42 protein-coding genes and 1 pseudogene (2 of these 43 running past the window's edge) are annotated in these 57,671 nt (G+C 51.0%); 16 read left to right on the top strand and 27 right to left on the bottom strand.

Annotation, left to right across the window (positions count from 1 at the left end; all coding sequences use genetic code 11):
* The 3 genes in view from V0Z78_RS18865 to nthB are tightly spaced (each overlapping or abutting the next) and all read right to left on the bottom strand, a layout consistent with a single transcriptional unit that may run on beyond the window.
* A protein-coding gene (locus V0Z78_RS18865) for a nitrile hydratase accessory protein (RefSeq protein WP_336346232.1) crosses the window boundary here: on the bottom strand, positions 1–298 show its 5' portion. It extends 68 nt beyond the left edge of the window; the window shows 298 of its 366 coding nt (coding positions 1–298); it begins with the start codon at positions 296–298; its stop codon lies beyond the left edge, outside the window.
* Complete coding sequence (gene nthA / locus V0Z78_RS18860; protein WP_336346231.1) at positions 291–944, bottom strand: nitrile hydratase subunit alpha; 654 nt, start codon at positions 942–944, stop codon at positions 291–293. The genes V0Z78_RS18865 and nthA overlap by 8 nt, the downstream gene beginning before the upstream one ends.
* On the bottom strand, positions 941–1,618 hold the full coding sequence (gene nthB / locus V0Z78_RS18855) for a nitrile hydratase subunit beta (RefSeq protein ID WP_336346230.1): 678 nt from the start codon (positions 1,616–1,618) through the stop codon (positions 941–943). Before nthB ends, nthA begins: the two co-directional genes overlap by 4 nt.
* Before the next feature lie 548 nt (positions 1,619–2,166).
* On the opposite strand from nthB, the gene V0Z78_RS18850 reads away from it, so the two are divergent.
* The 5 genes from V0Z78_RS18850 to V0Z78_RS18830 all read left to right on the top strand — a co-directional run bounded on the left by V0Z78_RS18850 (position 2,167) and on the right by V0Z78_RS18830 (position 7,484).
* Positions 2,167–3,381 carry a CaiB/BaiF CoA transferase family protein gene (locus V0Z78_RS18850; protein WP_336346229.1) on the top strand — a complete coding sequence of 405 codons (1,215 nt, stop codon included), beginning with the start codon at positions 2,167–2,169 and terminating at the stop codon, positions 3,379–3,381.
* Between the two features lie 211 nt (positions 3,382–3,592).
* Positions 3,593–3,886, top strand: coding sequence for a hypothetical protein (locus V0Z78_RS18845; protein ID WP_336346228.1), 294 nt, complete (start codon positions 3,593–3,595; stop codon positions 3,884–3,886).
* Positions 3,887–3,942: 56 nt separating this feature from the next.
* On the top strand, positions 3,943–4,782 hold the full coding sequence (locus V0Z78_RS18840) for an HpcH/HpaI aldolase/citrate lyase family protein (protein ID WP_336346227.1): 840 nt from the start codon (positions 3,943–3,945) through the stop codon (positions 4,780–4,782).
* 111 nt (positions 4,783–4,893) lie between these two features.
* Positions 4,894–6,105 carry a CaiB/BaiF CoA transferase family protein gene (locus V0Z78_RS18835; RefSeq protein ID WP_336346226.1) on the top strand — a complete coding sequence of 404 codons (1,212 nt, stop codon included), beginning with the start codon at positions 4,894–4,896 and terminating at the stop codon, positions 6,103–6,105.
* Between the two features lie 605 nt (positions 6,106–6,710).
* The gene (locus V0Z78_RS18830) at positions 6,711–7,484 is read left to right on the top strand and encodes an enoyl-CoA hydratase/isomerase family protein (RefSeq protein ID WP_336346225.1); all 774 of its coding nucleotides are present in this window, start codon (positions 6,711–6,713) and stop codon (positions 7,482–7,484) included.
* 38 nt (positions 7,485–7,522) lie between these two features.
* Here the strand turns inward: V0Z78_RS18830 and V0Z78_RS18825 are convergent, their stop codons facing one another.
* Positions 7,523–8,659, bottom strand: a complete 1,137-nt coding sequence (locus V0Z78_RS18825; RefSeq protein WP_336346224.1) for an acyl-CoA dehydrogenase family protein — start codon at positions 8,657–8,659, stop codon at positions 7,523–7,525.
* Positions 8,660–8,816: 157 nt separating this feature from the next.
* On the opposite strand from V0Z78_RS18825, the gene V0Z78_RS18820 reads away from it, so the two are divergent.
* Positions 8,817–10,007: a CaiB/BaiF CoA transferase family protein gene (locus V0Z78_RS18820; RefSeq protein WP_336346223.1), complete on the top strand. Its 1,191-nt coding sequence runs from the start codon at positions 8,817–8,819 to the stop codon at positions 10,005–10,007.
* 125 nt (positions 10,008–10,132) lie between these two features.
* Here V0Z78_RS18820 and V0Z78_RS18815 read toward each other — a convergent pair whose 3' ends face one another.
* The 4 genes from V0Z78_RS18815 to V0Z78_RS18800 form a co-directional block, all read right to left on the bottom strand.
* Positions 10,133–10,900 (bottom strand): enoyl-CoA hydratase/isomerase family protein, encoded by a 768-nt coding sequence (locus V0Z78_RS18815; RefSeq protein WP_336346222.1) that lies wholly within the window; start codon positions 10,898–10,900, stop codon positions 10,133–10,135.
* Between the two features lie 321 nt (positions 10,901–11,221).
* The gene (locus tag V0Z78_RS18810) at positions 11,222–12,022 is read right to left on the bottom strand and encodes an SDR family oxidoreductase (protein WP_336346221.1); all 801 of its coding nucleotides are present in this window, start codon (positions 12,020–12,022) and stop codon (positions 11,222–11,224) included.
* Positions 12,023–12,507: 485 nt separating this feature from the next.
* Complete coding sequence (locus V0Z78_RS18805) at positions 12,508–14,478, bottom strand: CocE/NonD family hydrolase (protein WP_336346220.1); 1,971 nt, start codon at positions 14,476–14,478, stop codon at positions 12,508–12,510.
* A gap of 1,627 nt (positions 14,479–16,105) precedes the next feature.
* The gene (locus V0Z78_RS18800) at positions 16,106–16,876 is read right to left on the bottom strand and encodes an SDR family NAD(P)-dependent oxidoreductase (RefSeq protein WP_336346219.1); all 771 of its coding nucleotides are present in this window, start codon (positions 16,874–16,876) and stop codon (positions 16,106–16,108) included.
* 238 nt (positions 16,877–17,114) lie between these two features.
* Between V0Z78_RS18800 and V0Z78_RS18795 the strand changes: the two genes are divergently transcribed.
* Positions 17,115–18,302 carry an iron-containing alcohol dehydrogenase family protein gene (locus V0Z78_RS18795; RefSeq protein WP_336346218.1) on the top strand — a complete coding sequence of 396 codons (1,188 nt, stop codon included), beginning with the start codon at positions 17,115–17,117 and terminating at the stop codon, positions 18,300–18,302.
* Between the two features lie 69 nt (positions 18,303–18,371).
* Here the strand turns inward: V0Z78_RS18795 and V0Z78_RS18790 are convergent, their stop codons facing one another.
* From V0Z78_RS18790 to V0Z78_RS18775, 4 genes are all read right to left on the bottom strand, one after another.
* Positions 18,372–19,346 (bottom strand): LLM class flavin-dependent oxidoreductase, encoded by a 975-nt coding sequence (locus V0Z78_RS18790; protein ID WP_336346217.1) that lies wholly within the window; start codon positions 19,344–19,346, stop codon positions 18,372–18,374.
* 1,144 nt (positions 19,347–20,490) lie between these two features.
* Entirely contained in the window at positions 20,491–21,969 is a 1,479-nt protein-coding gene (locus tag V0Z78_RS18785) for a tripartite tricarboxylate transporter permease (protein ID WP_336346216.1), read from the bottom strand.
* A gap of 8 nt (positions 21,970–21,977) precedes the next feature.
* Positions 21,978–22,460 carry a tripartite tricarboxylate transporter TctB family protein gene (locus tag V0Z78_RS18780; RefSeq protein ID WP_336346215.1) on the bottom strand — a complete coding sequence of 161 codons (483 nt, stop codon included), beginning with the start codon at positions 22,458–22,460 and terminating at the stop codon, positions 21,978–21,980.
* Positions 22,461–22,540: 80 nt separating this feature from the next.
* Complete coding sequence (locus tag V0Z78_RS18775; RefSeq protein ID WP_336346214.1) at positions 22,541–23,536, bottom strand: Bug family tripartite tricarboxylate transporter substrate binding protein; 996 nt, start codon at positions 23,534–23,536, stop codon at positions 22,541–22,543.
* A gap of 1,048 nt (positions 23,537–24,584) precedes the next feature.
* Between V0Z78_RS18775 and V0Z78_RS18770 the strand changes: the two genes are divergently transcribed.
* Complete coding sequence (locus V0Z78_RS18770; protein ID WP_336346213.1) at positions 24,585–25,022, top strand: universal stress protein; 438 nt, start codon at positions 24,585–24,587, stop codon at positions 25,020–25,022.
* A gap of 533 nt (positions 25,023–25,555) precedes the next feature.
* Here the strand turns inward: V0Z78_RS18770 and V0Z78_RS18765 are convergent.
* The 9 genes and pseudogenes from V0Z78_RS18765 to V0Z78_RS18725 form a co-directional block, all read right to left on the bottom strand.
* Positions 25,556–27,493 carry an aconitate hydratase gene (locus tag V0Z78_RS18765; RefSeq protein ID WP_336346242.1) on the bottom strand — a complete coding sequence of 646 codons (1,938 nt, stop codon included), beginning with the start codon at positions 27,491–27,493 and terminating at the stop codon, positions 25,556–25,558.
* Between the two features lie 148 nt (positions 27,494–27,641).
* A complete protein-coding gene (locus tag V0Z78_RS18760; protein WP_336346212.1) occupies positions 27,642–28,742 on the bottom strand; it encodes a LeuA family protein in 1,101 nt (366 codons plus the stop codon).
* 1,018 nt (positions 28,743–29,760) lie between these two features.
* Entirely contained in the window at positions 29,761–30,684 is a 924-nt protein-coding gene (locus V0Z78_RS18755) for a manganese-dependent inorganic pyrophosphatase (RefSeq protein WP_336346211.1), read from the bottom strand.
* Between the two features lie 263 nt (positions 30,685–30,947).
* A complete protein-coding gene (locus tag V0Z78_RS18750) occupies positions 30,948–31,334 on the bottom strand; it encodes a hypothetical protein (RefSeq protein WP_336346210.1) in 387 nt (128 codons plus the stop codon).
* 295 nt (positions 31,335–31,629) lie between these two features.
* The gene (locus V0Z78_RS18745; protein ID WP_336346209.1) at positions 31,630–32,292 is read right to left on the bottom strand and encodes a helix-turn-helix domain-containing protein; all 663 of its coding nucleotides are present in this window, start codon (positions 32,290–32,292) and stop codon (positions 31,630–31,632) included.
* Positions 32,293–32,353: 61 nt separating this feature from the next.
* Positions 32,354–32,572, bottom strand: a pseudogene (locus tag V0Z78_RS18740) (glycosyltransferase); the annotation flags it as partial.
* A 905-nt stretch (positions 32,573–33,477) separates the two neighbouring features.
* Positions 33,478–34,458: a hypothetical protein gene (locus V0Z78_RS18735; protein WP_336346207.1), complete on the bottom strand. Its 981-nt coding sequence runs from the start codon at positions 34,456–34,458 to the stop codon at positions 33,478–33,480.
* 342 nt (positions 34,459–34,800) lie between these two features.
* Positions 34,801–35,715 carry a glycosyltransferase gene (locus tag V0Z78_RS18730; RefSeq protein ID WP_336346206.1) on the bottom strand — a complete coding sequence of 305 codons (915 nt, stop codon included), beginning with the start codon at positions 35,713–35,715 and terminating at the stop codon, positions 34,801–34,803.
* A gap of 182 nt (positions 35,716–35,897) precedes the next feature.
* Complete coding sequence (locus V0Z78_RS18725; RefSeq protein WP_336346205.1) at positions 35,898–36,659, bottom strand: hypothetical protein; 762 nt, start codon at positions 36,657–36,659, stop codon at positions 35,898–35,900.
* Between the two features lie 341 nt (positions 36,660–37,000).
* Here V0Z78_RS18725 and V0Z78_RS18720 point away from each other — a divergent pair, with 341 nt between their 5' ends.
* The gene (locus V0Z78_RS18720) at positions 37,001–37,147 is read left to right on the top strand and encodes a hypothetical protein (RefSeq protein WP_336346204.1); all 147 of its coding nucleotides are present in this window, start codon (positions 37,001–37,003) and stop codon (positions 37,145–37,147) included.
* Positions 37,148–37,206: 59 nt separating this feature from the next.
* On the opposite strand, the gene V0Z78_RS18715 is transcribed toward V0Z78_RS18720, so the two are convergent.
* The 5 genes from V0Z78_RS18715 to V0Z78_RS18695 form a co-directional block, all read right to left on the bottom strand.
* On the bottom strand, positions 37,207–37,995 hold the full coding sequence (locus V0Z78_RS18715; protein WP_336346203.1) for an HNH endonuclease: 789 nt from the start codon (positions 37,993–37,995) through the stop codon (positions 37,207–37,209).
* A 201-nt stretch (positions 37,996–38,196) separates the two neighbouring features.
* The gene (locus V0Z78_RS18710; RefSeq protein ID WP_336346202.1) at positions 38,197–38,850 is read right to left on the bottom strand and encodes a hypothetical protein; all 654 of its coding nucleotides are present in this window, start codon (positions 38,848–38,850) and stop codon (positions 38,197–38,199) included.
* Positions 38,851–39,277: 427 nt separating this feature from the next.
* Complete coding sequence (locus V0Z78_RS18705; RefSeq protein WP_336346201.1) at positions 39,278–39,508, bottom strand: HNH endonuclease; 231 nt, start codon at positions 39,506–39,508, stop codon at positions 39,278–39,280.
* A 95-nt stretch (positions 39,509–39,603) separates the two neighbouring features.
* Positions 39,604–41,427, bottom strand: coding sequence for a DUF262 domain-containing protein (locus tag V0Z78_RS18700; RefSeq protein WP_336346200.1), 1,824 nt, complete (start codon positions 41,425–41,427; stop codon positions 39,604–39,606).
* Positions 41,428–41,707: 280 nt separating this feature from the next.
* A complete protein-coding gene (locus V0Z78_RS18695) occupies positions 41,708–42,664 on the bottom strand; it encodes a DUF4268 domain-containing protein (protein ID WP_336346199.1) in 957 nt (318 codons plus the stop codon).
* Between the two features lie 209 nt (positions 42,665–42,873).
* On the opposite strand from V0Z78_RS18695, the gene V0Z78_RS18690 reads away from it, so the two are divergent.
* The 4 genes from V0Z78_RS18690 to V0Z78_RS18675 all read left to right on the top strand — a co-directional run bounded on the left by V0Z78_RS18690 (position 42,874) and on the right by V0Z78_RS18675 (position 50,337).
* Positions 42,874–44,238, top strand: a complete 1,365-nt coding sequence (locus V0Z78_RS18690; RefSeq protein WP_336346198.1) for a PD-(D/E)XK nuclease family protein — start codon at positions 42,874–42,876, stop codon at positions 44,236–44,238.
* A 611-nt stretch (positions 44,239–44,849) separates the two neighbouring features.
* On the top strand, positions 44,850–45,986 hold the full coding sequence (locus V0Z78_RS18685) for a DUF4238 domain-containing protein (RefSeq protein ID WP_336346197.1): 1,137 nt from the start codon (positions 44,850–44,852) through the stop codon (positions 45,984–45,986).
* A gap of 260 nt (positions 45,987–46,246) precedes the next feature.
* Complete coding sequence (locus tag V0Z78_RS18680) at positions 46,247–47,422, top strand: hypothetical protein (RefSeq protein WP_336346196.1); 1,176 nt, start codon at positions 46,247–46,249, stop codon at positions 47,420–47,422.
* 344 nt (positions 47,423–47,766) lie between these two features.
* A complete protein-coding gene (locus V0Z78_RS18675) occupies positions 47,767–50,337 on the top strand; it encodes a TrlF family AAA-like ATPase (RefSeq protein ID WP_336346195.1) in 2,571 nt (856 codons plus the stop codon).
* A gap of 70 nt (positions 50,338–50,407) precedes the next feature.
* Here the strand turns inward: V0Z78_RS18675 and V0Z78_RS18670 are convergent, their stop codons facing one another.
* On the bottom strand, positions 50,408–53,047 hold the full coding sequence (locus tag V0Z78_RS18670) for an N-6 DNA methylase (RefSeq protein WP_336346194.1): 2,640 nt from the start codon (positions 53,045–53,047) through the stop codon (positions 50,408–50,410).
* 202 nt (positions 53,048–53,249) lie between these two features.
* On the opposite strand from V0Z78_RS18670, the gene V0Z78_RS19185 reads away from it, so the two are divergent.
* The 3 genes from V0Z78_RS19185 to V0Z78_RS18660 form a co-directional block, all read left to right on the top strand.
* Positions 53,250–53,462 carry a KTSC domain-containing protein gene (locus V0Z78_RS19185; protein ID WP_409338765.1) on the top strand — a complete coding sequence of 71 codons (213 nt, stop codon included), beginning with the start codon at positions 53,250–53,252 and terminating at the stop codon, positions 53,460–53,462.
* A gap of 154 nt (positions 53,463–53,616) precedes the next feature.
* Positions 53,617–53,850 carry a hypothetical protein gene (locus V0Z78_RS18665; protein WP_336346193.1) on the top strand — a complete coding sequence of 78 codons (234 nt, stop codon included), beginning with the start codon at positions 53,617–53,619 and terminating at the stop codon, positions 53,848–53,850.
* Between the two features lie 357 nt (positions 53,851–54,207).
* On the top strand, positions 54,208–57,671 hold the 5' portion of the coding sequence (locus tag V0Z78_RS18660; RefSeq protein ID WP_336346192.1) for an Eco57I restriction-modification methylase domain-containing protein. It continues 628 nt past the right edge of the window; 3,464 of the gene's 4,092 nt are visible here — the first part of the coding sequence; the start codon lies at positions 54,208–54,210; the stop codon falls past the right edge of the window.

Raw genomic sequence — 57,671 nt, 5'->3', positions numbered from 1 at the left:
GGGCCTCTATCTCTTCGGGCGAGAGGAGGCCCTCCTCGACCAGCAGGCACTCGAAGGCGGCGAGCCACTGCTCGTAGTAGGCCTCCTCAAGGGCGCCTTCCGGGGCCATGTCGGGGTCGGCGGCCGCGACCTCATCTACGAGCCGCCCCTGAAACTCCATCCAGTCAAAGCCGTCGCCCTCATCGTGAAGCGCGACGACGATTCCGAATGCCCGCGCCTGCCAGGGAGCGTCGAAGACCGGACCGTCGCGGTCTTTAGAATCGAACAGGTCCGACAGCAACCGGTTCCGCTCAGTCATCTGTCTGGACCACCTCGTCTGTCGTTTCCTCGTCTGCACCCGGGGGCGTCACCCGTGTGACGCCGATCATCGCGTCCCGGGAGACGATGTCGGCGAGTTCCTCCTCGCTCATGCCTCCCGTTCCGGATGGCCGTCGGGGAAGCACCATGTATCGGATCTCCGAACTGGAGTCCCAGACCTTCACCGCTGTGTCCTTGTCGAGGTCGACTCCAAACTCCGAAAGCACGGCCCGCGGTTCCCGGACCATCCGCGAGCGGTACTCCGGAGACTTGTACCACGTCGGCGGCAGGCCCAGAAGCGACCACGGGTAACACGAACAGAGCGTACAGACGACCGTGTTGTGGACGTCCTCGGTGTTCTCCACCACCTCAATGTGCTGGATCCCGACGTCGAAGTCGAACTTCTTGAGCGCCTCGTTGGCGTCCTCCAGCAGACGCTGCTTGAAGGCGGGATCCTCCCAGGCGCTGGCGACGACCTGCGCACCGTTGAGCGGTCCAATGTCCTCCTCGTAAGCGCTGATTGCTGTGTCCACCGCGTCGGTCGAAAGTAGTCCCTTTTCGACGAGTAGCGACTGGAGCGCGCGAGCGCGCGGTCGTGGATCCTTGGGGGATGCCTTGTCATGTTCGTGGTTGTGATCGTGGGTCATGGTTCCTCCAGATAGGGTTCCCAGAGATCGATGTGGACGGTGTCGTTGGGAGTCTCGGCGTCGATACTCCAGAGTTCGGCGGCGTCGAAGCCGACCGTATACAGCGGTTCGGCGCGTTCCTCACCGTGAGCGTTGGTGTCTGGGTAGATGAACGTTCCGTGGACCGTTTCTATCTCACCCACTGCGCGGCGGGCGTAGCGCGGACACCGGGTGTGTCCCTCGGGATGGGTGTTCCGCACTCGGACGGTCTCACCCTCCTCGTAGGCGGGTTCCGTTGGATCGCGGTCGAACGACGCCTCGGATTCGAAAGCCTCCCGAATCCTCGCGGCAAGGTCCGGGTCCGTCCGGTTCGGGACCACGTTCATTGGATCCTCCGCTACGAGAACCTCCTCAAGGCGGGTTTCGAGCTCGTCCGGGGTTAGGTATCCCTCCTCAGCGAGCATGATCTCGATGGCCGCCATCCAGCGCTCGAAGTACGTCGAGCGCAGGTACTCTGCCTGCCCCATCCGCTCAATCGCGTGGCGCTTCTGGTCGATATTGATGATCTCCTGTGCCTTGACAGCCTTATCCATGGAGAAGACGAGACGCTCCCAATCGGCGTGAAACTGTGCCGTATCGTCAGTGGCAATGGCACCGAAACCGTGCATCCCGCCCATGTCGTGGACGCCGTTCATCGGTTGAAGTATAAGGTTCCGAATAAAAAGTCTGTCGTCGACGGGGAAAGAATACATCTTCAGACGACCCGTCGAGACGGATTTCAGGCCAGTGGCCGCCCCGCGTCGATCCCGTCGAGTAAAAGCTCCGGACAACTAGCGGACTCGCTTCCCGGCCTACATTGCGGGCGGCGCTCGGTCCTGACCATCCCGATCGGTATTCGAGTGAAAGGGCAATGTAGGTGAAGCGGAAGGAGTCGAAGCCATTGATGCGGCGATAGGTGACATCCCGAAATATTCTGTCCAAGAGTCTGGGTCTTGCTCCGTGGCTTCGTGACCAATACGCGCCTTCTATTCAGCATGAATCCACTCAAAATTACTGAGGACTGATAGAAGTAACAGCGTTAGGTTTGCAGATCTACTCAATATATTTCAGACCAATTAATAATAAACAATGGAGCTTCAACAAAGCCAAATTTTACCATATCACGAAGACTTAGAGCCATAGCTCCGCTGTCGTTTATTCTATATGACCGTAGATTTATGTGACCTGGATGAGGAATGATAGTATGTCAGCACAAGGTGAGCGACAACCACTCTCTGATATCACCGTCATTGAACTCGGACAGATCGTTTCCGGTCCAATGGCTACAGCTGTCTTGGCTGACCTCGGTGCCGAGGTCATCAAGGTTGAACGTCCGGGCGACGGAGATCGGATTCGACACGCAGGAAATGTTGGCAACGCGATGTTCCAGTCACTCAACCGGAACAAGCGATCGATTACTATTAATCTGCAAGCCGACCGTGGACAAGAAATCTACACAGAACTGGTTGAAGACGCGGACATCGTCATTGAGAACCTCCGTCCTGGTGCAGCCGAACATCTCAATGTGGGGTACGCGTCGCTCTCGGCCGTCAATCCAGGACTCATCTATCTGTCGATTAAGGGCTTCTATGACGGCCCATACGGAGATAGAGCGGGAATGGACGTAGTCGGAGAGGCAATGTCTGGATTCATGCAGATGACGGGTCAGGAAGGAGAGAAACCGCTACGGGCAGGAACCTCTATTGGCGACTTCAGTTGTGCACTGTATGGGATCGTCGGTATTCTGCTGGCGTTGCGTCATCGGAAAGCCACAGGCGAGGGACAGAAGATTACGGCAGGGATCTTTGAGTCACTCTCACACTGGATGAATTACTGGATTGCGTATACCCAGTTCGTGGGAGCGGACCACCCACCCCTCGGTGCGTCACATCCTTCACAGGCGGTTTACGATGCCTACCAATTCGAATGCGACCGATGGGCGTTCATTGGTATTGTGAGCGAAGGCCAGTGGGTTGATCTCTGTACAATACTCGGTCGCGAAGATCTGCTGGCGAATCCTAACTATGAGACCGCAGCATTGCGGCTCGAACACAAAGAAGAACTGTCGAAGACGATTGCCTCCGAGGTACGCAGGTGGGACCGAGATGAATTGGTACTACAACTCATTGATACAGGGATTCCAGCAGCGCCTGTAAACAATCCATCTAGCTTAGTCGACGACCCCCACTTGGAAGCGACAGGTCTCATAGCGAAGTCACAGACCAGCGACGGTAATACGGAGTTCAAGTCACTGCTCACCCCTATCTCTACTGAATCCATACGTCCAATACACAAACGCGCGCCTCCACGAGTAGGCGAACATACTGAAAAGATACTCAGGCAGTATGGGTACACTCGCTCTGAACTCGACGAGCTCTGGGAGAGCGGTGCGCTCGGACAACGGAAGGAGTGTCAGTAGCACGGAAGGGGTTGGACACGCAGACTAGCACTTCTTAGTCGAGTGCGGAGAGTAGATAGCCCGATTTGAAGCTGGTATTTGGGCGTTTAAGATCAATTGGTGTTCAAAAGTCCTGATTAGAGTAATTGATGTGGTACAGCCGCTATCGGGCGGCGTATATGATTAGTTCGGTATTCGAAAATCACTGACGGTCATTATAGGAGACTTAACCATGTCGATGGTCTGTCTACCGCTGACCGATGTACCCTGGTCCGTGGTAGCTATTATCGTCCTTTCAAGTGCCACGCTCGGATTCGCGACGATCACACAGTCATATCTGCTCGTCATTCTCCCTAATGTCACACAGGGGGCTGGGTTCGGACTGCTGCGAACGATCTCATTTGGTATCGGTGCGGCTAGCCCAGTCATGGTCGGTGCGCTGGCCGACCAGGGCTTCTTCAACGAGCCGTTTTTTGATCTCGCCGTGTTGTCCGAAGCGATGACCATCCTAGTTCAGCGGCTTTAGCCAACTGGTATATGATCCATACGAAGTTTTTTGCTTTGGTGTGTCCCTGTGGCACTATGCCTACTCGATCAGTGCTATTCACGCCCGGTGACGAGATCACGATGATGCGGAAATCACTTGAGAGTGACGCCGACGTCTTAATCCTCGATCTGGAAGACGCAGTCGCCCTAACCGCTAAGGACGAGGCAAGAAAGGCAGTTTCGACGGTATTAACCGAGAATAGTAATGCACGACCGCGGGTCTGGGTCCGCATAAACCCGCTCGAAGTGGGTGGTCAAGAGGACATCAGTTCACTCGCAACCGCCGAAACTGCTCCCGAGAATATCGTTGTACCGATGGTGGATTCGATTGGAGATATACAGGACGCCGCGAATGAACTTGACGAGATGGGCCTCAACTCGGAAATCATCGCGATCATAGAGACGGCAGCGGGGTTGACCGCTGTCGAAGAGATAGCCACCCACCCACAACTGACAGGCATCATCTTTGGTGCGGAGGATTTCACCGCGGACATGGGAATTATCAAGCTCGAAGACACGAATTATCTCTCCTACGCTCGAAGCCGAGTCGCCGTCGCGGGAGCCGCCGCTGCCATCGCTACTATTGACACGGTGTATACAGATATCGAGAATTTGGAGGGCCTTCGGACCGATGCGAGACAAGCACTCAATTTCGGATTCGACGGAAAGGTCGCTATTCATCCTGTGCAACTATCAGTGCTCAATGATGTCTTCACTCCGTCGGACACGGACATCACGTGGGCGAGAGAAGTCCTCTCGGCGAGGAGTGAAGCCGGTGGCAAGGGCGTCTTCGAGTTGAATGGTCAGATGATCGATGCGCCAATCCTCTCCCGGGCAGAGGAGATATTGCACCGAGCGGGGGAATCGGTTGAGTAGTGAGTATGATCTGTCGCTGCAAGCGTGCCCCCGACAGACGAGACCTATTAGAACAATCCCAGAGATGGTACCTCACGAATTTTTATGTAGCCTCCCAAGGCATAGTCACCTATGCAGTCAGCACATCAGCCGTTAGAGGGCCTTCGTGTGATTGATTTTTCTGGGATGATTGCTGGTGGTTTTGCGACGATGCAGCTTGCGGACTTCGGCGCAGACGTCGTGACAATAGAGCATCCGAAATATCCTGATCCACTCCGATCGTGGCCACCATTCGACGAAGAAGAGTCGTTATGGTGGAAATCGATCGGCCGAAACAAGCGATGCATTACGCTGGACCTGAGCACTGAAGATGGAAAAAAGATAGCGTTGAAGCTCGTCGAAGATGCAGACCTAGTCTTTGAGAACTTCCGCCCAGGGACGATGGAACGGTGGGGACTCGGGCCGGAGCAGCTACAGGAAGTGAATGCCTCAGTCATCCTCGTTCGTGTCTCCGGTTTCGGCCAGACCGGCCCTCTGTCGGATCACCCTGGATTTGGCACGATCGCCGAAGGATTCTCTGGCTGGGCACACGTCAACGGATTTCCAGATCGAGAACCACTCCTGCCACCCATTAGCCTCGCAGACCTAACCGCAGGACTATTCGCCGTTCACGGCGCGATGTTTGCTCTGTACGAACAGCACCTCAGGCCCGATCATACTGACGGAGACGGTCAAGTAGTCGACATCAGTCTCTACGAACCGCTGTTCCGGTTATTTGCTGCCGACGTTGAGACCTATGACCGACTTGAGAGGGTCCCAGAGCGAACCGGAAATCATCACCCCAGTGCCGCACCGAGGGGAATCTACGAGACAACTGACGGGTGGATAACACTGTCAGCATCTTCACAAGCGATTTACGAGAACGTTGTCCAGGCAATTGATCGGACGGATTTGATAGAGGACGAACGGTTCCGAACGAACGACCGACGAGTTGAGAACGCGGACCTACTCGACGAAATCATCGAGGCGTGGACCAGAGAGCGCTCGACCGATGAGGTACTCGAAACAATGCGTGCACACGACGCCATTGTTGGCCCGGTGTACGACATCGCCGATATTTACGAGGATGAACAGTTTAATGAACGGGACAACATCGTTGAGATGGACGATGAGACGTTTGGCACACTCCAAACTCCTAGTCCAGTGCCGAAACTCTCGAAAACGCCCGGGGAGGCCGTTCACGCCGGCATGCCTCAGGGGCATCACAATAAGGACGTGTTCCTTAACGAACTCAACCTCTCAACGGAGGAGTATGATCGGTTACGGGATGAGGGGGTGATATAAGATACAACTCAGATCATCCCTTTGACGAGGATATAGAAGTCAGAATCACGAACTCATTCGCTACGACTTCAATCAGCATCGGGAAAGTTAATATCAATGTAGTTACTATTAATGAACGTATGAGTAACCCTTCCGCGAAGAACTCATCATTGCTAAAACTGCTGACAGAGTCTACGAATCTGTCATCGTCCTCAATAACCCATTCCAGTCTCTATCACGATTCTTGAACTACTCGACGAACTGATTATTGTACACAAGTCAAGACTCGTCAAACCTATCTTCAAAGACGAGTTGGGCTTACCCATTGTCGTACTGCCACGCAACCCGGGCGCATTCGAATCAACAGATTTCTCGGGAACCTACCAGGTCGTATCAATAAGCACATCTGATGAAGTGCGGCCGGATGCTGCTCAAACAATGAGTTTCTCCCGTTAGATAACTGATCCCTGAACTGTTATTAGTCTTACTGGACTGAGAATCAGTCAACATGGAGAAATTAAGAACCGTCACCGATAGCTCCCACAAGAGAAGATGGAACTGGATTCGCATCGTCAATTGTCATCAAGCCTCGAGATTAAGACCCCTTACAGAGTATGAGAAGATGCATGAGCGAACTAGTCTTGTTCGATGTAGAAGATGCGGTGGCGACGATTACGATTAACCGACCGGAGAAACGAAACGCGATGGATGAACCGACCCGTGATGCGATACGGGAAGCATTCAAGGAGGCAGAAGAGCGTGAGGATGTTCGCGCTGTCGTGCTGCGCGGTGCTGGCTCGGCGTTCAGTGCTGGTGGGGATCTTGAGTTCTACAGCCAGCTTGATATGGTGGAAGGGCTCAAATACGTCCAAAAGTATGCAGAAGGTCTGTACACGTTTGTCGAGCGAATATCGAAGCCGACTATCGCCGCAGTTGACGGATATGCACTCGGCGGCGGGACCGAGATTGCAACCGCCTGTGATATCCGCCTCGCCTCGACGGACGCAAAGTTTGGATTAACTGAATCCCGGGTCGGGTTATACCCTACCGGCGGCGGCGGTCAGCGACTCATTAGAATCGTCGGCCTCGGAAAAGCGAAGGAACTAGTGTACACTGGCGACATCATTGATGCCGAAGAAGCTGAACGGATTGGTCTGGCGAATAGGATCTATGAGCCAGAGGAGTTCGAAGAGGAGGTGTACGCATTCGCGAAAAAGCTTGCAAAACATCCCCCACTCGCACTCTCGCTCGCTAAGGAGAGCATGCACCGTGGGCTGAATATGGAGGCTGGACTCGGCATTGACCGCGTTGCCGGAGGCATCCTCTTCGGGACCCAAGATCAGAAGGAAGGTGCCCAAGCCTTCCTGGAGGATCGCGAACCAGAATTCAAGGGTAAATAATACTAAAAGTCTATTCGAAACAGCGGTATGTCAATCAGCTACTTCGGGAGGCCGTGCTTGAACAGCTGGTCCGCGATCCCGTTCTTCATTATTTCGTCTGTGCCGTGACCGATACGGCGTGACCGGTTATATCGATATAGATATTCGAGTGGATGTCCCTTCTGGTAGCCCTTAGCCCCGAAGACCTGGAGTGATTCACTGACGATTCGCTCGGTCGTTTCAGCCGCGTATAGCTTCGCAATGCTCGATTTGAGTCGGTCGGGAACATCGTCGTTCTCAGCGGCGGTCGCTGCAATTTGATAGATAAGGCTCCGTCCGACCTCATACTCTTTAACCATGTCAGCAAACTTCCACCGCATTCCCTGAAATTCCCCGATTTTTTGCCCAAATTGTTCGCGAGTCTGTGCGTACTCCAGTGCGTGTTCGATAGCACAACGAGCGAGGGCATTAGTCCACATCGCAATGGTGACGCGCTCCCAGTTAAGCCGCTGAAGTTGATCTTTCCATTCTGTCTGATTCGTGATGAGGATGTTCTCCTCAGGTATACGAACACGATCCATGCTAAAGTGCGTCTGGGTGTATCCAGCCATGTTTTCGTATTCTGTAATGAGATCAACGCCGTTGGCATCAAAATCCATAATGACTGAACCGATGTTCCCGTCCGGCATCTTTGACCAGATAACCGCAGCGTTCGAATCACCGACGCCGCCCACCCAGGTTTTTTCTCCTGTCAAGAGGTATTCATCGCCGTCGTTTTCGAGGGTTGTCTTCATATTCATTGCATCGCTTCCCGCTTCTGGTTCGCTAATACCAATCGACATCTGTCTTTCACCACTGCAGATTGGCGGGAGATACCGTTCTTTTGCCTCCTCGCTACCGAACTGGACGACGCTGTGCGGAGCAATCGTGGTAACGAGTACTTGCCACCCAGTATCTGGACAGACCGATGCAACCTCCTCTATCAGAAGCGTATCTTCGAAGATAGACATCCCCCCACCGCCGTATTTTTCGGGAATAGCTAGACAATAGAATCCACGTTCTGAGAGAGTCTCCAGGTTCTCCCATGGAGTTTTGCCGCCCCAGGTGAATGCCGTCTCGGCAAATTGCTCGTCGCAGATCTGCGCTGCAACGTCTACGATTTTCTCCTGTTCTTCGTTTAGACTTCTGACACCCATAAAGCACTTACAGCATCTGAGGACAAATAGGTAGGGTCTTGAAAACAAGTACATGCCGATCCGCCTGGGGGACAGTGTTTGCCCTGTTGGATTCCTTTTGATACCATGGGAGTGTCTAACACAACAATCAAGTCGGTGCATAGCTACGGTAGTTTGTATGAGTGCCGCTCCACTAGACGATATTACAGTCGTTGACTTCAGCCAGATTCGCGCTGGTCCGTGGTCGACGCAGATACTTGGCGAACTCGGTGCGGAAGTCATCAAGGTCGAACGACCAGGAATTGGTGCACTTGAACGAACAACGGATCCGAAACAGGAAGGGTTCAGCGCAGAACATATTGCCCGAAATCGCAACAAAGAGAGTATTGCAATAGATTTGAAATCCGAGCGAGGGCGAGACATTGCCAGAGAACTCGCTCGTGACGCTGATGTCGTTGTCGAGAACTTTAGCCCGGGATCAATGGAAAAGCTTGGATTAGGGTATGACGCGCTCTCTGCTGAGAATCCGGAGCTAGTGTACGCCTCGATAAAAGGGTATGGAGAGAAAGGACCCCTCTCTGATAAGAAGGGAGTCGATCTGGTGATGCAGGCGGAAGCAGGCATCATGAGTGTGACCGGCCCGGAGGGGGGGCCACCGGTGAAGGTTGGACAGGCAATCGGCGATATCGGCGCGGGCCTCTACGCAGTCATCGGGATTCTGACCGCCTTATACGCACGGGAACGAACAGGAGAGGGCCAGCGTTTCTCAACGAATCTCTTTGGGACCATCGTCTCGTTTCTTGAAGAGTATCTCACGATTTACGGAATGACAGGTGAGAACCCGTCACCATACGGCCGACGACACCAGACTACCGTCCCATACGAGGTAGCTGAGACCAAAGACGGCTATATTGCCTTCTGGCCTGCCGGCGGCGAGGAGGGTTGGAAAACCTTCGCTACCGAAATCATCGGCAAAGAGTCGTTACTTGAGTATGACACCCCAAGTAAACGGCAAAAAAACTACATGAGGATTGCTGCTGAGATACATCCAGTCTTAAAAGAGAAGACCACTGAAGAATGGAAAGAAATCTTTGATAAATACGACTTTCCGAACGGGCCCCTCAACGAGGTTAGTGATGTCGTCGACCACCCACAGGCACGGGCACTCGACTATGTTATCGAGTACCAGCACGAACATGCTGGAGACGTGTTAATGCATGGGCACCCACTTCATTTCTCGGATAGCGAACCACGGCTCGATCATGGGTCACCGACACTTGGCGAACACACAGAAGACATACTTGAGACACGTCTCGGTCTCAAGTCCGAAGAAATCAAGAAATTACGCAACGAGGACATCGTCGAGTAACAGAAGGCGAATCCAAAAAGGACATGTCAAAGATAGACTGATCCCGAGGACAGGTCGGGGTACTATTGCTCACCTGAGAGAGACGGCAGACAGCACGTCACCGGCGGTCCGCCGGTGACGATGGATCAGTGTCCTTCGAACTCGGGTTGACGATTCTCTGAGAATGCTTCAACGCCTTCCTGGTGGTCTCTGCTTTCAAAGGCTTTAGTTCGCATCGATCGACCCCACTCTCGCTCTGTTCGCGAGAGTGAGCTCGTGTCATTGATCGCGGAAATGATTTGTTTCATGCTCTTCAACGATATTGGAGCATTGCTCGCAATCGTACCGGCCAGATCGTACGCTTTTTCATCGAGGTCTTCGGATCTGACAACGTGATTTAACAATCCAATATCATATGCGTGTTCCCCCTTAATTGCGTTTCCAGTGAATAACAGCTCTTTGGCCTTCGCTGTGCCAACAAGTCGGATGACGCGTGTGATGGCTTCGGGGCTGTAGACGATACCGATCTTTGCAGGAGTGATGCCAAACCGGGCGTTTTTCACCCCGATACGGATGTCACAGGCGCATACTAATTCAATTGCCCCACCGTAAGTATCCCCATTTATTCTCGCAATAGTTGGATATTCGTATGATTCTATGGCCTCATTAAGATCTTTCCACCATTTTTCCTTCTCGGAATCGCGATCCTGCGAGAGGTCAAACCCAGCACTAAACGCTTTATCTCCTGCACCCGTAATGACGAGTACGTAATCATCGTCCATTGCTTCTAGTTCATTGATTTCGTCGATCGCTGTGTCCATCATCGGATAGCTAATCGCGTTTCGTTTTCCCTCATTTTTGAGGGTCATCGTGCAGATGCCTCCCTCTATGTGTGTTTCGATAGAGCCACTCATTGTGTGATACCAGTTCACGAAGTAACTTATTAGTTCTTTCTTACCGGCAGTTGGGAGATTAGCCTCGTTCTCAAGTGGGAAAACGAACCCAATACAGGCTCATACTCAGAGACTGTACTTCGATATTGCCCGTATGAGCACGAGCTTCTCTCCTGCGACGGCTATTCGGTCTTTCGAGGCAGTCATCCGGAATTTCACTACTTCAATAGGTCGTCTCTTACCCTTAGTATCGTATGTCGCCCTCAACGAATGGGAGATACTGTTCGCTTATAGACGGCCACAACTAACGTGGAACGGGCTCAGCCAATACCTAAAGCGCTGTCAGAGAATCGCGCCGTTCGTCCAGCCACCATCAATAGCGAGCGACGTACCAGTGATGAAGCTGGCGGCGTCCGACGACAGGAATGCGACCGCTTCGGCAAACTCCTGTGGATCGCCTACTCGGCTGAGCGGCAGTGAGTCGACGTGTTGGGATTTCGCTTCTTCGACTGAGATTCCCTGTCGCTTGGCGTCATCCTCAAAGATGCTGGCGATCCGGTCGGTCATCACCATGCGCGGGCCAACACAATTGGACCGGACACCGTACTCTCCGTACTCATTCGAGACGCTCTTAGAGAGACCGTAGATGCCCAATCGAAGGATGTTCGACGGGATATGATTACGAGGCGGTTCTCGGGCAGATGTCGAGACGATGTGAGTGATGCTACCTCCGTCACTCTCTTTCAACGCCGGAAGCGCCTTTTTTACCATCAGAAACGTCGATTTGATAACCGATTCGTACGTCTCATCAAGTAGTTCAGTGGTCATCTTCTCGAAACTTCGACGGGTTGTCCCGCCATGGTTGGTTACAAGCGTATCGAGTCCTCCGAGCTTATCGATAGCAGCGTCGAACACCTCAATTACCACCTCCGGATCCGAGAGGTCACCAGGGACGATGAGTACCGATCCATCACCGTCGACGTTCGCTTCAATGTGTTCTCTGGCCGCTTCAAGGTTTTCCTCGCTTCGCGAATTGATAACAACGGTCGCACCCTGGTCAACGAACTCCTGGGCAACCGCCCGTCCAAGTCCTTTGCTCGCGGCGGTTACAATCACTCGTTGGCCTGCGATATTATAGTCCATACGCCGCCGTTGCTGTTCGGAGCAATAAATGTATGCATAGAGATCTCTAGTGATGCTACGTCGAGAGTGAGTTGACCGATGTTCTGAATACCTATGGCCGAAATCAATCACCAGAACACCAGTATCGACTGAATGGATTTAGGGGACATTGAGGAAGAACGGCTACCCAACAGCGGATCGAAGTTGGTCTTCAGTTCTCTTGTCTGGATGATATTTACTAAATACAAGACATTATTTTAAGAGGTTAAGTGTCGACCGACGGTATATCGTTATTCATAACTAGCTACAAAAATTCAACCCTGGAAGTTGGAATGTTGATGTTTTAAGGGAACACGGTGGACTTTCCAGTATCACAGACGGACAGCCATGCCGACAACGGCAGACTTGTGGTTCCAACCTTCATTGTCTGGCAGCATCATACTAACTTTAACACGAGTAGGGTGTCGCGTGTCGAGACTGCCGTTCCGTCCCTAGGACTGAAACCACTATTTCTGCATAGGATCGAGACGGCGCCATGTCCGTTTGAACGTCGGCTCGCCGTCAACTGTAACCGTTGTTGTAAGAGTTGCGAGACCTCTGGTGACTCGCGATGTCGTTGAAACGCTCCACGTCTCAGTGTCGTATTTGAGTTCTGCTGCGACGTCTATCTTAACAGCAGCCGTCTTCGGGTCATCGCTCGCAACACCTGCCTCGACACGCTGTTGAGTGTGTAATTCGCTACCGTGTGGGAGATCGATAATGGATGCCGTTACCATTCGCAGTGTCGCCGAATTCGTCGAATGATTCCGGTCAACGGCCCACTGTGAGTCGATTGTAGTTTTGAACGGAGATCTCGTCGGGACGGTAGTGTCTGGCGGCGCAGTAGTGATGCAATTGTCAAACTGAACGGCTTCAGAGTGTATTTGGCCGGGAAAGACGATCTCCGTAGGTAGTTCCGGTGTCGAGACGATATCGAATTGACCGCTGGTGCGTAGCGGCAGTGCTCGAGGGAAGTACGCACCACTGATGGCCATACAGATCTTATGTCCTCGCTCGAAGACATGCGATTTCGGTTTCAGTGGGATCTGTATTGGAGATACGATCCCAGGCTGGAGAGGTTCGCCGGTATCGGTCCTCTGGCTTGCATGAAGACTGCCGGCCGAAACCAGTCGAGCCGCTCCGCCGTAGTCGACGTCGGCTATACGGACGGCGAGAATCAGCGGTGTGATTGTCGGCCGAACGGCGAGGGTAGCATACCCGGTCCCGGTCCACTCGAGTGGAGTTTCGATGCGGTCTGTTTCGACGACGAGCGACCTGGCATCGTCCCCGTTGGTGGGCACTCCTGGATTTGTTACTCGTCCAACTCGATCAAGAGATTCGACACCAACGGTATGGTCAATTTCGTAGGTCTTCTCGAACCGACCCTCGGTGAAGGTGTCAGCGTTTCGAAGGTCGTCCGGCGTAACAGCGTACGACAACGATGATTCCTGGGTCGTCGGCCATTGGTCAATTCCACGCCATGCTCCTGCCCCCATCGTCCACCCGCCATCTTGTTCGGTCCAATAGACCACGGTTGGCTCGGAGCAGACATCGTTTTGATCCCCTTTAAGGAAATGATCGAACCACGCTGTTGCTTGACGGCGAAAGTCGACTGCACACTCACGACCCTGCTCCGGCATGCGGTGCCGCCAAGGACCGAGCAGCAATCGCTTCGGAGCGTCGATCTCGTCGAAGAATTCGACCATTGGCGCAGTGTGGTCGTCGCGGTATCCGCAAGCGGCGAACGTGGGAACTGTGATCTCGTCAGGGTTGACCTCGCGGGACACCCAGAAGTCGTCTTTTGCCTCATGTCCGAGAAAGCGAAACAACCAGGGGGTCGTAGTCTCAATCGATTTGAGTCGTTCATTCCAGACCTCCAACCACTGACCCGTACCATCGCGGCGGCTCGGCGGTAGTACCCGTAACGTCTGCATCAGCACCGACCACGTTGCTCGCTTCATTGGATTGAACACCCCGCCAGGCGAGGAACTCTGATATACAGAGGGAGATACGGCCACGGGGACAATTGCCTTCAGGGGCTCGGGGTTGACAGCTGCAGTAACGTACTGTGTCCAGGCGCCGTAAGATAGTCCGAACATTCCGATATCACCTGTCGTCCACTCACAGTCAGCTAGCCACTCGATGACGGTGGCAATCTGGTCACCTTCGGATCGATGGAATGGTGGAGAGTCGCCAGTGGATGCCCCGGTTCCGAGGAGATCTGCGACCACAACTTCGTATCCTTGATGGCAAAAGTACCGAATCGAGGGGTCCCATCCACCGAAGGTAATCCAATCGTCTTTCCGGTATGGCGTGGCAATGAGAATGAGCGGCAAGGGTTCATCGTATGCTGTCGGTTTGTAACGGGTCGCTGCGACGGTCTCACCTCCAACGGGTATCGACAGCTCTGGATCGAGATCTATGCCGAGGTCTTGCATAACTAACCTTATAGCCGACCAATATTCAACTCTTCTCCATTAATTGTGCCCCACCGCTATTGTATAAATCCCAGATATTAAGAATAACTTATTTTGAGTTCGGATTTATTCATGACGCCTAACACGATATCAGGTAATTCGTCCCTACATCGCGAGCCCTTGAATCTGCGGGCTGGCCTGAGACACTGACTGCACCGATTATCGTGTTGTCCGGTCTCCGAACCGGAACACCAATGGCCCGTAGACCCTTGATTTACTCTTCGTCGTTGAATGCGACATCGGAGGAGCAAACCGGCTAGAGTTCAGAATATAGGACCGCACGGTCGGAAATCGTAGCACCCGGTTCTGCAGGGAAATCACACCGTTCAACGACTTGATCAACACTGCAATCCGGCTGAAACGCTAGGATCGTTTTCCTAGCTGCACTGGAATGGAGGTAGCGAGTCTGCCCTACCTGGCGGTAGTCATGACTGCCGCCGAATCTCCTATACTGGTCTGGACGTAGATTTCACGACCGTGTTCTCAATCACAAACTGTGCTCGCTCGCCAGTTTCCTTCGCTAAAACAGGGATTTTTCGATTGCTACTTCGTACGCTTTCTTTCTGTGTCTAGCATATTCTCCGATAGTGAGAAACCGCATTCCCACATAATATTCATATCTAATCTTCCGATCAAAAAGAGATGATTTCAACTCCTCGCTCCACCTGGTAAGGGTATTACTTGGTTTTATCTTTCACAGGCATAACCCGGAACTACATTATTTATAATTCACTCTATGGAAAATAGTCAAAGAGCGCTACGGATTCGTAGTCAAGAAGTTGGTTAAGAGCTTTCTGAAACAGAGCCGTTATTACTCCGATATATTAGTTATTATAAAATGTTGATTTAATTAAGCAGAAGATGGACGGTTACACGGAGCTAAGCGTATTTCATATATACGAATCGTGGATTTACAGATATACATTTGTAACCATCCAGGATTGGAGATATAATGAATAATTATATAAAATAATACTATAGTCTAGTGAATATACATGGTGATTTTTGATGCATTTCTTGCTATTTGCACCATGAGAATTCAGTGAGTGATTACAGTAATGTACGTTCAATACCTCTAGCAGGAGTCTTTGAACCAGTTCACCGAGAGTGGAAACCAGGTACTAAGGAGGAACGAACACGTGGACATGGATACCGTAAGTGTTGATATTGGCGTATCTACCACCCGAAGAACTCAATTTCAAATATCGGAATTAGTGTTAATCAATACTTATATCTATTCTTGAGATCAAAATTGATCCTCATCGAAATAGACGTTGTACTCTGCCTGAAGCTGGCAACATAAAGCAGTATGAATTCACCGTCTTGATCAAGCACTACCTTACCGAGGAGGACCCGAGTTGAGCCGGCTCTTACTCAGCGTCAATGTTATTGGACGTCTTCATTGACGTCTATTGAAATTCTCATGATAGGTTTCGCCGGCAGCTGTATTGCCTCATGCTCAAACAGTCTAACGACAATCCCACCTCATTCGACCGCAATCCTGCTGGGTCGACCCCGACAACCAGAAATTCATTCTAATTGATAAATAAGAAATCGTAGCAGTATCTCTCAGTGTCAACGTCCCTTCTTACTCAGTTGGCAATAGATTCGGTATTGGATAGGTTCCGCCGTTTGCATGTAGTACCTGGCCTGTGACGAACGATGCATGATCTGACGCGAGGAAACAGCATACGTCGGCCATCTCTTCGACTGTACCTAGTCGTCGGAGGGCAGTCGCTTCGATCACCTTCTCTTCGATTTGTTGCCACTCGGCGGTCTGCTCGCGTCCGACATCAATCAATCCTGGAGAGAGTCCGTTCACTCGAATCCCACTCGGGCCTAGTTCGGTCGCCAACTGTCGGACCAACCCTTCGATAGCCATCTTCGTTCCGTAAGAGTGTGTGTGGCTGGGACGACCGAGATATACCATCGCGCCAATGAGGTTCACGATTGCTCCGCCAGCGTTGTCTAGCATGTCGGGCACCACGTGCTGGGTTGTCAAGAAGAGTCCACGGAAGTTTACGTCCTGAACCCGGTCGATGTCTTCGAGTTCAACATCCAGAAACGGCTTGATCGGCCGGTAGGTCGCGTTGTTCACAAGGATATCTATTGGTCCGAGTTCTTCGCGAACATAGGTGACCATCTCCTCGATATCCGTTGGATCTGCCAGGTCGGCAAGTGCAACAGCTGCGTCCGATCCCGTGGCTTCTACCTGTTGTGCGGTCTCCTCGCATCCCTCGATGTTGCTCCGAGCAGTGATGCCCACATCTGCCCCCCGCTCAGCCATTCCTATCGCGATTGCACGCCCAATGTTCTGACTTGATCCGGTCACGAGCGCAGTTTTACCACTGAAATCCATGCGAAGGTAATAAACGCATTTGTATATAAGCACATGGGTAGTTGTCGATCAAGTCGTAGATAGTGTCGCGAGTGGTAGTTCAATGAGATAGCCGGCTCGGACAGTAGCCAACACAACGCTAGTTCGTGAGCATAGATCGGGCGAGTATTTCGGAAACCCAATCGGTGGGATCGGTGGGACTCAAACCTTAGGCTCATTTAACGCAATAGTTATACACGTATCAGACATATCTCAAATAGTGTTACCAATCCAAGATTCGTTCGAATTTGATTACTATGGTCGAGATATTATTTACGGTCGCGGGCGCATTGCTGACATAGAGACATACCTTGAAGAGAAAGGGCTGAACAATGCTCTTGTTGTCTGCGGATCGAACGTTGGATCAAATGAAGACCTAATGGACCCGCTACGAGCGGGATTGGGCGACCGGCTCAATGGAGTATTCGACGAGACTACACCTAATAAGTTGATAGAGACCGTCTACGACGGAATTGCAGCTATGCACGATACCAATGCTGATGTGCTCATCGGCGTGGGGGGCGGAAGTAGTCTCGATATTGCCCGACAGATGAGCGTATTCAAAGCTGATGGCCGATCATTGGATACATTTCGAGAGATGGCCCGTGAAGAGAACTTCGAACCACCTGAGCCGATGCAGCCACTCACGTCGCTAATTGTTGTCCCCACGACGTTCGCCGGAGCTGATATTTCAACAAGAAGCGTAGTCGAGGTGCTTCCGGCTGAGGAATCTCCAACTGGACAGACAATTACTGGCGGCGGCTCAATAGATCCAACCGCAATGTTCTATGATCCAAACCTCTTCGAGACGACACCCATGGGTGCCCTTGCCGGATCGGCAATGAACGGATTCAACAAGGGTCTTGAACGGATCTATTCGAACGAATCTACGCCGATCACCGATGCCACCGCAATACGTGGACTTCAAATGATGCACGATGGGTTGCCGAAGCTCCCTGATGATGCCACAGCCATGGAACGTGCAGTTATTGGTATCGTGCTGGTCCAATTTGAGCGTCGGCTGTCGGTGATTCACGCATTCGCACACGGATATACACGGCGGTATCCTGTCCAGCAGGGAGAAATTCACGGCATCTTAGTCCCACACGTCCTTCGATATATTTTCGAAAACACTGACGGTCGGCGAGAACTACTCGCTGAGGGACTCGGTATTGACCCCACACCACTATCAAATTTAGAGATCGCCGAAGCAATTATCGCGGAAGTTGCCACCGTCCGTGATTCCATGGATCTACCAACACGCCTCCGCGATATCGATATACTTACTGATGCCGACTTCCCGGAAACTGCAGAGTATATCTTGAATGATCGGATCCTGCCACAAGGGCCAGACGGGCTTGATCCAACAGCTGACGAAATCGAAGCAGTGCTTCGCGATGCTTGGTAACGGAATCCGAACCTTAAGACTTTCTTGAGGGGGTAATCCATCTACTGATGTCAAGGGCAAATCGCTGCACTAGGGGTACTCAGGGAGTAAAAACTGTTGATACAACTGAAGTTGACGGTCGAGTTCGGCAGGATTTGTACTCATTGGATGTAATATGACTTCGTCAAATCCCTGCGATTCATACGCTTCAAGTGTCTCTTTCACCTCATCAACGGTTCCGGTTAACCAGTTCGCCGTTGCGTGGTCTACGGACCGGTCTGCACCGATCACCCGATCGTAGACGTTTTGTTGGGTTCGGCGTACCTTTTCAGGGTCCTCACTAGGAACAAGATGGAGATACTGGAGGGCGACTTTGTCCATAGCGTCTGGGTCAATCTCCTTTGATTCGAGGTACGATGCGAAATGACTCCAATCTGCTTTGAGGATTTCCGGAGAGCGTGGGGCTGCAATCCATCCATCGGCATGAAGCAACCTCTTTTTTACACTATCAAGCACTTGGCGACCCTCAGCGGTGTCGACGCCGCCACCGCCCGCGAGAATCCGTGGCGGTTGCCCAAGATTTGGTTCAAGCTGTAGATTTTCTACGGAGAAGAATTCTCCATCGAACGTGACCCTGTTCTCGTCGAACAACCGCCGAATCAATTCAATCCCCTCGCGGTAGCGGGAAGACCGTTCAGCCATCGGTACTCCAACTGCGTTGAATTCTGCCTCGACGTATCCTGTTCCCATTCCTAACGTGAGCTGTCGACCCGAGAGGTGCTGAAGCGTCGCAGCTCGTTTTGCGACCAAGACTGGGTTTCGAAGGGGTAACAGCATGACGCTTGTACCGACTGGCAGGGTCTTTGTTTCCCCTGCAACGACTGATAGGGTTGTTAATGGATCGAGAAGAGATGTGGCGTAGGACGGTGGTTTAACCATATGTTCAATCACCCATGCGCCGGCGAATCGGTACTCTTCAGCAAGTCGTGCGTACCGCCGGAACCGGTCCGGTGGAATAGCGTGCGTCCTGCTGGCAAACGATGGTAGGCCGACCCCGAGTTGCATACGCAAACACCTGTACGCACCCATATATAGATTGGTTTCATGTTATAATAACAACGGTAACTAATGCGTGGATGCCTACTCTATGAGGTCTTGGAAAGGATCGCTTAACATGATTGAGCTGGCCTCTCCTCGCAAGCACCCCTACTTTTGGCCCGACAGTTCAAGATGAGTCGTGAACTCAACGTAAGCGATAAATTCCAAGCGATACTTCTGAATGTGGATAATAATACTGCCAATCATCATATTTATAGTATAATTATATGAAGTTAGTAAGAATAGAGCGGTGTATTTTGACGAATTTTCAGAAAAAGATTGTTAATCGTCAGTTCTAAAGGGTTTACTCAAGCACGAACAGTCCGAACAAGACATTGATTATCCGATGATTATATAGTAATTCTAATCTCATGAAGAGAATAAATTGAATATGAAGTAATGATACCAGTTTGGTCCCGAAGAGCAATGCCGCGACGTAGATTATTGAAACGAATGACGCTAAGACACGGTTTTTCCAATGAGGAGTAGTAGTGACATAAAGTATATTCGCTGATATCCATTCAATCCGCTATATACCCGCTTCCGATGCGTGTGAAGATACTGACCTCTATCAGCCCAAATGTGAGAGCCACGTCTTATTTTGGCGATCTACAAATATCGAAGAAAATGATTGAATACACTGCAAGCAGATAGTGTCAGATGAGCTTTCAGTCCAACTCCGATGAAGTGGAGACGGAACTCACGCCATCAAACAAAGCCTGAGCTACTGTCCGAGTTCTAAGGTCGAAACTGATGAGTGCGCCGGCTATGTTGGTCTTCGATAGATGATCCCACAGTGAGGTATACGCCTGCCGTCACTACTAGAACAGAAAAGAATCCTGCTTAGAATATTCAATCATGGTGAGCGTCAGCTGACATAGCAGGGGTACAACGAAGAGATTCAGTTCGATTCTAGAGAAGAGCGTCCAGTCGTGATTCTGCGGTGTGTTTTGAGCTCTAAGAAAATGACTATCGTGAGAACGATGTACCGGGGCGGTTGGAATGTCTATTTTCTAACTTGCTTCAGTTTTTAAGAACTAGTGAATGATTGATGTATCTACACTACCCTTCTAGAGATTGTGCATAAGTATCGAAACAGGAGCTTTCAAATTCAGCCCTTGATTCGGTCATTGAGAGCTGGCCCAATAAGCACAAGTACCGTCACGAGCACCAGTAAAAGAGAAAGTGGCCGCGTGACGAAGATGGCGTATGACCCCTCCGAGAGCACGAGACTCCGGTGGAAGTTTTCCTCTGCGATCGGACCGAGGATTACCCCGAGAATGAATGCAATGACGGAGTAATTGTTCTTGTACATATAGTAGCCGACGATCCCCAGAACAACAATAGTCAGGGGATCAAGCCAGTTTCTTCGCAGCGCGAAACTCCCAGCCATCGCAAGGACGATGACGATCGGAATAATCAGTTCTGTGTCAATCCTCGTTAGGTGACTAGCGTAGGAGACAAATCCCAGTCCAATAATAAGTATCAAAATGTTTCCAAGTAGGAGTGCGAAGAATACGCTATAGGTGACGTGTAACTGTGCGGAGAACAACTGTGGCCCAGGCTGCAGACCGTGCATCAATAGTCCACCGAGCAGAACCGCAGTCGATGCACTTCCCGGAATACCAAACGAGAAGGTTGGTATCAACGACCCACCGACGGTCCCGTTATTCGATGCCTCGGACGCAATGAGTCCTCGGATGTTTCCCTCTCCGAATGGGATCTCTGGATTGGGAACACTTCGAACAACCTCTGCGTACGAGAGGAAGTTCGCTACGGTCGCACCCGCTCCTGGAATTGAGCCGACACCCATTCCGATGAATGCAGATTTGAGCATGAGAAATTTGTAGGTGATAATATTCCGAACGCCATCGGATACTTTCCCCTGTAACTCAAGTCCACCCGAGATACCCCCTTCCTGGTTCGCCAGCTTGAACATCTCGGAGATAGCGAACAGTCCAATGAGTATAGCGACGAAATCAAGCCCATCATATAGGGCAATAGTGTCGAAGGTGTAGCGTCGCTGAAAAACCATCGGTGCAACACCCATAGTGGCGATCAGGAACCCGAAGGCACCCATAAACAACCCTTTCAATATTGACCCTTTCGCGATGACTGAGATCATCGCGAGACCCAGAACGGCCATGAGGAAGTACTCGGGAGTTCCGAACGCCAGTACGACGCCAATCAAAACCGGGGACAGCGCAAAGAGTGCGAGGACGGTGAAGAACCCGCCAATCGCGGACGCACTTGCGGACGTCGTCAGCGCGACGAGCGCCTTTCCTTGCTGTGTCAACGGATACCCGTCGAACGTCGTTGCAGCGGACGCTGCCGTCCCGGGAACGTTAATTAGAATGGCCGAGATGCTTCCACCATACAGTGCTCCGCTATAGATGCCCACGAGTAGGATAATCGCATCAAGACCCTCGAGTGGGAGTGTCAGCGGCAACATAACTGCCATTCCCAGATCGGGTCCGAGCCCCGGTAGCGATCCAATGAATATGCCGAGCAAGACGCCCAAGATGACAAAACCTATTGTTGGCCAGCTAAGGACGAGTTGCAGTCCCTGACCTACTGATGAAAGAGACATCGGTTTTATTACAACACTCCACTGAAGAATCTCATATTCAGGAGCTCAATAAACCCGTACACGGCGATGATCGAGACTGCGGTCACAACACCGATCTTCCACCACGGTTGCTTGAACCAAACGAGGTATCCAACGACAACGATGGGGGTCATCCAGAACAGGCCAAATAGGTACGAGCTAACTAGATACAAAATTGTTACAATAGTGGTAAAAAGTGAGGGATGAATTGGCCGATCTAAGGCCTCCGCACTTCCTTTGAGTTTCTCACCGGTTTCTTCAAGATCTTCTTCGATCTCGTCATCCCCGACTGACCCCACGTCGATTGTCTGTTCCTGCATCAAATATTTCTGAATAGCTTCCGGAAGATAGTTCTTGAATAGCAATAATATGCCGAAAATTATAACACTACTCGACATTATTTGAGGAAAGTTAGCGGCATCTGGATGAAAAGTGAATGATTCAACGAACATATACACGCTTATTCCCGTCACTAATATCAGTAGCATTTGCTCAGAATTAGCCTTTTTTTGGTATTTTTCTAGCATGTGATTGATGTATGGGGGTTAGACGTCTAATTACCGGCTAGTTCTTCCATATCGACGTTTGCAGGAATCTCTTCATACATCGTCGTTATCATCTGTTCGGCTTCTTCACCCTCGTCGAAGGTTATGGCGTTACCGGTGTCCTCCGACCACTGCTGAACATGATCGCTGTTGTACGCTGTTTCGAACGCATCCTGGAGGGTTTGTTGAATATCGTCGGGAGTATCGGGCGGCGCCATCCACATTCGGTGCAGTACACCGATGAAGCTGATGTCTTCAAACCCTTCGTCAGTCACCGTTGGCCAATCAGGGAAGACCCCGCTCGGTTCGGCACTCAAAATCGCGACTGGGTACGCAGAGTCTGATTCCACCGCAGACAGGAATCCAGCGTCAGTCCCGAAACCGAAGGGAACCTCATTGCTCACGACGGCTTCCTCGACCTGGCCGGTCCCGCCGTAGGCGACGTATGAATCAAAATCGAGACCGTGTTTATCGCGGGCGGTCAGCGCGGCGGCGTGCTGTTGTCCGCCCTCTCCAAGACCGGCACACTGTGAGAACTCACCACTTTGGTACGCATCGACTAGATCGGTGTACGACTCGATACCATGATCAGCATTGACAATCCCTGTGAGGGAACTGTAGCCGACACGAGCGATTCCGGTGAGTTCCCTTTGGTCGAACCCTGGATCCTCAAGCAGCGCTGGAAGGACTTCCGCTGGTGGAGACGCCTGCCCAATGGTGTATCCATCCGGGTCGGCTCCCGCTAACTCACCAAGGCCTCGAAGTCCGGCCGCGCCTTCGATGTGGTCAATTTCAATATTCACACCAAGCTCGTCCGATACCGCTGGCGTGTAACCTTGAGCGTACGCGTCGACGCCACCACCAGGTCCGTATGGGACGATGGTTCGAATATCCCGTGTCGGAAAGTCCTCGCCACCACCACCAAGACCACCGCAACCAGCTAATCCCGTAAATGCAGCTCCGCTGATCATGGTAAGAGCTCTACGTCTGTTAATACCAACCATGGGAACAACCAATGTAGCTATTATATATAAGGTTTATGCCATAGTAAGTCGATCTGCGTTGTACAGAATTCGGTCAGTGCATGTTTTGTCGTAGCTTTCTGCTCACCAAGATAGTCTTGCAGGACGGCGTCACTGAACGATTCTTGGACCATTCGATCAATGAGGTTTCTCAGTAGAAACATTCCCGTTGTGTCCAGTAACACTACGGGCCTTAAACGATCATAGTCTACGCGTTCGATTAGCCAGTTTGAGGCTGGAGACTTTATAGAGAGATTAAGATAAAATATATCTATTGTAATATAGAATGAAATATAAATAATTATCAATGATAATTGTTAATGGGAAATAATCATCCTCTCACCGTCTCTTGTGGAGTGATGGCACGCGTTGCACACCTAACCGAAGATGAATTGGATTCAGAATATCGAGAGTTTCTTGTCTTATCTCTCCAACCGGATAAGGCAGCCAACGTGTACGCAGGAACCGGAAATAATCCAGTCGTATTGAGAGGTCTTTGACGGTTCTTCAGCTCACTTCGGGCAGATTTGTCCTGTCAGATAGATGATATTGTCATCCTGACTGCTGCCTCGGAGATACGGTCGACGTATGAGTGGCATGAACACGTGAATATCGCGATGAACGTTGGCATTACTAAGGCGGAGATCAGAGCGAGCGCAAGAGACGGTCAAATACCGTTTTCAATGCCAGAAGAGATCTTGATGGCGTACACGTGAGCCGTCGCTCGGGGACGAGTCGAGGAGCCACTTTACAAGGCCATTTCGGAGCACTTTGATGATCGAACAATTGTCGGTATCGTAGTGACGGCAGGTAGTTATGCTGCCCTCGGCAACTTTATCGATGCTCTTGGCATCGAAATCGAGACTGGTGATAAATTCGTCGGCTGGGACCCCAGCACCTGAGTATTGTCTGGCCACAGCTGGCTTGAACTCGACTTAACTCGATTCGACGGCACCCTTGATAACACAAATCGACTAGTCAACCGCTCTATAAGAGGAATATTAATACCTGCAACGCGAGTAATGAGAATATGGTAATCCTTGCACCAGTCGACAATTCAGAGAAAGCTGAAAATGTCCTCAAGGAAGCAGCCGCTTTAGCGAGGGCGTTCGACGAGCGAGTCCATGTACTCCACGTACTCAGTCGTTCAGACTTCGTCGATCTCGAACGAACTAACGTCAACCAAACCGGCAACGTGCTCGATATCAACGAGGTGAAGGAGACAGCCAAAGAGATCGCAGAGGTGGCGGCGGCATCACTCGACATTGATGGTGAAACCGTCGGCGTGATGGGCAATCCGAAGGACGAAATTCTGCAATATGCCACCGAAAACAACGTTCGATACATCGTTCTCGGACCACGAAAGCGTTCGCCAGCGGGAAAAGCCATTTTCGGAAGTGTCACCCAATCCGTACTCCTCAATTCAAAGTGTCCCGTCGTTGTAGTGACGCACGATGGAAATAAGTAATTCTGCCAATATTCAGATACAGGCTAGAGTCTGTCTGACTGTCTAATATTTGGGTTTTTAACCTCAGATTGTCCTATTCTAACGTATTATTCTTTTCAACCTGGAATGTAGCCCCAATTTTATACTCAGACCTGACCTATCGAACTATGTAGATTGAACATGGATTCAAATCACCCGCAATCCTCGTGGTGCGAGTGTCTAAACTCTAACCCACCCTTTCTCGGAACCTGGTAATGCGGCGCGGTGTACGCTGTTTATTCGAATCGAAAAGCGCGCACCACCCCTACTGTGCGCAGCAAAATACGAATTAGTGCGATTGGCGAGGTCGCAGGGTATATCGGGATATATCATAAGAACCTTCCAACGCTTACGGTGATTATCCTTGTGTCAATGAAACCCCTTGCACAGTTACGATTTGTCTCTCTTGCCATTCGAGACCGGACTGGGTATCTTGTGTTTCAGACATTCGCCTTCTAAGTCTTCGTCTCCGGCGCCTTACTCCGCTTGCCATCCATATTGGAATTCACTATGGCTTAGTCAGTGTGCTGTTGTTTGAGATACTGAAGTTTTCCACCTCCAGCCAGCACGACGCGTTCTTGTTCAGATCCTTTCAATCGAACCTCAAATTGCCAATCATTGTTCACTTCCATTGTGAAGAGCTCCTGTCCATTCGTGATACCCATCGCAACATCGTCGATGATCTCAAGTGAATCTCCTTCCTGAATCTCCTCATAGATGGCGGGATTTTCGAAGGTCAGTGGTATCACGCCGAAATTGAAGAGATTGGCAACATGGATTCGTGCAAAACTCTGTGCTAGCACCCCATTGACGCCGAGTACGGCGGGTTCAAGTGCTGCGTTCTCTCGACTAGATCCTTGGCCGTAGTTCTCACCTGCGACGATCCAACCGCCATCAGCGGCGCGCGCTCGATCAGAGAACTGTTCATCGATACGTGCTAGAGTATAGTCCGCAGCAGCCTGCGGATCTGACCAAAGAGACATAACTTCGGCTGTCGCAGGCATAATATGATCAGTTGAGATATTGTCACCTACCTTTAGCAGCAGCGTACCAGAGAGGTCGCTCGTGAGCGGCTCTCGTAGTGGTACATGACCAATAGTTTCACCGCGCTGAACCTCAACATTCGCGTCTGGGGAGAGAATATCAACATTTGAACCAGTCATATCATTTGGTAGCGTGATATCAGGCGGCTTAAGGCCGGTCGTGCGTGGATCAGTGATCTCGCCATAAACAGCACTCACTGCTGCCACTTCTGGCGAACAGAGGTAGACAGCGTCTTCTTCATTACCAGATCGGCCCTTGAAATTGCGGTTAAACGTGCGGAGACTCACAGTACCAGATGCAGGTACATGTCCCTGGCCAATGCACGCACCGCAGGTACTTTCTGAGAGGTTTACACCTGCAGCATAGAGATCCGCAATCTTGCCCTCCCTAGCTATGAGCTCAGACGCTCGTTTAGATGCTGGAATGACGACCATATCTGTCTCAGCGGCAACAGATTCCCCTGCAATGATATCCGCGACTGTGGCGATATCTGTGTAGGAGCCGTTTGTACAAGAGCCGACGATCACCTGATCAGCCTCAGTACCGGCAACCTCCGCGACCGGGACGACGTTGTCAGGCATTGATGGCGCAGCAATCAAGGGAACGATATCAGATAAGTCTACTTTAATACTTTCATCGTATTCTGCTCCCTCATCGGCTGTCAAGGGCTGATAGTCCCCTTCGCGACCAAGCCGGGCGAGATGTCGCCGCGTGCGCTCATCACTCGGGAACAAACTAGTAGTCGCACCGAGTTCAGTCGTCATATTCGTGATAGTGCATCGCTCAGGGACTGAGAGAGTTTTTATGCCAGGGCCAGTAAATTCGATAACTGAACCAACGCCCCCTTCAACGGAGAGTCGACGCAAGAGTTCAAGAGTTACGTCCTTTGCTGAGACCCACTTATCGAGTTCACCAACCAACTGAACGTTAACACGATTCGGCATTTCAAAGGTATACGGTTCCCCGCCCATTGAGACGGCGACATCAAGACCACCAGCCCCGATACCGAAGGCACCGAATCCACCGGCAGTCGTCGAATGGGAGTCGCTACCAAGCAACGTGCATCCTGGCTTGATGAATCGTTCTCGATGAACTTGGTGACAAATACCGTTGCCAGCCTTTGAGTAATACCCACCATGGTGTTGTGCCACCGTCCGGAGGTACCGGTGCGTGGCCGTGTCTCGTTGATCAAATTCATATACTTGATGGTCAGCATAGGTTACAACAAGGTTAGGTTGAACCTTATCAAACTCTAATGCCTCGAATTCCATCCAAACTAGCGGCCCAAGTACATCTTGAAGTAGCACTTGGTCAACGCTGATACTAATATCCGTATTCGGTTTGAGCGATCCACTAACGAGATGGTCTGCGAGAATAGATTCTGTGAGTGTCTGAGGGGTGTTAGCCATATACATAGGGTCGCGCTCCATATGTATAAATTCACCTCTGTCACCGATTGGTGTCAAAAGCTATCAAGAGTAGCAGACACAATATTCCACAAAAACAACTTATTATTGGTGAAAGATGGGAGTCTCTATAATCAAACGATCTGTGCCATCAATCATCTCGAATTAGACGGCGCGCATCATCCTCAGTGAGTGGTTCGCCTGCCTGTTCAGAAGCTTTCTTTAGCGCTGTGAGGTGTGCTGTAATAGCTTCGTCAGTTGTTTCAATACCGGCGTCTTTAAGGAGAGCACGCACTGCTCCACGTCCTGTGTCGGTCCCAAAGAGGAGTTCGCGTTGGCCACCGTAACTTGCAGGATCAAATGGTTCGTAAGTGCTAGGTTCTTGAAGAATCGCTGCAGTATGCATTCCACTCTCATGGCGATAAGCACGATCGCCGATGATCGGTTTACCGGGGGAGATATCAATATTGAGTGTTTCATGGATCTGCTGACAAATAGGTACCAGTTCGTCAAGTGCGAGTTCAGGGTCATCGCCCCGCTCAGCAAGCAATACTGCGATCTCTTCAAGGGGCGCGTTCCCTGCGCGTTCGCCGATACCGCCGACCGTGGCATCGACGCTTGTGGCACCCGCTGCTACACCGGCGGCTGCGTTTGCGGTCGCTATGCCCATATCGTCATGGGTGTGAATTGCAATCCCACCCTCCGTACCGATTTCATCTGTGACTACGGAGATGGTTTCGTAGACCTCCTTGGGGATACCGGCACCAGTTGTGTCTGCGAGTGTAATGTGCTTAGCGCCTGTGTCAATGGCAGCGCGAGCGGTTGTAACCAGGAAGTCGTTATCGGCGCGAATTGCGTCCATTAAGGTCACGCCTACGTCTACGCCACCCTTGAGTGCCCGCTCTACATTTGAAACGAGTATGTCGCAGGCCTCTTCACGTGTTTTCCCGAGTGCGTGCTCAAGTTGGACATCAGAGCTATTGATAATGACCTCGATCTCGTCGGGATCAACAGCGTGTGCTGCATCTATGTCGCCTGATATCGCCCGAGCGAGCGCCGCCGTCCGGAGTCCAAGATCATCGGCGTGTCGATACCAAGACTCGCGCGCATGTGCACGAGGAAACGACACCTCAACACGATCAATATGTAGTGTAGCGAGATGATTTAGTATTTGTGTGCCCATTTCCGTCGAAATGTGGAGTCCTGGTACTTGCGAACCCTCACGGAGTGTGAGGTCCTTGAACTCAACCATGCGTCGTATATGGTTCACGAGGTGTTAAGATTGAGGGGGACTGTGCAAGTATAAATAAATGTTTTATTATTTACATAGCAGGTTTTCGCGTCGCGGCTGATGCCTGCTGTGACGCGATTCGCCACACGCGAGCGGCACTGCCGATTAATGGTCGCATCTGGCTTGCACAGCGATATACTATAGATTACGAACAACTCGATGCAAAGGATCGTCTCTACAATGGGGCACAACAGGACCTTGAGAGTTACACTATCTACGGGGAGGAGGCGATTGCGGTTGCTGACAGTACTGTACATACCGTAATCGATGAGATTACTAAGAACGTTCCGGGCGAGTATCCAGCCGGAATTACTCTTGAGGAGGCAGATGGGAACGCCGTTATTCTTGATTTCGGCGATGACACCTATGCCCTCTATGCGCACTTCCAGCCAAGTAGCTCACTGACGGAACAGCGACAGCCTACAGCGTCGTCATCAGGCAGTACGACTCGGACTGGCTGTATGCATTGCGTCCGGATACACCCGCGAATCATTGCGTGCTGAACACGGAGAACGTGACCCGCATTGAAGCCCAAACCGTAATCTCAGTCGATGAGGGAGTCAGCTACTGCGACTTTGATTGGCGGGACCGGGTTGAGACACTCGCCAACCAGGATCTCTGGATTGCCGCATAGGAGAATATCACCGAGCGCGGACAAGAGTAACACCCATCCGACGTGGTATCAAACTGAACAAGCACGGTAGTGGGGTACTGGCTCCAAATGCATTGCTCCATCCATACCTATCTCCGTCGCCTCCGGGTGCTCGCACGGGAGAAGATGAATCGACAGTCATGTGCGTTCCTGCGTGTCTATAGTTGGCGACGACATAGCCGTTCTCAACTTCGACAAACTCCGGAACCACTGCGTTCGCACCTGTCCATCTGCAGATGGATTGTGATCCCGAGTTGTCAGCGCTGGGATCGGAGTCTGAGCTATCGGTTCCTGTCCATCGACCGGCGCAATTGGATTCACGCTGGATCAGCTGAAGGTCTCCTCAAGTGGCGGGACGACCTGGTTCTTGCGAGACATAACGCCGGGCAAGAATGCTTCCCGATCCGTGAACGTGGTATCGAGGGCATCTTCCACCGTGTCCACATGGTCGCCGGCGATGAGGGCGATGGATTCCTCCCCAAGCACGTCTGTGACAAGTAACAGGAGTACGGCGTAGTCCCGCTCTGAGACGAGTTCGTTCATCGCGGCGAGTATAGCATCGCGCTGCTTCAACACCTCCTCCTGTTCTACGGTTTCAATCTGTCCAATGCCGACATGATGAGATCCGAACTCGAATTCTTTGAAGTCACTCAGCACCATCTCCCGAGGCTGTTTCTCCCCGAGCTTGCTTTTCTGTTGGAGCAACTCTTTGCCGTACTCCTCGTAGTCCACACTGGCTGTCTCAGCCAGTCGTTCGGCTATACTTCGATCCGTGTCGGTGGTCGTCGGGGATCGAAGCACAAGAGTATCGCTCAGTAGACCGCTGAGCAGCAGACCGGCGGTCTCGGTGTCGATCGCCTCGTCCGCTTCGTCGTACAGTTGCGTGAGGATGGTGGCGGTGGATCCAACTGGTTCGTTTCGGAAGAAGATGGGGTCGCTGGTCTCTATGTCCCCGATTCGGTGGTGGTCCACGATCTCGACGATCTCCGCCTCCCGCGCGCCGGACACGGCCTGACTGTACTCATTATGGTCAACGAGGATCAGCCGGTCCGTCGCTGCATCATCGATGAGGGTGGGGATCTCGACGTCCCAGCGATCAAGGACAAACCGGGTCTCAGGATTCACCTTCCCAGCCCGGGCCGGGACGACATCCGCTCCCTGCGCCTGCTTCAACCGTGCATACGCGAGGGCAGAGCAGATGGTGTCAGTGTCCGGCTGTTGATGCCCGATAACGTAAACGGGGTGTGCCATAGCCGCTGTATCGCACTATACTTGCAAAAAACCTGTATTTCGCTCTATATCAGTGGATAGCTTGTTTTTCCTTCCTGTATTTTCTCTATTGAGCAATCGTTGCCCTGCTGAATACGCGCGCTGTATTCAGCACGTCACTTCTATTACCGCCGAGGTGTGCTACCGCTTCAGACAAGCGCTCGATTTTTTGGGACCTTGTGCAACAGTGACTGGTCCATAACGGCAATCGTTGCACAAGGGATCGTAGTGTGACACGGGGATCGCTAGTCGAGGACTGTCACGTCGAATTTCCCACACCAGCGATATCGCCGGCCACCCCAAACGAACGTCCGACGAGTCAGTGCGTACATAACGAGGGGCACGAACACGAACATCGCCGGGTAGGCCAGCACGGCCGTCCACCGGCGAACGCTCAGAATCTCGTTGACGGCGAGGTGCAACACTGTGAGGAGGACTGCCGTCGGGAGCGGAGCCACGATTACACTAGCGAGGACGAGCAGCAAGACGAGAACGGTTCCGACGACCGCTCCGGGAAAATGCCACCGGAGAATCTGTGTCCATCGGACTTGGCGCTCAACCGTCTCGCGGATCGTGCCCCCGATCGGGACGATCCGCGTTCGGTCGACTGTCGTTACTTGCAGGTACTCCATGAGGAGTCCGTCGTCGCTGACGGTCCGCCGAAGGTGCTCGACGAATGCGGCCTCGTCGATGTCGTCTCGCTCGAAGACGACCCCGCCGCCCCAGATCTGATTACCGAGATAGATGCCAAGCGAACCCGCTAAAGCATACAGCGGTGCGTGAAACGCGATTTAGAGAGGAGTGGATTGATTGCTAAGAGATTCGTCCCTCGCCTCTGTTGATTAGGATTCACGTCTTAATTGCAATCCCGAGGTGCCGACCGTCTTGTCGTCGCGGAAATTGAGGTGTCCTCTCAGGGTCTGGGTGTTATTCCTCTTCTTCATCGCCATGAGCGGTTAGTGTGGACTCTGCGAGTTGACGCGTTGCTCGTCGAAGCCGTTCTGATACTGCTTGGTGTGTTAAACCCTGTTGCTCGGCGAACTCTGTGAGCGTCACTTCGCGTGGTACGTCGAAATAACCCGCCTCGAGAGCTGCTACCATCGTGTTATGTTGAATCTCTGTGAGTCCATATTGAGTATGCCGGGGATCATCTGTATCATAGACCGCTCGCACCTCAAACCGAAACCCGTCCTCTTTGATAGCATCGTGCGCCTGTGAGAGTGATTCATGGTCCGGAAACACGACACGGAGATGCCACCCGTCAGCTGATCCCTCAGCATGAGTGACTGTTCCCTCGTGGTCAGTGAGTAATTGAAGGATCAAATCAATCGACTCGATCCAGGTCATCTGATACGACCGTTCGTCATCCGTTTCAGCTAATTCGGTAACGTCCTTGACTGTCGGATCATCGTCAAGGGCGGCTTCGAATGCATCGAAGTCATCGGTACGCACCCATAGATAGGGGGTGATACGATCAGAATCATCGGCGACGACCCGTTCGATTTCGATATGAGCTTCTGAGACCGTTGTCAGTGTCTTATCGAGCGCGAATTCTTCGGTGGGGAGTTCAAGTTCGAGAATAGTTACCATACATCTAGTAGGCGAGCCGGCTAAAAAGGCGTGGTGACCTCACCGTCGCGATGCGTATACCGGCAATGGCGTTGGCTTTCCCCGAACAGGGCTCGGGTTCACCGGCGGCGATGAGTCGGACACCCTCGGGGGTGTTTTGGTGTCCGGTAACGGGGTCGCTCTCGACGTCGTGGATGAGCAGGAGTTCGTCGCGATTCCCGAGTTGGGCGGCCAGCTCCGTACAGGCGTCGGTCCAGCGTGTTGTTGGCAGGAGGACGCTCACCGGTGGACGGTTGGCCATTGGTAGTGACTTCTGGTGATGCGGTGAAAAAACCGGTCACTGCATTCGAGTTCAGTAGGACGTTAAGCAGCCAGGGCAGAACGTCAGTGACGTCGTGAGGGAGGCACCACAGCTGGAACAGGTACTGGTACGGGCGTCGTTCCTCTCCTTCGGTGCTTGATCTGGTACCGGTGGAGATCCAGCACGCTTGAATATCTGCTTGAAGCTGAATGCACTCATTTTGCTACCCTCTCTACGACAAATCTAGAATGAGGGATGATAACTCTTCTCATTAACAAGCAAGCGAGGGAACAGACAGTATCTATAGAACGGATTGTGAAAACCCGTCTCAACACTGGGCGATCAATCACCCTATGAGAGAAGAGTCTCGGTGAGGAACCGCGATTGAGCGGATGACGCCTGGTCGAACGTTTCACTCGGGTAATACAGCAACCCGAAGTGCCTGCCGGGGATCTCCACCCATTCTTTTGGCCCAGCGACTCGCTCGTAGGCGTCACGGGCTACAGCAGGCGTGGCTCGAGGCATCTCGTCTTCGGGAGCTACCACAAACATGGTTGGAGACGTTACGTCCGTGGCGCACAGTCCTGGATACCACTGGACGGGTTTCTTCGGACGGACGACCGTGATTTCGTTCGTCCAGTTCATGCCCGGCTGATTCCCGTACGCGATAAACCAGCGAAATGCCGTCTCAGGTTTGAGTGCTGATGGCCGACGATTCTGGTCGTCCCATACGACGGGCATTGGACCAAAAATCTCGTCTGCAACAGGTTCGACGGATCCGGACTGAACCATCTGTTTCATCGAAGGAGAAGGAGAAGGAAAATTAGGACTTCGAACTGCTGCTTTACGATGAGTATGAGTAGTCGTTCGAAGGAAGCGTCCGATCGTCGATCTCAGTCGCCGGTTCAGTAGTGGTAGACGTCGTCTCGCTGCTCGCCGCTGATGTCGTTGTTGCTCGTCGTGACCGAACCGGCACCGGTCGTGACCGAGATGGCGTCGCGAACCTCGCCGTGCAGATCCATCGAGCAGTCCTCGATGCTGACCGACTCGGCGCCGCTCATCACGCGGATGGCTTCGGTCTGGTTGATCGACATGTCGACGTGGATGTCGTCGATCTCGATGTCGCCGCCGTCACAGCGAACCGGGCGCTGGCCGTCGAAGCCCGAGATGTCCTCGTCGTACTCGAACTCCGCGTCCTTCAGCGAACATTTGTCGCCGTCGAGACGAACGCCCGCGACGTTGCAGTTCTCGAAGTGACCGCCCTCGACGTGGACTTCGCCCTCGCTGTTCGAACAGTAGAGCCCGTTGTCCGGGAACGGACCGATGTGACAGTCCCGGATCGTGACCTCTCCCGTGTGGTTGTCGCTGACGAACATCCCCGTGCCGCCGTAGCCACTGCTCGAGTTTTCGCCGCCGTCGGGAAGGTTGACGTTCGAGACGGTACCGCTGCCATCGCTCGTGTGGAGACCCACCAGCATCGGACCCTTACCGGCGGTGTCGTGCTCGCCTTCAACGGTGATGTCGCTCACTTCGAGGTTGTCGGCTGCATGGCACTCGAAGACGCGGCCACCCGCGCCGTCGGTGCTGAGATCGATGTTGAAGTTCTTGACGGTGAGGTCGCCGATCGGGTCGTCCGAGATACCCAGTTTGAACACGTAGCCGGTTGTCGGGCCGATCTTGACCGTCGCGCCGTTGCCGTCCAGCGTGAGATCGTCGAGACCGGTGACCCGTATCGTGTCGTCTACCTCGTAGACGGTATCGGAGTCGAGATTGACCGTCCCCCCACTCTCGATCTCGTTTTCGAGCTCCGCTTCCTCGTCGACGTCAGCCGCACCGACAGCCGAGCCGACTACCGGCGCCGCGGCGACCCCTGCGATCGCACTCAAATAACTTCTGCGGTTAATACTACGATTATCTCTGTCAGACTTCTGCACCATTCTACTAGTAACGACATCGACCCTGACGTGTAGTGCTTCTGTATTCGAGACCGGCTTTAGAGGACATCATACGGATTATACGTATCGAATCAACGGGATTGGTGCCGGCGTTTAGAACGGATCAGAACGTCGTTCTATTCCCAAAATTTCACATCTCATTGACGGAAAGTGTCTAGTCAAGGAGCGAGCAGTTCGGTGGGTTTGGTTATCGAGTATCCCGCCTTGTGCAACACCAGCAACTTGGATAAAGAGAATCGTTGCACAAGTGGTAGTAATGTGAAACTGGGGTCGCTAGTCGAGGACCGTCACGTCGAATTTCCCACGCCAGCGGTATCGTCGGTCACCCCAAACGAACGTCCGACGAGTCAGTGCGTACACGATCAGGGGCACGAAGACGAACACCGCCGGGTAGGCTAGTACGGCCGTCCATCGGCGGACGCCCAGGACCTTGTTGACGGTGAGGTGTAACACGGTGAGGAGGACTGCCGCAGGAAGCGGAGCCATGATTGCACTGGCGAGGACGAGTAGCAAGACGAGCACTGTCCCGGCGACGACATCAGGGAAATGCCACCGGAGAATCTGCGTCCACCGGACTTGGCGCTCAACCGTCTCACGGATCGTGCCCCTGATCGGGACGATCCGTGTCCGGCCGACCGTCGTCACTTGAAGGTACTCCATGAGGAGTCCGTCGTCGCTGACGGTTCGTCGAAGTTCATCGAGAAACGCGGCCTCGTCGATGTCGCCTCGTTCGAAGATGACCGCGCCACCCCAGATTCGGTTGTCGCGATAGATACTCAGTGAACCCGCCGAGGCATATAGTGGTTCGAGTAGTACTGATAGGGGATCCTGCCCGATGAAGTACGGGACTTCCGAGACTGGCCCATACTTCTCGTAGTCGGCACTGAGGGTTGCCAGCCAGTCCGGGGGCTGGTGAAAATCGTCGTCCGTCCAGACGAGACGGTCATGGCGTGCGGCCTCCATCCCGGTGGCGATGGCGTTAGCCTTCCCCGAACAGTGCTCGGGTTCACCGGCGGCGATGAGTCGGATGCCTTCGGGGGTGTGTTGTTGTTCAGTGATGGGGTCGTCCTCGACGTCGTGGATGAGCAGGAGTTCGTCGTGGTCCTCGAGTTGGGCGGCCAGCTCCGTACAGGCGTCGGTCCAGCGTGTTGTTGGCAGGAGGACGCTCACCGGTGGGCGGTCGGCCATTGGGGGTGGCTTCTGGTGATGCGGTGAAAAACGGACTGTTCTTCTCACTGTCAGTGATACCCTTCGCAAGTAGAGTAGATACAACGAATATGTCCTGCGGAACCAGCGGATTCGCAATTGGATCCAACCCAGAATGTTGTCAGCTACAGAAAGTGAAAGATCCTATCGACTAGGTACTGAAGTTAGACCAATAAATCAAATTCTAAGTCTTCTTCAAGAAATAATGGAAGATAATCGAAGGATAAGAGAGCTTGAACAATGACATTATCCATCTCTTTGTGTACGAACCGTTCAATATCTGTATCTTCAAAAGTTCGGATATACTGTACGGCCAACGCATACGCGAATATCAATCCAAATCGGAAGATATCTTCCTCTTGATCTTTAGTCCATATACCATCATTCCGCGATGATTTCATTGAGTGTGGATGCGATGCAATATTACTCAGGTGATCATAGACGTCCCCATACAGTTCTTCTTTATCGGCTAGCTCTCCTTTTAATTGGCGTCGTTTTCCACCGAAGTAGTCCGTCATCGGAAGCGTCTCATAAGGTCCGTAGTCATTATTTCTGAGATCGCGTTTGAATTCCTGCCACTTTCGTTTTGTCTTCTCTTTCTCCCGGTTGAACTCTCGTACCACTAAGTAAAGCTCCAGCAGAAATCTCACCCGGCCATAGCTTGCAATGTAGCAGTGATGCTTACATAACCAGTACATGGAGATTATTGCTCTAACTCCGCGTCGCAGACAAGATAGCTGTAGAGTATGCTCATCACCGATCGCTGAGCCTTGTGTTTTTTCTAGCTGCGTGTGGAAGTCGTGAAGGTTCTGTGCAGAGACAAGGAGTGTTTGGGCTTCGTTTTGGTTCGGATGAGGATAGGAGTAGTCTTCTGCAGCTTCTTGGTGGAGGTTTTCAATAGTCTCGAAATCATACTTAGTCCACATAGGTATTAATCATATTCTAAGTAGAAAAGTGTCGTGCTGAGCTGCTCAATAGATGTATTTTCCACTACTTCATTGGGGTGACCCAGTCAACTGTTTCTCGGTGGGGACGTGAGGTGAAGGCTGATGCAGTTGCTGATTGATCGAGCACATTTGATATATATAAGCACGCGTAGTAGTTCCGTGAAAGATTTGAGATTTGTAGAAGAAGAGGAGTATATGGGTGTGTAGGCGGTGCAGGTGATTGATGACCGGTATCAAGTGATTCAGATGGAACCAGGTGAGTGTGCCCTACCGGTGAACACCCATTACCAATTTAAACAACAAATTATAGAAACAGTGTTATGATACATGGCGAATCAGATCCCGAGTACCAGGACGAGGATTTCATGAAGAGCCCTCCGCTCAACAAACTCGAGTACAATGAGAAAACCGCTGAGAAACATCAGGACCGGATGTTCGACAACCTTGACGACTTCTTCGACCAGTAGCTCCCTTGTAGAGATAAGCTGTTAGAAGTACCTATCGTAGACATATTCTTCTCCCGCATTTAGAAATTAAATAATCGAGAAAGAAATGAAGATGATTTCTGCTCAGCTTCTACAGCTTTCTGTGCTTCTCCTACTTGTCGGTTGAAATCATCCAAGGATCTCTTTACTCGTTGACTATCTTGACGTACCTGTTGAATTCTCCTGTTAAGCTTTGGTTCGATTAGCTGCCGTTTCTCTGAGGCAGTTTTTGAATCATCTTCGATTATTTCTCCAACGTTTTCAAAGGTGATAAAGAGAGATATCAAGCTGTTTATGAAGATTTCAATATCGTCAACAAGTCTGTAATCTCCTTCGAATCCTTCTAGTTGGAAATCTATTGTCCCTAGTTGTTGTAGAAGATCTACTCGTTTCTCTTCAAGCGTATCGTCTTCGAGAGTGCCGTCGGAAAGGATGGCAAGATCCCCTCCTAGATTTTCGACGAAGTCGGCGGCTTCTATGCATGTTTCTCCGAAATCAGCGAAGAACGTTTCTGCTTGGTCCAGGTCATCTTTCTCTGCCATTTGCAGAGCGATATTTTGGTTTTGCTGTGGTTGAGTAGGTGCTTGATGCTGTGTTGGTGGAGGTGTTTGCTGGTTATAGTGGACTGCATTGTGACACGGTTTACATATCGTTACTAAGTTGTTCTTAGAATGGGTTCCTCCCTTGCTTTTGGGTACGATGTGGTGGGCGTTCAGCTCCGTGTTTCCGTATGGTCCGCCTTGTGCTCCGCAGTTCTGGCAGGTGTATCCATCTCTTTTGTAGACTGCTCGTCGGCGTGAATCCCAGTCTGATGGATATCCTTTGGCCATGTGAGACAATTTCAGGCAGGCAGAAGATAATGATTTCGTTGAGCATTTGATTTGATTGGTGCTGCCTACGGTGCAGCCAATTAATCCGATGAACAGGAACACATAATTCAGCGAACTCGGAAGCTGCGGGATCGAAGCCAGGGAGTGGATCTGTCCGATGATGACACGGAGATTGAGGTGGTGAAGAGGGCAGAGTAGTGGTCAGTGGTCAACTGCTCGAAGAGCAACGAAATCTGAGATCAAGTACTGAATGAAAAACCTGCGGTAGGAGTACGTAGAGTACAAGAATAACGCTGCTCCGATCCAGCAGAGCGGCCAAGCCACCTCAATGAATTCTCCGAAGTTCGGAAAGAATGACAGGTATTTGGATGGTCTATCGAAGAAGACACCGTTCTGCTGCAAACAGTAATAGATTATATAGAAAAGAGGGAGTCCTGCGAAGAGTACGGACATACTTCGTGAGAAGGCATAGATCGCTTGGAAGGTACGTGAGCGCCCGATATCTCTGTTGTAAATATAGCTTTGAATCGTGGGATAGAGCTCTTTCCATTCTTGAAGTGAGGGAGATTCCTCATCTTCGTTTCCTTTGAGTAGTGAGGGATCATGGAGTAGACGGCTGCATTCTACTTTGAATTCATCTACAATCCGTTTTTCTGCGTTATCGTGGTCTAATACCTTCTCTGCGAAGAGTGTTCTGTGGCTTGACACGGAACCAGTTTTTCCAAGCAGTTGTTCAAATAGGGCGGCGAGTGAGTGGAGTGCTTGACCGAGAACGAACGCTAAGACCAGGACAGGAATTATCGCAGCGATCGGTCCCAGTGAGATTTCCCGGGGGATGACCATGTAGAAGCTCATTAGAGTAGCTAGACCTGGTAGAAACACGCTGAAGAAGTCGTATTGGCTAAACAGACGGAATGGACGTGCCATTGGCGGTGGTTAGTAGTAGGTACTGCGTTGTTGTCTTGATTCTTGTGTAGATCGGAGGCACTTATATAAAGTATATCACAACATTTTTGATTAGAAAGTAGCGCAATAATCACATAGAACAACAGTAATTCAAATAATTTACTTGAAATTGGTTTATTGACCGCCGGTATATACTATATCACGCGAAAAATCTCGTTACGGAACTATTTGAAGATGCCAGCGTACCTGTTAATCGGCGCTGTCTGTATTCATTACTTGTTCACGCATTTGCCGAGATCGCAGACTGGTGCGTTCGTTACGCTCACCGGTGTGTTGATGCTGGCTTTGGCTGCTACGGACGAGTCGTGTCGTCTGGTCATGCTATTTCTTGTCCATCCAGCTGCTCGAACTCACAGTATTTCTCTTGATCTGGCTTTTCGAGCACGCTGATCTCGTAGTCAGTTGTAATCTCGATCCAGCCACCATCGAACGCCCAATGGTGCAATCGACAAAGTGCGATTCCGTTGCGAACGTCGTCTTGACCGTTGTCGCTCCGTGGGTAGATATGTGCGGCTTCGACTTCTGGCGTCCCGTCGGTCTGCACCACAGACAGCACAGGTCTTATCGTAGACTTCGAGTACGAGTTCCCGAAAGTCCCGATCACGTGTGCGCCGTCGGACTGTTGTATATTCGACTCGATCCTCAGTGAGCTGTGGTTTCTGCTTCCGTGCCAGTCAACATCGATAGTAGGTGCCGTTTGACGCGTTTGCGCCTCTCCGCGACGAACTGGTCGAAGTTTTCTAACTTGTAATAGTCCGGGTCCTCGGGGATGAAGTGGCGCTGATAGAATCCCTCGTTCTGATTTATAACCCATTCTTCAAACAATTTGTCTTGCTTTGTTTCGTTCTCGTTTTCAGTAAGCAACTGGAGGTTTGCCAGTTTGTCCTGCTCTTCAGTGAACTCGGAAATCTTGTTTTCTGGAAATCCCTGATCTCGAAGGTACTCCTCATCCAGTTTCGATGCGGGGAAAATATGGTCCTGATGATATTGGACGCTCCCCCAGTCATTTTCAGGGTAGAGCAGGGTGAGAGCGAGGAAGGTTCGCTTGCTCCCCTTCTCGTTTTCCAGTACGTTTTCGGCAATCTCCTCGTTGAATCCGACGACTTTGTTGAGTCCCTTGACTGCATCGTTGATCTCCTGAAGTGGGAATCTTTCATCCTCCGCATCACTCAACTCCTCCCGAATTGTGCGAAGAACCGTGTCGGAATTCCCACTGAGTGTCCCGTTCAGAAGAGTAGTGAGCAGCCATTTCTTCATCGCCTGTTTCGTTTGATGATACTCCTCCGCGTTCTGCTGTACGTGATCCACGGTAAGACCCGTATTTTTGAAGTAGTACGCAAGGGGGATGACTGCGTTACGGCTCGTAAGCGTATTTTCGTCGATCCCGAATTGATTGACGAGTGTTGCAGCTGCCTTAATCGCGGTCCGAATTGCCTCCCACTCGCTCTCGATTTTGGAGACGTTCTCCCGGTTGAACTGTCCGACTCGGTACCGGACAGGGAGATCGCTGAGCACCAGACACGACTTGAGAAGAAAATCCTTGTCGTAGTTGTTTTTTAACGGTAGCTGGCTGTTAAGGTAATCGACGAAGGACGTCAACTCCTCTCTGGCATCGTACTGCTCCCAGTTCGCCGTGGCAATCGATAGGAGCAGATCGGATTTCTGAAGTTGAGTTCCGCCGTCGTTCGTCCGGATGAAGATGTCGAGTACTCTGTCGATGTCCTGTTCCTTTTCCTCAAAATACGTGATGTACGCTTTGTCGTGAATAGCGCGCCATAGAGCACGGAGATTGCGGCCGACATTTCGTTCACGCTCTCGATCCAAGTGGTCGGCGTACTCATCTATCACCTCAAACACGAGGTCCTCTTGATCCTCGTTCTTCGGATAGTTCAGAATCGCTCCTGCTCTGAACCACAAATCATCCCCTCGTGTGACTACGCGTTCATCATATTGACCCATTGGTAGGAATGCGAAATCGTACCGAGATTGTCTGTCTCCGTCTTCAGAGAGTTCCTCTTCGGGATTCGAGGTGATGTTAAGGTACAGCCGTGATTTGTTCCAAGCGTCCTCGTTCCGGTACCACTTGTAATCCTGTTTGTAGGTATACGTCCCTTTTAGTCCGATATAGAATGAGGAGAGCCTCTGTTGACCGTCTAATATCAACTTGAGGTCTCCAGCGCCATCAGGAACCACCTCAGAATTTCGTGACCGAGCGTTCGTGTTTATGTATTTAGTCGTAGTGATGTAGTCCTTGATGAACCCGTACATCTTGTATTCATCACGGTTCTCATCCCGTATGTCCCAGTACAGGAACGTTCCAATCGGATACCCTTGAAGGACAGAGTCAAAAAGATCTGTAATTTGGTCTCGCTCCCAGACAATCTCTCGCTGGATGGCTGGAAGAAGGTAATCCTCGTTCTGGATATGGTGGACTGCTTCTGAAATTGTTACTCGCTGGTCATACATGTTCTATGAAGCCTTCCGGCGACTACTTAAGAACTTGGCAGTGCGCGCATTATTCAGAATGAGGAGTACTCCTTTAGTGGCCTCTCAAAGGGGATTCTACACTGGTTCGTTGATTGACCAAACGAAAAGGCGTTGAGCGGCTACAAGTATTGGTATCATCCAGAGTTCGAATCTCGCACGTTGAGTGACCTTCGGAATAGTAGCGAGTCGGCTCCTGAGCGGAAGAAGGTGTGAAGTGAGGGCTGGTTTGCAGCAACTATGAATAGCGACTAGTTTCGATCTAGATTCCTAGATCAGCGATTCGTGACTCGAACTCATCGTGGAACTGATTCATCGTATCAACACCCCATCTAACAAGTTGATCCCGTTCTTCTGTTGATAGCTCAGATAGCTTGTCTGGGATACTACGCGGGCATTTAATGCGGCAAGCCCGCTTCTCGGGGAGTCGCTGCCAGACGAGTTCTTCATCGAAATCCGCGAGATTCGTGTGGATCTCATTTTGGTGCTGTTTTAGAGCCTCGTAGATCGCTTCGTTCCGTTCTTTATCCGAGGTGTCGATATAGAGTTCGACTGAGAACTCGGGCCCCTGATGGAACGCCCACCCCAAACTGACACCCCCAATACCCGCTCCAAATACTAACCAACTCTGGGGTTGCGGTGTAAGTTTGTACCAGTCGGAACGCTGTTGTGAGTACGCCTCCGTTAGCGCTTCATAGAACTCCAGATACGTCCGTTCGGTTTCACTGAGATCTCCCGTCAGTTCTCGTTCCCAGTCGTTCGGCTCAACCACGATTTCGAACTCGAATCCTCTCGCTTCGGTCCCATCAATCGAGATGACCCGCGGCTTAATACCGAAGAACCGGACGTCTTTCGGGCCACTCTCATTGAGCCACTCGAGAACGCTCTTGTGTTCGGGACGGAAGTTCTCGGCCACCCAGATTGTGAAACCAGCGTCCTTCCCAGCTGAGTAGGTGAGTAGCTTGCCGAGATGATCGTGGTCCGTCATCTGATACTGGTTTTCGATGACGACAGGCCGGCCGGTATTCATCTCAGTGCCGACGATATCGGCGGAGAAACTGCCTATTGCTTCCTCGTGAGAGACGTCTTCTACCTCAATTCCCAGTTTGGCGGTGAGGTGATCGATATTCTCCATCAACCACTTTGTGAAGTCGTATTCTTCGTGTGGCCATACGCTTCGTAGGTCGTGTTCTTCGATACTTCCGATCTCGTGAGTCATCTCTATAGCGGACTATCGTACTGAGGAATAATACACTATGCAGGTTTAGTATCCTTCAATTACTATATTGGACACAACAGTACGGGTCCTCAATTGGTGATAACTTGCGCAGGCGTGCTGAATATAGAGGGCGTCTCTAACAGGGCACCTATTCAAGAGTATATCTGGAGTAGCAATAGTTTGATTGGGCAATAGTATGGACTACACTCGTGACTCAGAACACCCTTGCTCGGCGTTTTGACGAACTATGCCGTCAGCTAGAGCGACTTCCAGAGACGGAAGAACCACCCTTGACGACTCTCCAACTCCTCGGCCAGAGTCGACAAGAAGGTGATTGGCAACGTTTCCTTGCATATTTCCTCTCACCAGAGAAACCACACGGGCTTGACTATGCCGTGGTAGAGCAGTTCCTACAGGGTTTGAGTGACCGAGATGATATCAACTTCGAGTTCTCACGGTTCGACCTCGAAGACATCGACGTGGCAACTGAAGTCCCGATTCCAAATGGTCGGCTTGACCTTCTGGTCTGGTGTGAGGAAGAGTGGTTCGTCCTCTGTGAGTTGAAGATCGATTCCTCGGAGGGTGACGGACAAACACCGAAATACGCCGCAGCCGAGACGTTCAAGGACGTTAACCTTGATCCCACTGCTGTCCCGGAAGACCGTCGGCACTACCTCTATGTTACACCTGACCGGTCGTTACCTGAGTCGCCCGCCTTTATCGCTATTGGGTGGTCGTGGATCACCGCACAACTCCGGGCCGTTCAAGAATCGGATTACGGCAGCTATCCAGCGCGTACAACCGGACAACTGGACGACTTCATTGATACGATCGAAACTGAACTCACGATGACTGATTACGAACGAAATGAGACTGAAAAGGCTAGCCTGTACGTCGACTACTACGACGAAATTGATGAAGTCCAGGGTGCGTTCCAGAATGAGTGGAACGATCTCATCGATAATTGGGGGCACCGGCTCGCCATTACCCTTGATGATGTTCAACTCGTTGAGGGCCCGGAGGGTGTCCCGCCGGTACCCGATGAGGACGTGATGCTTCAACTCCCAGATGGAGAGGGCCGTCGCCGCTACTGGCTGTGTCGCCAAGCTAACGGCAAGTGGTCATGGCTGTTCCCAACGGACTGGTGGACCCGTCTAGACCGCGGTGAACCGGTCTACCGAAACGAGAAGCCTAATGCACGTGTCGGATTCCTCCACCGCCCGAATTTCGATCGAGAGACTGTGCTTGGCGATCACGAGTTGACATTCTATCTCCGGAATGCACCCTCCGGTAACGACGAGTTCTATCCGCGATTCGCGGAACGGTTCAATTCTGACGAGGGGGTTGCCGCTGCACTCCCAGAGCGATCTGAGCGGCGTGGTCGAAAATCGAATATCATCGAGGGAACATACGAGATCGATGTCGATGGCCATGCTAGTCTGTTCGCTGGTTACGTTACTGCATTAGCTACTGCTGTCGACGACCACATCGTGTCGAATCATTCCTTGATTGGACGGATCGACGAGATCTATGAAGAAACTCTTGAAGAGGTTCTCGAATTCGACTCTGGGTGAGTAATCGTAGAGATGGAGGGCTCTGTTTAGTCGTACTGAATTAAGAAAATAATAAACGAAACATTTATATACTTTCATAACTTACTATTATGCAGAGAATATTGTCAGTTACTGTCTGGCCGGTAGCTTCAATAAGCCATGGTTATGTAGGGTTCGAATCCCTACAAGGAGCTTGAATCCGATGTTCAGGCGGCTGGAAGGGCTGTATTGAAGTTATGTCGAATTGCAGTTACTGGTGGTATCGATGAGGTGATAATATACGTCATTAAGAAAATCATGAAATACATCTGGACACAAGTTGACAGCAAGTATAGTATTGAAACAACTGCGGCCGCGCACGGTAAGAAGGTTGTTAACCAAGTCGGATCTTGGATAGAACCTTACAGCTCCTTCCTTCCATTGCCTGAATTTTGAGTGGAGACACTTCGCCGATCTCATTGTTCCAATGATGGACCTGCTTGAAGAACCTCACAACGAACAAAACGCGAAGTTCGTTGCGTGTGCGTATGACTCATTAGTGTGGGAATCGACCGAGATGTTGCAACCAATAGGACCGTTCTATGTTCTACCCGCAATATTATGTTCATACCTCCCATATCTAGTATCAGTGAATGGCTGAGTGGAAGAATCAGCACTACGTTCCGCAACACTTCCTCCGCGGCTGGGCTATCAACGACCGAATTGAAGTCTTCCACTTAGAACACGGTTCCGTCCCGGCAACGCACATTAGCAAGGTCTGCTCAGAAGACTATCTCTACGGCAACCCCCCGCACGTTGAACAAGAACTCAGCGATTTGGAAGACCTCCACCACCGCCCGCTGAAGACCCTCCACTCCGGAAGTTCGCTTTCCAGCCTTACTCGCGCCGAAACAGCGCTCCTTCTCTCCTTTGTAACAACACAGCGTACCCGGTCGAAGTTCACGCAAGAGGATATCGCGGCAGGGGATGAAATCCTCCGTGGCGGGGTTCAAGCCGATATAACTAACAATCGGTACGAGGACCTTCTCCAGTGGACGACCGATCTCACTACCGACGAGCGAGAAGACACGCTAGTTGATGCGTCGATTCTCGGTATTCATCTTTCTTTGATGGTTAAAGGCGTCCTCGGCTATCTCTCTATTAACGATCTTGACGGTGTACTGCTCTGCAACACAACTAACAAGGAATTCGTGATTTCTGACCTCCCGATTGTATTAGACAATCCACGTTTCAAACGCCAGACCGGCATGGGACCAGCTGGCTTAGCTGAACGTGGTACACAGATCTACTGTCCTATTGATTCCTCACGACTCCTCTTTCTCTACGACCCGCTTATTTACTCTATCAAGTCGAACTCTCGAGAGCAGGTCCTCATCAAGTCTACGTCCGTCGTTGACGAACTGAATCTCCTCCAGTTCCATAACGCAGATAGCATCGTCATGCATCGGAACTCCTCGACAGAGTACTTGAACGAGCTCCGCGAGCAAATGGACACGGTGCGATCAAGAATAACGATCAGCCAGGAACATGAGCTTGCGACCGGTGAAACATATGACGTTGAGAAAACGCCACCGTACCAAGTCCCTGCTGCTTCGCCCGACCTTCCCGCATATCGAATTAACCGAACAATTCCCTATACTGAGAGACGACCGACAGCACGAGTCGAACGACTGCAGCAACTTGCCCAGCAGATTTCTACGGAAGCGTACGGCTACCCTGATGTCTCCCTGATCGCTACAATACAATACTTGACCGAATGGTTTTCCTGATTTTAGCTTATAACGGGTCGCCCTTGTGCAACACAATGTTTCGGAGATAGCGATCGTTGCACAAGGATTCCTTACGCTACTACTTCAGATCTCGTGTTCTTTGAGGTCTTAGTAGTCTGTATCATGGAGTAGTGAGTTGACTATATCGGACTCGTAGCATTGGCAGCCATCTATCTCGCAAATGGAGTACAGAGCGGTCAACAGTCCATCTAAGAATAAGGTCCGCACCTTTATCCTAAACGCGCTGGACCATTCTTGTAATGCCAAACACCCGAATCGAAGCCGTTCTCCAGGCGATCGGGGACGGAGCTCAACTTGAGCAACTCGCTTCTGATCTCCTCCAACGCGAAGGCTATAATGTCAACCCAACCGGCACCCGCGGTCCCGACAATAAACGGGACGCCCTTCTTTCTCGTAACGACGAACAAGGTATTCTCCACTGCAGCATCAGCCAAGACCTCGAGAACAAGCTCCGAAATGACGCACAGAAAGCTGCTAGCCGTAATGACAGCTACGATATTTTCATTTTCGCCACGACACAGAACCCCTCCGGCAGTAAACGGGACCGATTGGAGGACGAGATCTCAGACGAATACGGATGGAGAGTCCAGATACTAGACTTGCAACGGCTCAGAAACAAGCTTCAGGGTAATCCAGATAATCACGATCTCATCCGTGATCACCTTCGTATCAATCCAAATCGTGCATTTGAGGACCCAGAGGAAGACGCACAAGAGTTCTACCAGTCTCGAATCGAAGAATTGCAAGCGTACAATGGATATTATGGATCCATCGAACCCGAGGATGATCTGACCGGGCGGGAGGAACGACCGATCCTCACAGTACATATGATTCCTGCCGAGGCATTCGGCAGCGACCACGACCGATTGGGGTCTGAGCTCCCTGATCCACCAGGATTCAGAAGGAGCGGGTATACCCAACAGTACGGCGATTTCGTGATTACTGGGGATAACAATGGTTTGAACGGAGAGAATCCGTTCACATCCTATGCCTGTTTCCACGAAGACGGGTGGGCGGAAGTGGTCACTGTTGATATCCTCCCTCAGACCGACAATCCGGAGCTAACGACGATGATTGACAAATACGTTGTCGACTTTGTCGAGGACGCTTTGGACTGGTACGCGGAGGTCGGTATCAATCCGCCGTTCTACACTTATCTAACAGTGCTCAACGCTGCGGAGTATACTATCTATGTCCCCAAGCCGATATGGGGGCCACATAACCGTCGGGAGATCGGTGACGATGTCTTTCGGTTCGGGGAGATCCGTATTGATCGATACGACACTGATGTACCCACAATCCTTCAGCAACCACTGTATCGACTGTGGATGCGAACAGGGTGGCCAGGATCGCTACACTACAATGAGATCAAAGAGAACGGTGAAATACGATACGAGTGGGATCCACGAGACTAATCGGGAATTGTCCATACCCAGCCGTTTGAGAAAGTCACGGAGATAGATAACTGGATTTTACTCGTCAGCCATTTCGAATACTTTCTTGCTCAATTTGCCGATGGCTTCTTTAAATGCTTTCGTGAGGGCGAACCAAATGATGTCTGTCTGCTGAATACCTCTTCTGAGTCGGTCACGACGTTCCTGATAGACTCTGAGTAATTTGGGCGATGTACACTGACTTCACAGCACGTTTCAGTCAACAAATAACCACAGAGGTTCATCCCGGGGATCTATCTAAATAACATTGGCGGTGTCGACACATGCAAAATTATATGAAGTAAGATTCAGATCAATGTCTATTGATGAGTGAAAGTCAAACGCCGGGGGGCGCGCGGTTCATTAAAGCTGATCTTCATATTCATACACCTGAATCATATGATTATCAAGATGATGAGGCCGAGCCGAGTGATCTCATTGAACGTTTCGTCGAAGAGAACATAGAACTTGTAGCTATCACCGACCATAATACGGATGGCTATTACGAAGAATTAGTTGAAGCCGCGGAGGCTGAACCCGTGACTGTGCTGCCTGGGGTTGAGATTACGACAGGGCAAAGCGGCGAAAATCAGATCCACATGACTGCAATCTTTCCGCCAGATAACGCACCTGCGATAAGTGGAGTCATGCATGAAATCGGATTAGGAACCGATCCCGAGACAGCCATTGCTGACGCAACAATTCCATCAATTTGCGATACAGTACGGGATGCTGGCGGACTCCCAATTCTTGCACATATCGATCAGAATGCTGGGGCCCATCATGAGCTTGCCAACCGGAACAATCCTACTCGACAGCGGACGTTCGACCCAGATAAAGTCGCAGCATTGGAGATAGTATCTCTTGACACCGCTGACCAGTTCCCAGAATTCGCCCACATTCGCTCATCTGACGCACACAATCTCGATAGCATCGGAGAACGGTGTACGTACCTCAAGATGGATGCTCCTACATTCGAGGGCTTTCGAATGGCTCTATCCGATCCTGGGTCTCGTATGTCTGTACAGCGGCAGCTCAACACGCACATGAGCATAGATTCGCTTCAAGTCAAAAACGGGTTCTTAGAGCCCCGGAAACTACAATTCAATAAGAATCTCAATAGTCTCATTGGTGGAAAGGGGACTGGGAAGTCATCTGTGCTTGAGCATATTCGCTACGTGTTAGATATCGAGCCTCGTTCCGAAGATATCGCTGCTGAATGTGCTGCACTTATTAAATGGACTCTTGCTCCCGATGGGATTGTAAGGCTCCGGTTGACGGGCAACACCGGCGACCAGTACGAAATTGTTCGGGAATATAATTCTGCGCCCGTAATCTACCGTGTCTCCGATGATGAAAGCACTGCTGAGGAACCACTTTCAATCCCTATTGACCGCTTTCGGCAGGAGTTCTTTGACGCAGAGATACACAGCCAACGGGAACTCATCAATCTCGCACGGAACGAGACGAATCAGCTTGAACTGTTGGACACCTATTTTGATCTAGCAGAACTCAAGAGGGACCGTGAAGAGACCAAGGCAGAAATCAAGGACCAGTCACTCCAAGTTCAGACGATGCAGAATGAAGTCGACCAACTTATCGATAAAACGCATTACTACGAAACACTCCGTGAACAGATCGAGGTGATGAGTGAGAAGGGTGTTGACGAGTACGTCGAGGGCCAAGAAGAATGGGAAGAAGAGCGTGCGAACCTAGCTACTGCGATTGAGGGAGTCGAAGAAGTCGATGAGAAAGTGGGTGGTATGGACCTTACAGGTGTCATCAACGAGATCTCTCCAACTAGTGGTCCTAACCAAGAACTATTGGAAGATGCCAATTCCATTGTGGAGAATCTCCGTGCCGACGTCGAAGAATTACAGGAGAGTCTAGAAGAAACTGTCGCTGAGGCTCAATCCGAAATTAGTGAGGTCCGAGAGGAATGGAACCAAGCCAACAAGAAGCGGGAGCGAGAACACTCGCGCCTTGCCGACGAGATTCATGAGGAAATCGATGTCGATGTCGACCAGTTCTTCGAGATACGTTCGGAAATGCATGAGCTACACGGGGTCTCAGAGGAACTGGAGACGATGCGCAAGGAACTGGAGAAAGCGAAAACACAGAAAGACGAACTGTTCGGTGACCTGGCTGAGGCTCGGCGAGCGCTTACGGAGGCACGTCAGGACGGTATTTCGACACTAAACGGCGAGCTGAATGACGTAAGAGTCTCACTCGAAAGCCAAGCGAATCGAATAGAGTATATCGACTGGATCAACCACGTCCTTGAGGGGTCGGGTGTTTACACGAGGCATAAGGAAGCTATTGCAAAGACATTTGAACCACGTACGCTCGCTGAGATCGTTCGAACAGATGATACCGATCGACTCATTGCGGAGGCTGATTGTCCACCGACTAGTGCGGAGAACTTTGTCACGCATGATGACCTCAACGAGCGGCTGACAGAGCTTGAGTTGCTTGAGGTCCGAGACGAGCCGATTTTTGAGCTGAACGACGGAGGCTGGAAATCGCTTGATGAGATGTCTGACGGTCAGCAGTGTACGACATTGCTTTCGATTACAATGATCGAGCGTGATGTTCCATTAATTATCGATCAGCCTGAGGATATGCTGGACAACAATTTCATCTTCTCTGAAGTCGTGCAGCTCATACGCTCTATCAAGCATGACCGGCAGATTATCACCGCGACACACAATGCAAATATCCCTGTACTGGGTGACGCAGAGCAGATCATCGTGATGGACGCAAACGGACGAAGGGGGTTCTATAGCACGTGTGGTTCTATCGACAACGAGCGTATCAAAATGAAGACTCAGAGTATCCTAGAGGGCGGTGAACAGGCCTTCCGCGATCGGAACGATAAGTATCGGCGATCGGTCTGACTCGTCTCTCTCACTGTACTTACTGACTTGACCGTATTCGAATCAAATTGAGCGCTAGCCGCTCATGAGCCTACTCACCAACCCGGGCAAGATGCCGGTTATAGCGATGGAGGATGTTATTGATCATTCCGAAAAAGGTGACTAGTAACACCACTGCTGTCTGTTCCGGGTTGTCGACCAACGAGCCGTGAGCGAGTTCGTTTCGGCGTTCCCGTACCGTTTCCTGAAGATACCTGAGATATTCTCCCTCAAAGAATTCGTCAAAAAGTCGTTTGAGGTCCTTTTTCTTCCCCTCCTGTCGACCTGGACGATAGAAAACGAGAACCTCGATTTCAGTCATCTCACCGTCTTGCTCAACCTCTCGAATTTCAAATTCGATACGGCCTCCGGTTTCTTCGACATAGTCGACGAGGACTCCCTCAAACTGGGACGCCAATCCAACGAGAAACGTCTGATAACGCTCTTGGTCGAATAGTTCGACGAGATCCAGTAACACCTCCCGTCGCCCCTCGAATAAGCCTGTTCGCGAGAACGTATACTGGACGTCAGAGAGAACATCATCCCCGAATTGTTCTAGAAGGAATTCTTCCGGATTGTCGTCTCCTTCAATCCGTTCTCGGAACTTTTCCAATTCTTCTCCGGAGAGAAACCACGTCAGTGCATGCTGTGAAAACGCCTCGAATGCCGCATCTACTGCCGCGCGTTCTGCTGGACTGCACGCTTCGATAATGCGGTTTCGCAGGGTGATTTCCTTGTGTGCGGAGTCTACGGGAAGCAACGACTTCATTTCCTGTGCAAATTCCTCACTCAGACAGGACTCGATAATCGGAAGACTCTGAAGCTCTCTGATTCGAAATCGAGCGTAGTTTGGATCATTACGCAGGAGTGGCATAGAGTCTTTCTGGATCCTCTGATACAGTGGGATATTCAGTATCGACCAAAGAGCGAGTGGAGGTGTTTCCTCCTCACAGTGGATTCCAACCACGGTACTATCGAAGACGACCTCCTCATTGATGTCTACCAGCCACCATTCTGGCTGAGCGGGACTTTCCAGTGAAAATATTCCCTGTGTGACTAAGTCCGGGTTCCTCACCCGGTCTGTAAAACGACTTGGGATCAGAGTATCCAGATGGTCCTGGTCAAAGTCGAACCGATGCCAGAATTCAGAGATATAATCGACCAACGATGGATAGCCCTGTTCTGCAAGCCAGTCGAGAAACTCATCGGAAGGAGAGATGTCTTCGCGAGCCTCCTTGACGATGCCCCGAAGATCAAGAAGATACCAAGTAATGTCTCGTTCGGTAATACGGTGAGATTCCGGAGAGAGTTTACGAAGGACGGGGGTGAACAACTCATCTGGAATGGCTGATTCGTCTCTCTCTTCGCGTTCGAAATAGAAGAATTGGTTTGCACCCGTTGTGAGGCCAGTACAGGGTTGAGCGACTAAACCGAGTTCATCAAACGTCTCCGAGAAAAGGAATGGGACTGCTTCCGGGGCATTGAGCGCGAGTGGGAGCAGATCAGGATCTATCTCATCCGGAGAGACAGCGACTATACTCACGTCATTTATTCCTTGTGCTCGGTTTACCGCGTTGTCGGCATGACCGTGAAGCAATCCTATGTGCTCGGGTGTGATCTCAGTACTATCGACGCGAAGCAGTCTGATTGAGTCATCAACACCGCTGTTCATCTCAGTTCTCTCTAAGAAGAGGAGAACAGGCTCAATGCCCTGCGCAAGGAATTCAGCGTTAGTGAGACGGGTCAGACAGTGGATTCGCCCTCGTGATTGAATCGACTTGAGAAATTTTTCGGTTAGGCTCGACTGAGGAAGAAGAAACGCTCCATGTCCTCCATTTCTCAAGAGCGACAACGAATGGAGTACGAACGCTTGATCAAGACGACGGCAGCTAAATCTATCTCGGATCGTCTCCTTTGTAGACTCCGGCAAAGAGGACGTTCGCACGGCAGGGGGATGACTTATGACTGCGTCAAACGCTGGAATTGATTCGGTATTACTAGACCGTGATTGTACGTCCTCCAAGGTGGTTTGCCGGTGTTCATTCTGGAACTCGAGAAAATCGGACGTTAGTATCGTTGCGTCCTCCCCAAGACAATTTTGGGCAATCTCACTAGCAATTCGACTGGTATCGATTCCCCAGAGAGAGTAGTCCGGAGTGTCCTCTTCATTGGAGGTGAGTTGATCGCGGATTTCCACCAGTATTTGTCCTATACCGCATCCTGCATTCAGGATCGTTCGTCGTTGACCTGTAGTTGTCCAATTAATCAACAATTCCGCTGCTGCGGCAGGCGTCTGGTAGGATAGCAGTTCGGCTTCTTGGAGTTGTACCAGAAGGTCTTCATCCGCAGTATCGAGTACACTTGGCGACTGCTGTCCATGCAGAATCGCTTCGAGATGAGTAGCAACCGAGTGGGGATCTTCGATAGAATAGTCTCCGGGATAGATCAGAAGCGGTGATGGAGCGACATCCAAGATGACGTCTTCAAGCACCACAAGCACCTGGTCAAACTCACGGACATTGTACTCGGCTACAATCTGATTTGGAGTCGGTCCCCGAAACCGCTCACTACTCACGATAACCAACGTATTGGCGTCGATGAGTTCGAGAACGCTTGGACTATCGATCTCAATGTTCCCAATTCCCTGGAGATGCTCTAATTCCTTCCTGAGTAGTTCTTCTCGTTGAATCATGTTACTCGACGTTATCCGGTAGAAGGAAAAAGATAGCTCCCCATGAGGTGTCAAGAGGATATAATGAGCGCGCAGCGGGTTGAACGATCAAACAACGTCGAATGGATGTGTCTCGACTGATCTTCGTGAAATTCTCAGTAAGGGATGATTGGTCACTATATTGAAGGATACCTTTTCCTGGGTTGCTGTCATTATCTTTGCTATGAACCGAACTCCAGTATCGTCAAGCAACTTGAGTAGTGTCGGATATGATGAGAATAGTCGTATATTAGAGATTGAGTTCAACGACGGAAGTGTCTATCAGTACTCAAATGTTCCAATAAGTATCTATAATGGACTCATGGCTGCCTCCTCACATGGAAAATATTTCCACCGAAATATTCGAGATGCCTACCATTATACCCAGATCCGATGAAAAGCACTATAGGCGACTCAACGCTGCGAACGATCAAACTATAGTATAGAATGAACTATCTGAGTACACTCTGGGACAGAATCTTATCAGATGTATTTGACCCTAATATGATAGAGATAGCTCTCCAATGAAAGCTTTCGTGAGGGAACCACTAATGGCAACTACTCAAATTACATTTCCTCTCCAAGCCGGGTTGAATGATGTTGCGACTACCGTTGCTCTCTTCTTGTCAGCGTCTGCTGTCTATCTGCAGTACAAAAGCACAAAGCGTGAAGTCGGCGAATTGGAGATCAAGGACATTGAAGAGACCACGTATTCTCTGGGAGGCTATGAAGCTGATGACGGAATGGGCGGTACATTCGTTGCTGAGCACCGTTTTCATATATGATGTGACTTAAGCAATCGCACAGACGGGGTTCTCTATATTTATTCAATATGAGCCGTTCTCAGGGATAAAGACGAGGCAGTCAAGCTCACTCACCATAGTGGTGACCTGCAGTTGGGTAGTCGAGAACAGTCACTCGATGAATCGTTCACAGGTACGCTTGATAGCCAGGTTGATCTCTCTGGTCCAATTGATGCTACGCTACTGTTTGAGATCTCCAATGGGACCGAAAAACGGCACGTGACTTTCACTGACTCAAATTCGTCATGGGATATTGGAAGCTAATGGTTCTCGACTTTGATGCCAACTACTAATCCACTATCTTCATATGCGTTTGCTCAGACATACCTCGTAATCCAAATGAGTCAGGCTGCGTCCCCATCCGATACCTATCTCAACTCGAATCTCTTTTCGGGCTATTATCTCGATGAGCGTGTTGCGGATCTCGATGCCTGGGACTGTGACGACGAAGCCCAAGCAGCCCTTTCGCAGCTCCAAGAGGCGTACAATCAGGAAGGCGGACTGCTTCCCTCCTACAAAGAGGAGGACGTCCTGAGCAAATGGATCGATGAGGTGCTTGATGTCCTGGGGTTCGATAGCCTCAGCGAGACGAACGTCACGGCCGGTCGTGGCGAGATCGACCGGACACTCTTTGCCTCTAGCCAGGATCGAATTGATGCCGCGCACCTTCGACAGGATGGCGACCTCGATGGGATGTACAGCAAATCAGTGGCCCTCTTAGAAGCCAAGAAGTGGAACACCGACTTTTCGACGCGCTTCAATGAGGGACGCCAGTACCGTGATGCATCCCATCAAATCAAATTCTATCTTGAGCGAACACCCGAGGACGTCAAATGGGGTATTCTCACAGACGGTCGGAAGTGGCGACTGTATGGAACCAAGGACTACGAGACTCAGACCTACTACGAGATCGACCTGCCTGAGCTGCTTGAATCGGGTAGGGTTGAGCAGTTCAAATACTTCTACGTCTTCTTCCGGGCGGCGGCCTTCGAGGAGATCGGGGGCTCGACCTTCCTCGATGAAGTCTGGAACGAATCCGAGACTGCAGCACAAGAGCTCGGTGAAGATCTGCAGGATAACGTCTTCACAGCTCTTCGAGTACTCGGTGAGGGCTTCGTCGAGAAAAACGACCTGTGGATCGATCCTGATGATGATGCAGCGCTGGACGAGCTCAAAGAGCAATCGCTGGTTTTGCTCTATCGGCTCATGTTCATTCTGTACGCCGAGTCACGCGGGCTGATCGATCCAGATACCCCACGGGCCGAAGATGAGTATCAATCGAACTTCAGCTTAGAGGCCCTTCGGGATGAGATCCTTGAGGAGATCGACAACGCTCGAGGATTCGACGAGGTGTATAGCAGCTACTCGACGACCATGTGGAGCCGCATGGAGGACCTCTTTCGACTTATTGACTCTGGTGAGCAGGAGTTAGGGATTCCGGCGTACAACGGCGGATTGTTTGATCACGACCAGCACGCATTCCTGACTGAGAATGAGGTTTCGAATCGCCACCTTGCGGAAGTAATCTATCGACTTTCGACCACCCAGGCCGATGATGGTTCGTACGTGCCTGCGGACTATGCGGATCTAGATACGCGCCACCTCGGAACGATCTACGAAGGCCTGCTCGAACATGAATTCCGCATTGCGCCTGAGGAGTACGCGGCGGTCTCGGAGGACGGTGGTCAGGTCTGGAAACCCGCGACGGAGGTTACAGTCGCCGATGCGGTTGAATCGGTTGAGAAGGGTGAGCTCTACGTCGTCAACGATGAGGGTGAGCGAAAGGCCACTGGTGCGTACTATACGCCCGACTATGTGGTAACCTACATCGTTGAGGAGACGATCGATCCCCTCCTTGAGGACATTGAGGAGGATCTTCGTGAGGAGGGGTTAAATTCGGGGACTGAGGCGTACGTGTATGCCTTCGCGGATCGAGTGCTGGAGTTGAAGGTGCTCGATCCAGCGATGGGATCGGGACACTTCTTGACGAAAGCCACAGGCTATCTGGCGGACGCTGTAATGCAGGAGGTCCGGAAAGTCGAGAAGGTCGCGGGCGTCTTCGACGAGCAGGATGTTCGGCGGCGCGTCTCAAAGGAGTGTATCTACGGTGTTGACCTGAACGGGATGGCCGTCGAGTTAGCGAAGCTCTCGATGTGGCTGGAGACGCTTGCGGCCGATCAGCCCTTGGCGTTCTTGGATCATCATCTGAAAGAGGGCAATTCGCTGATTGGGAGTGATATTTCGGAGGTCCTGAGCGGCGATACGGGGGATAGCGGGGGACAGCTGACGTTACATCAAGCGTTTGCGCGGGTTCGACAAAATGCGCTCGATCATGTGATGGACTTGGTTCAAGAGTTGCTGTCGTACGACAATGATACGCTTGAGGATATCAAGTCAATGGAAGCTTTGCATGCGGAAATTCGGAGTGATCCATTGTATGAACGCCTGTTTGAAATAGCGAACGTGCATACGGCCGAGCAGTTCGGGGTGGACATTCCTGAGGGATCGTATGAGCGAATGGCCGAGGCACTTCGCAACGAATCGTGGATTGAGATTGAAGAACAAGCTTGGTTCCGGTCTGCACAGGCTATGGCCGAGGAGGAACAATTCTTTCATTGGGAGTTGGAGTTCCCCGTAGCCTTCTACGCAGAGGATGGTAAACAGAAGACAGATGCCGGATTTGACGCGCTGATCGGGAATCCTCCTTACGTTCGGATGGAGAAGTTCAAGAAAGCCAAGAAATATCTTACAGCAGAATTCGATACACATGCTGCTCGAACCGATCTTTATGTTTACTTCATAGAACAGTCAGTACGTATCCTCAGAAAGGATGGGTTGTATGGCGCTATCGTGTCGAACAAATTCCTCCGCTCAAATTATGGAAAGAACGTCCGATCTCTTCTCGGTTCTCAGACAGCTATCCATGAAATTATTGACTTTGGTGGATTACCAGTGTTTCCTGACGCTACTGTCCGGTCGGCAATAGTGATCTCCCAGAAGAATCCTAAATCTGGGAAGAATCCTCTTTTTGCTCCAATTGATAATCTGGAGTTTGAGCTTTTGTCTTCAAAGGTTAACCAAGTCGGATACGAAATTGACTCTGAAAACCTTCAGGGTGAAGAATGGCGGTTAGTTTCTCACGAGATTTCGGAATTAATGGGGAAAATCGAAGCTCAAGGAAAACCACTTATCAAGTGTGTTAACGGACAGCAAATCGGACGTGGTATTGTAACGGGACTAAATAATGCTTTCTTTATTGATGAATCTAAGCGAAATTCCTTGATCGAAAAGGATCCAAAGAGTGCAGAGATAATTCGACCTATTGCTAGAGGAAGGGACATCAGATCATACTATGTCAAAGATAATCCTTCCTATCTTCTGTACATGAATCATGGTGTCAACATTGACAAATACCCCGCCATTGAAAACCATCTTAAAGAGTACAAAGAAGCTTTAGAAGGCCGGGCAACCGAACAAAATTGGTACGAGCTACAGCAGCCCCAGCAGGCGTATATTGAGCACTTTGAAGGGGCCAAAATCCTCTATCCTGTTATTGCTCCAGAAAATCGATTTGCATTCCATACTGGACCACTCTATTTGAATGATAAATGCTTCTTCATCCCAACAGAGGACCGCTATTTAGTTGGTATCTTAAATAGTACACTGTGTCTGTTCTATCTTCAACAAGTACTTGCCAAATTAGAGGGTGCCAATCAAGATGATATCTACTACGAATTTCGATCGCAATATATGGAACAGTTACCCATTAAGCAACCACAAGAAGACAGGGAAAAGATTGCTGA

The sequence above is a fragment of the Halalkalicoccus sp. CG83 genome (assembly GCF_037081715.1).
GTDB classification, from domain to species: domain Archaea; phylum Halobacteriota; class Halobacteria; order Halobacteriales; family Halalkalicoccaceae; genus Halalkalicoccus; species Halalkalicoccus ordinarius.
Note: the sequence above shows the minus strand (reverse complement) of the source record. Positions and strands in the feature narration are given on the sequence as shown.

Excerpts from the sequence above, each read along its gene's own strand:
- V0Z78_RS18815 (WP_336346222.1), bottom strand. The coding sequence starts at position 10,900 with ATGAGTGGCTCTATCGAAACACACATAGAGGGAGGCATCTGCACGATG.
- V0Z78_RS18665 (WP_336346193.1), top strand. The coding sequence starts at position 53,617 with ATGGCAACTACTCAAATTACATTTCCTCTCCAAGCCGGGTTGAATGAT.
- V0Z78_RS18710 (WP_336346202.1), bottom strand. The coding sequence starts at position 38,850 with ATGAGCTTCTACATGGTCATCCCCCGGGAAATCTCACTGGGACCGATC.
- V0Z78_RS18800 (WP_336346219.1), bottom strand. The coding sequence starts at position 16,876 with ATGGATTTCAGTGGTAAAACTGCGCTCGTGACCGGATCAAGTCAGAAC.
- V0Z78_RS18850 (WP_336346229.1), top strand. The coding sequence starts at position 2,167 with ATGTCAGCACAAGGTGAGCGACAACCACTCTCTGATATCACCGTCATT.
- V0Z78_RS18695 (WP_336346199.1), bottom strand. The coding sequence starts at position 42,664 with ATGACTCACGAGATCGGAAGTATCGAAGAACACGACCTACGAAGCGTA.
- V0Z78_RS18805 (WP_336346220.1), bottom strand. The coding sequence starts at position 14,478 with ATGCAAGACCTCGGCATAGATCTCGATCCAGAGCTGTCGATACCCGTT.
- V0Z78_RS18680 (WP_336346196.1), top strand. The coding sequence starts at position 46,247 with ATGCCAAACACCCGAATCGAAGCCGTTCTCCAGGCGATCGGGGACGGA.
- V0Z78_RS18755 (WP_336346211.1), bottom strand. The coding sequence starts at position 30,684 with ATGGCACACCCCGTTTACGTTATCGGGCATCAACAGCCGGACACTGAC.
- V0Z78_RS18730 (WP_336346206.1), bottom strand. The coding sequence starts at position 35,715 with ATGGCCGACCGCCCACCGGTGAGCGTCCTCCTGCCAACAACACGCTGG.
- V0Z78_RS18825 (WP_336346224.1), bottom strand. The coding sequence starts at position 8,659 with ATGGGTGTCAGAAGTCTAAACGAAGAACAGGAGAAAATCGTAGACGTT.
- V0Z78_RS18770 (WP_336346213.1), top strand. The coding sequence starts at position 24,585 with ATGGTAATCCTTGCACCAGTCGACAATTCAGAGAAAGCTGAAAATGTC.
- V0Z78_RS18785 (WP_336346216.1), bottom strand. The coding sequence starts at position 21,969 with ATGTCTCTTTCATCAGTAGGTCAGGGACTGCAACTCGTCCTTAGCTGG.
- V0Z78_RS18845 (WP_336346228.1), top strand. The coding sequence starts at position 3,593 with ATGTCGATGGTCTGTCTACCGCTGACCGATGTACCCTGGTCCGTGGTA.
- nthA (WP_336346231.1), bottom strand. The coding sequence starts at position 944 with ATGACCCACGATCACAACCACGAACATGACAAGGCATCCCCCAAGGAT.
- V0Z78_RS18720 (WP_336346204.1), top strand. The coding sequence starts at position 37,001 with ATGATACATGGCGAATCAGATCCCGAGTACCAGGACGAGGATTTCATG.
- V0Z78_RS18830 (WP_336346225.1), top strand. The coding sequence starts at position 6,711 with ATGAGCGAACTAGTCTTGTTCGATGTAGAAGATGCGGTGGCGACGATT.
- V0Z78_RS18790 (WP_336346217.1), bottom strand. The coding sequence starts at position 19,346 with ATGCAACTCGGGGTCGGCCTACCATCGTTTGCCAGCAGGACGCACGCT.
- V0Z78_RS18670 (WP_336346194.1), bottom strand. The coding sequence starts at position 53,047 with ATGATTCAACGAGAAGAACTACTCAGGAAGGAATTAGAGCATCTCCAG.
- V0Z78_RS18745 (WP_336346209.1), bottom strand. The coding sequence starts at position 32,292 with ATGGTAACTATTCTCGAACTTGAACTCCCCACCGAAGAATTCGCGCTC.
- V0Z78_RS18760 (WP_336346212.1), bottom strand. The coding sequence starts at position 28,742 with ATGGTTGAGTTCAAGGACCTCACACTCCGTGAGGGTTCGCAAGTACCA.
- V0Z78_RS18725 (WP_336346205.1), bottom strand. The coding sequence starts at position 36,659 with ATGTGGACTAAGTATGATTTCGAGACTATTGAAAACCTCCACCAAGAA.
- V0Z78_RS18820 (WP_336346223.1), top strand. The coding sequence starts at position 8,817 with ATGAGTGCCGCTCCACTAGACGATATTACAGTCGTTGACTTCAGCCAG.
- V0Z78_RS18685 (WP_336346197.1), top strand. The coding sequence starts at position 44,850 with ATGGCTGAGTGGAAGAATCAGCACTACGTTCCGCAACACTTCCTCCGC.
- V0Z78_RS18750 (WP_336346210.1), bottom strand. The coding sequence starts at position 31,334 with ATGGAGTACCTGCAAGTAACGACAGTCGACCGAACGCGGATCGTCCCG.
- V0Z78_RS18700 (WP_336346200.1), bottom strand. The coding sequence starts at position 41,427 with ATGTATGACCAGCGAGTAACAATTTCAGAAGCAGTCCACCATATCCAG.
- V0Z78_RS18715 (WP_336346203.1), bottom strand. The coding sequence starts at position 37,995 with ATGGCCAAAGGATATCCATCAGACTGGGATTCACGCCGACGAGCAGTC.
- V0Z78_RS18840 (WP_336346227.1), top strand. The coding sequence starts at position 3,943 with ATGCCTACTCGATCAGTGCTATTCACGCCCGGTGACGAGATCACGATG.
- V0Z78_RS18810 (WP_336346221.1), bottom strand. The coding sequence starts at position 12,022 with ATGGACTATAATATCGCAGGCCAACGAGTGATTGTAACCGCCGCGAGC.
- V0Z78_RS18675 (WP_336346195.1), top strand. The coding sequence starts at position 47,767 with ATGAGTGAAAGTCAAACGCCGGGGGGCGCGCGGTTCATTAAAGCTGAT.
- V0Z78_RS18775 (WP_336346214.1), bottom strand. The coding sequence starts at position 23,536 with ATGGTTGGTATTAACAGACGTAGAGCTCTTACCATGATCAGCGGAGCT.
- V0Z78_RS19185 (WP_409338765.1), top strand. The coding sequence starts at position 53,250 with ATGAACCGAACTCCAGTATCGTCAAGCAACTTGAGTAGTGTCGGATAT.
- nthB (WP_336346230.1), bottom strand. The coding sequence starts at position 1,618 with ATGAACGGCGTCCACGACATGGGCGGGATGCACGGTTTCGGTGCCATT.
- V0Z78_RS18765 (WP_336346242.1), bottom strand. The coding sequence starts at position 27,493 with ATGGCTAACACCCCTCAGACACTCACAGAATCTATTCTCGCAGACCAT.
- V0Z78_RS18835 (WP_336346226.1), top strand. The coding sequence starts at position 4,894 with ATGCAGTCAGCACATCAGCCGTTAGAGGGCCTTCGTGTGATTGATTTT.